This window comes from Nocardiopsis protaetiae (genome assembly GCF_045446735.1).
Taxonomy (GTDB): domain Bacteria; phylum Actinomycetota; class Actinomycetes; order Streptosporangiales; family Streptosporangiaceae; genus Nocardiopsis; species Nocardiopsis protaetiae.
This window is the reverse complement of the sequence record NZ_JBJJBV010000018.1, coordinates 1-45,009: the sequence shown is the minus strand read 5'-3', so window position 1 is coordinate 45,009 and position 45,009 is coordinate 1. Positions and strand designations below refer to the sequence as shown.

Sequence of the window (45,009 nt, the reverse complement as noted above, 5' to 3'; positions counted from 1 at the left end):
CGCAAGGCCGAGCTTCGCGAACGCCTGGCCGGGGACGGCCCCTCTCCGCCGCCCGAACCCCGCCCCTGACCCGGGCGGCACCGCCCCGGGACACCCCTTGGCCTGGGTACCCCGTTGCCCTGACCCCGACCGCACGGCCCTGTCCCGGGCGGCCCGTTCCCCGGCCCCGACCCTGGCGCCCCGCCCCCGCGACCCCGTCCCCTGGAGGAGACCATGCCGGTATCCACGCCGGTGCCCCTGTCCGCCACCCTCGCCGCCGACGAGGCCCTGGCCCGCCGGGAGGCGGCCGGAGAAACGGTCCTCTCCCTGGCCGGCGGTGAGATCGGGCTGCCCGTCCTGCCCCGGCTCCGGGAGGTGCTCGCCGCCGCCGCGGACCGCAACGCCTACGGGCCGGTGGCGGGCAGCCCCGAACTGCGCGCCGCGGCCGCCGGGTACTGGCGGCGGCGGGGGCTGGACACCGCCCCCGACCTCGTCGTGTCCGGCCCGGGGAGCAAACCGCTGCTGTTCGGGCTGATCCTCGCCGTCGGCGGCGACGTGGTGATCCCCCGGCCCGGCTGGGTCAGCTACGCGGCCCAGGCGGCGCTCGGGGGCGCACGCGCCATCCCCGTCCCGACCCCGCCCGGGCAGGGCGGGGTCCCCGCACCGGACCTGCTGCGCGAGGCGGTGGCCACGGCCCGCGCGGCCGGCCGCGACCCGCGGTCCGTGGTGGTCACGCTGCCGGACAACCCCACCGGGAACGTCGCCGCGCCCGAGACCGTCCGGGAGCTGGCCGAGGCCGCCCGCGACCTCGACCTGTTCATCATCTCCGACGAGATCTACCGCGACCTGGTCTTCTCCCCCGACACACCCGTCGTCTCCCCCGCGGTGTTCGCACCGGAGCGGACCGCGGTCACCACCGGCCCGGCCAAGAACCTCGCCCTGGGCGGGTGGCGTCTGGGGGTGGCCCGGCTCCCCGGGGGGCCGCTCGGGCAGCGGGTGCGCGCGCAGCTGCTGGGCATCGCCGGGCAGGTCTGGTCGACCGCCGCGGCCCCCGTCCAGGCCGCGGCCGCCTACGCCTTCGCCGAGCCCCGGGACGTGGTGGAGCGCGTCGCCGCGAGCCGGCGCCTGCACGGGACGGTGGCCCGCGCGGTGGCCGAACGCTTCGCCGGGGTCGGCGCCGTGACGGCACCGGTGCGGGCGACCTGCTACCTCTACCCCGATTTCGAGCCGCTGCGGGAGGAGCTGGCCCGCGCCCACGGCGTGCACGGGGCGGCGGAGCTGGCCGCCCACCTCGCCCAGAGGTACGGGGTGGGACTGCTCCCCGGGAGCGCCTTCGGCGAACCCGCGCGCGCCCTGCGGGTGCGGGTGTCCACCGGCCGCCTGTACGGCGCGGGCGAGTCCGAGCGCCTCGCCGCCCTGAACGCCCCCGACCCCCTGCGACTCCCCTGGATCGGGGAGTCCCTGGACCGCGTCGCCGAGGTCCTGGCCGATCTCGTGCGGCCGTGACCGCCGCGCGGGGACCCGCCGGGCACCCCGCCGAACACCCTGTCGAGCCCACCGTCCGACACCCCGCCGGACACACCGTCCGGCATCCCGCCGAACACGCCTGTCCACCCCCGTCGCCGAGGAGGCACGCCGCCATCATGTCCGTCTTCTTCGAATCCATTTACAAGGGCTGCCGGTACGCGGGTGTGGAGCCGCCGTCCGGCGGCACGCTCACCCTGTACGCGGCGGACGACGACCGCGTCCGCACCGCCTTCCTCTCCGCCACCGGAACGGAGGCGTTGGCGGAGGCGGTGACCGCCGCCGTCACCGAGGGCACCGAGACGCTCTCGGTGGCCGCCGACGACCCCGAGCTGCGCTTCCTGCCGCCCCTGCTCCCGGCGGACGCCAACAACTCCCTGATCAACGGGTTCATGGGGACGCACCGGTCCAAGTTCGACCGGGCCCCGGAACCGGACGAGGAGTTCACCCCGCCGAACTACTACATCAAGGGCCTGGGGTCCTGGCTGCGCCTGCCCGAGGAGCCCCTGGTCACCCCGGCAAACCCGGTCTGGCTGCTGGAGGAGCCGGAGATCGTGCTGGTCTACGTCAACGACGACGAGGGCCGACCGCACTACGCGGGGTACGGGTTCGGCAACGACCTCAACGACATCGGCCTGCACCTGGAGAAGCCGTGGGCCTGGACCCCCTACGCCAAGCTGTGCGAGACGTCGATCGCCCCCTGGCTGTTCCTGGGCGAGCCGCCGGAGACGGTGACCGGGCGGGTGGTCATCGAGCGGGACGGGGAGGCCGCCTGGGAGGGCGGTTTCTCGTGCGGCGCCGACTCCCTCTTCCAGCGCGTTCCCGACATGGCGGAGTACCTGTTCTCCTACCCGCTGCTGCGCCGCCCGGGGCTGGTGAACTACCTGTTCCTGGGGGCGGACAAGGCCAGCTACCACGACGGGTTCCGGATCAGGGACGGTGACCGGCTGGTCCTGCGCGTGGACAGCCACGGCGTCGAACTGGCCAACCCGGTCCGGTACGCCGACCCGGCGGGCTGACCGGGGGCCGACAGCCCGCGGCCGACAGACGACCGCAGGCGGCGGCCCGAGAGGTCGGTCCCGGGGCGGACGGCCCGGCGGCACGGTGCTGCGGTGGTCCGGCGGCGCGGTGGCACGGTGGTGCGGCCGGCCGGCCGGGCCCCGGGCACCCGGACACTCGGGCACCCGACCGGCCGCGCCACCGGTCTCAGCGGCCGACCGCGACCTGTTCCCCGACAGGGCCGGCTTCCCCGGCCGCGGCGGGGTCCGTGACCACCGCGGGGCCCGTCCCCCCGGCGGCGTCCGTGTCCGCAGCAGGGTCCGTGTCCGCGGCGGGGTCCGCCCCCTCCGCGGGCGCGTCCCCGCCGCGGCGCACCCGGGCGAGGTAGTCGGTGATGGCCGCCCTGTTGCGGACCATGCACCGGATGCGCTCGTCCATGCGTTCGCGCTCGCGTTCGAGCACAGCGATCGTCTCGGGTGTGGCGTCGGAGACGTAGATGGCGTCCGGCTGGTCCAGGCACGGGAGCAGCTGCTTGATGATCCGGGTCGACAGGCCGGAGTCGAGCAGTCCCCGGACCTGGTGGACGCGGTCCACGTAGCGCTCGTCGTAGTCCCGGTAGCCGTTGGGGGAGCGTTTGGCGCCGATCAGCCCCTGCTCCTCGTAGTAGCGCAGCAGCCGCGGGGACACCCCTGTGCGCTTCGACAGTTCGCCTATGCGCATGTGTTGCACCTCACAAACACGGCGATTGACCTTCACATTTATGGAAGGGTTTGAGGATACAGACTATGTCCACTCCTCCGGTAGAAAATGTGGCCTCTTCCCCCGCCAAGGGCGAAGAGAGCAAGTTCCCCTGGGTGGCCCTGCTGGCCCTGGCCACGGCGGCCTTCGTCGGCATCCTGACCGAGGCCCTCCCGGCAGGGATGCTGCCCGAGATGAGCGCGAGCCTGGCGGTCAGCGAGTCCGCGATGGGCCAGGCCCTCACCGTGTACGCGATCGCCTCCGCGGTCACGGCCATCCCCCTGTTCGCGCTGACGGCGACCTGGCGGCGCAAACCCCTGCTCCTGGGGGCGATCGCCGTGATCGCGCTGTCGAACCTGGTCACGGCGGTCTCCCCCGACTATCTGCTGACCATGGTGTTCCGGTTCCTGGGCGGTGTGGCCGCCGGCCTGATCTGGGCGCTCCTGGTGGAGTACGCCCGCCGCCTGGCGCCCGCCCACCTCCAGGGCCGGGCGATCGCGGTCACCATGGGCGGTGTCCCCCTCGCCCTGTCCCTGGGCATCCCGGTGGGCACCTTCCTCAGCGGGATCTTCGGCTGGCGGACGACGTTCCTCCTGGTCACCCTGCTGGGCGTGGTCCTCCTGGCCTGGGTCCTGGCATCGGTCCCCGACCATCGGGGCCGCCGGGGGACCGCGCAGGCGTCCGTGCTGCACGCCTTCACCAGCCCCGGGGTCATCGCGGTGCTGTTCGTGGTCGCGGCCTACGTCCTGGCCCACAACATCCTCTACACCTACATCGCGACGTTCCTCATCGAATACGACATGGGCGGGTCCATCAGCCTCGTCCTGCTGATCTTCGGCATCGCCTCCATGGTGAGCATCCTCGTGGTGGGCGCCCAGGTGGACCGGCGGCTGCGGGTGCTGACCATCGCCAGCACCGTCCTGTTCGCGGTGGGGACGACCCTGCTGGCGCTGTTCGCCGAGAGCGTGCCGCTCGTCTTCCTCGCGGCGGCGCTGTGGGGGCTCGGCTGGGGCGGTATCACCACGCTCATGCAGACCGCCGTGACGGACGCGGGGGGCGACGCCGCGCAGGCCCTGCTGGTCACCACCTGGAACGGGTTCATGGCCGCGGGCGGGGCCATCGGCGGCATCCTCCTGGAGGTGTTCGGTCCGAGGTCCTTCCCGTGGAGTGTCCTGCTGCTCCTGATCCCGGTGCTGATCGTCGTGGTCGCCGGCCGTCGGCACGCTTTCCCGGCCCAGCGGCCGGGCCTGTCGTCCTGACCCCTCCGACGGGCCCCCGGACCCGGTACGCCGCCGGGACCGGGGGCCCTCCGGTTGACCCGCCTCCACAGAAAAGAGACGCCGAACCCGGAGAAACCATGTTCCATAAACGCGTCGGACGCGGAGCAGAATTTTTGTCAACAGATCGAAAAGAAATACCGGGAGGGCCACAAAGGGACACCTTGACCTGCGAGTAAAAGACACACGAGAAACCGATCTCCGGTAACATACCGACCACCCCACTACCGCACCCGCCCTCGCCCAGAAAAGTTCGTGGCCGGTTTTGGCCATTCTCGGTAACATGAGAGATGCCAGAGTACTCTACAGATATGCATGGCAGATCTCGTACCGATGTTCATGAATGGATCACCTACCTCGAACACTGTCCCGACCAGGCCTTTCCACACCACCGCCGATCCGATCCCGGAAAGGCGGTCCTCCGGGTGCGTGACATCACCGGACGACCCACGGAACCGAACACACGGCACAGACCAGATCTAGGGCGAGGATCATGGGATTGTGGTTGCACAAGGCACCGTCGGACACGACACCAGCGGTCGATTGCGCGCCGTCGTCGGAATCCTGGCGGATACTCGTGGTGGAGAGCAACGAATCCGACGCGCGGAAACTCACCGAATGCCTGATACGCCACGGTCACCGGACCCGGACCGTGAGCGGCGGACGCGCCGCACTGAACACCTACAAGGGCTCTGACCTGGTACTCCTCGACCTGGACCTCCCGGATCTGGACGGCCTGGAGGTCTGCCGGCTGCTGCGTGCGACCAGCTGTATCCCCGTCATCGTCGTCAGCTCGCGGTGCACCGAACTGGACCGGGTGCTGGGCCTGCGGGCGGGGGCGGACGACTACATGTCCAAGCCGTGCTCGGTCCACGAGCTCATCGCGCGGGTGGAGGCGGTGATGCGCCGGGCGAAGAAACCGCGCGGACCCGGGGTCGGCGTCGTTTCCCACGGGCCCTTGCGGATAGACCCGGGAACCCGCATGGTCCACCTGTCCGGAAGACCGGTCAAGCTCACCAGGAAAGAATTCGACCTGTTGCATATCCTCGCCTCACAGCCGGACCAGGTGGTGTCCAGGAAGCACATCATGGACCGGGTCTGGGGAGGCGAATGGTCACAGCGGACCATTGACACGCATGTGAGCAGCATCCGCAGAAAACTCGGCGGAAAGGATTGGGTCGTCACCGTTCGGGGAATCGGTTTCCAGTTGGGGGCGGCGACGGTTCGCGAAACGGACCAGGAAAGCGGCACCTTCTCCTACGGGTGAGCCGCTGGGGGAAGTCGTCGGGCGGCCTCGGCGGCGGCCCCGCGCGGGCGGCGCTTTTACGGGCGCCGTCCGCGCGGGGATGCAGTGGAATTGTTAACGGGGCGTGCGGGTGTTCATGGGCGCTCGCCTTTTCCCGGGTTCAGGGCCAGGTAGGCGCGGATGCGGTCGGTGAGTTCGGCGAACTCCTCCTCGGCGGGGACGGGGTCTGCGGCCGGGGGCGGGGGTGCGGCGGGGGACGTGGCCGGGTAGTCCTCGGGCTCGGCCGGGCGGGGGCGCGGAACGGCCGCGAGGTCGAGGTAGGGGCGGACCAGGGCTCCGGCGATCCGGTCGGGGTCGTCGTCCACCGGGTCGGCGGGGGCGGCGTAGGCCCGTTCCCATCGGGCCGAGGCGGTGAAGGCTCCGGCCGCCCACGTGTCCGGGGCGGGGAATGCGGGGAGGCCGGGCGGGTCGCCCCGCCTGGCGGTGGTGGTGGCGGGCGGCGCGGACAGTGCGCGCGGAACCCGGCAGGGCGGTCGGGCCGGTCGGGGGCTGAAAAGCGCGGCCAGGGCGGTGGCCAGCAGCGCGGCGGCCAGGGCCCACATGCGTCCGGCCATGCTGTGGCAGGGCCTGCGGTGGCGGCTGGTAGTAGGGTGTTCCATGGTCATCTCCTGACTGGTGCAGGTGGTGATCACGCCCCGGTCCGGTGTTCGCGCACCGGTCGGGGCACCTGTGTTTTCAAGTTGTTCCAGGGGCGGGTGTCATTGGCCCGGTGGGGCTGCGCTTCCCACCCGGGCCGGTTCAGGCCGCGGTGGTCCAGGGGTTGTCGGTCAGGTCGTAGGCCAGGAAGAACCACACCTGCCGGTGATCCGCGATCCCGTTGTCACCCCAGGAGGTGGCCAGGGCGTCGACCAGCGCCAGCCCGCGCCCGGATTCGGCGTTCGGGTCCAGGCCGGACGGGTCGGCGGTCAGGTGCTGCCCTATTCCGCAGGCGCCCACCTCGCCCTCGCAGGCCCCTTCACCATCCTGGACTTTCCAACTCCCATCGATCCTCCCCTGGTGTACGTGGGGACCGCAGTCGATGGTCTCTACCTGGACCGGCCAGAAGACGTGGAGCGATATAACGTGGCCTTCAGCAACGTTCAGAGAGTCGCCCTGTCGTTCGAGCTCATCAAAGACGTCCTGAAGTTCCTGGAGAGTACGTGACAGCCAACGAGCTGAAGTTCCGCAAGAGCAGCTACAGCGCGCAGGATCAGGAATGCGTCGAGGTCGCACACTTCCGCAAGAGCAGCCACAGCGGCGTCAACGGCGATTGCGTCGAGGTCGCCGACCTGCCCTGCGGGGCCGCCGTCCGCGACTCCAAACACCCCACCGCCGGGCACCTCCCCTTCTCCTCCCCCGAGTGGACCGCCTTCCTCCACACCACCCGCGGCTGACACCCGCCCCATCCCAACCCCGAACCACATCACCGGTGCCCGGCACGGACTCCCGTCCCCGGCCGGGCGCCGTGATCGGCCCGGGAAACCGGTGGTCATCCGCCTGGCTTCCCTGACACGATCCGCACATGACCACGCTGTTCCTGATGGTCGGACTCCCCGGAGCCGGAAAGACCACCAAGGCCCGCCGGCTCGCCGCAGAGCACGGCGCGCTGCGCCTGACCCCCGACGAATGGATGCTCCCCCTGTTCGGCGAGACGGACCCGGGCGGCAAGCGCGACGTGCTGGAGGGCCGCATGCTCTGGCTCGCCTTGGAGGCGGCCAAACTGGGCACCGACGTCGTGGTGGACTACGGCTGCTGGTCCCGGGACGAACGGTCCGCGATCCGCTGGCTGGCCGAGACCGAGGGAGCGCGCTTCAGCATGGTCTACCTGCCGGTGGACGCCGAGACGCAACGCGCCCGGATCGCCCACCGCCAGGCGACCACCACCGGGCAGATCCTCCCGATGACCGAGGCCGACCTCCTGCACTGGCGGACCCACTTCGAGGAGCCCGACGCCGCCGAACTGGACGGCCACGCGATCCGTACCCCACCCTCCGACTGGGCCGACTGGCGAGCGTGGGCTGCCGACCGATGGCCCTCCTTCGCCTGACCGCCGAACCCCTCGGAAGTTCCCGGTGTTCCCGGCGGGAACAGGTCAACCCGGCTTCAGGAGGCCGTCGAACCCCGAGGCCACAAGAAACTCATAGGCCTCACGCGCCTGCCAGGGAACCCCCTGCTCGATGCCCGCCGCGAGGCCATCCCCGCGTGCGCGGGGAGCACCTGCGGGTCGCGGGTGACGGGAAACCGCGGCTGAGGCCATCCCCGCGTGCGCGGGGAGCACATCTGGATACGGTCGAAGAAGTCGAAAACGTCGAGGCCATCCCCGCGTGCGCGGGGAGCACGGCCATGCTCCGAGATTAGAGGTGGACGTCCGGAGGCCATCCCCGCGTGCGCGGGGAGCACGGCAAATGACCTGCACGGATTCCACGGGAAACCGGCCGATTTTATGACTTCTCAAGAAACGGACAAAACACCCGAACCTTGAGCGTTGTCTTCAAGGATTTCTACCGGACCCGGCAAGCCAGAGCAACGGCGCCCCCTGCAACCATCGCGCCCCTGATCACAGCCGCCCCTTGCTCTGCGACAACCCAAACAGTTCGCCCACATCATGAGCCTGGTGGAGCGGGAGCGGACCACCTTCTGAACACCCCACAGGTACGAGATGACCGACTCCCCAGCAGAAGTCTCCCGACACTGCCGGTGGCGTGACACCACCTGGAGATACACCGTCCCCCACGCCGAGTACGACCCTGAGACCGTGAAGCACTTCACCGTCCAACCGACCGAATCCTTCGGAAATGTCCGACAGCGACGGTCAAGCCGGGATCAGACATCCGTCGAACCCCGAGGCGACAAGGAACTCGTACGCCTCCCGCACCGGCCCGGGCACATCCTGCTCAATGGCCTACCCGAACTTCGGGTACTCCATCACCCGCTGGAGGTCGCCGACCACCATGTCGATGACGAACCCGGCGTCATCAAACCCCTCCACATACTCACCGAGGCTCAACGGCGCGGAGGAGCACACCACCTCCACCTCCGACCACAGCTTCCGGGCCGTGGCGAAAGCGCGCCGTTCCATGTAGGGCATGCAGACCAACAACACGGCGGCAGGGTCGATACCGTTCGCCGCCAGGACCCGGCGGGAGAAAGCAATGTTCTGCCCGGTGTTCACCGCCTCCGGCTCCACCAGCACCGCGGAACCCGGAACACCGAGCCCCAACGCACGCTCCCGGAAATGCACCGCCTCCCCACGCGGGAACAACTCCGCGGTCGCGGCACTGCTCCCACCGGTGAACACCGCCGTCGGGAACAACCCGGCCCGGTACAGCCCGGCGGCATGATCAGCGACGCCGATGTCATTACAACCCAGCACCACCGCGGCATCGCACCACCGCACCCCGTGGCGCATGCGGTGGAACTCCCAGATCAGCTCCGCCTGCCGCCACTGCTCCCGGGCGATGGTGCGCGCGCCGTCCACCACCTGTTCCTCCTCTGAGCATCGAGCCGAAGCTCTCACCCGGCCTTGGCTCCGCACGTCCTCTGGGCGAGATGCCCCGCGGCTACAGGCGCCGGTAGTCGGCCTCGATCCGCTCCAGGTGACCGACCGCCTCGTCACCGAAGCTCGCCAGCGCCTCCAACCGCTCGAACAACCGCACATAAGACGCGATGTCCGAGGCCCCGGTGATCGTCGCGGTGGCGGTCTCGGTCCCCACCATCACCGCGTCCTGGTCATAGATCGTGAAGGCGTTGCGGGGGAACACATCGACCGGCGTGCTCCAGGGGATGACCCCGACACTCGTGTTGCCGCCCCTGGCCGCGGCCTTCGCGATCTCCCTGAGCTGCTCGGCCATGACCGACGCCGCCCCGGCCTGCCAGCGCAGCGCCCCCTCGGTCATGATCAGCCGATACTCACCCGACGCATCGGGCAACGCCCTCCCGCGCTCCTGCCGCGAGCGGACCGACGCCTCGATCTCATCCTCGGGAAGGTCGTACAACGGTGTGCGGAACAGACACTCCGCGTACTCCTGCGTCTGCAGGACACCGAGCACGATCAACGGCTGGAACGCGCGGACCAGCGAGGTGTCGGCCTCCAGACGCGCGATGCGCTGCTGCGTCCGCGAGACGCTCCTGGCCATGATGACCCGCGTCGAGGCCTCCGCGTGCAGGGCCTCGGTGAGCGTCAGCACGTCACTCCGCTCACCCTCCCCCACCTCGTACACCCGGCACAGTGCGGCGACATCGTCAACCGACGGCAGCAGCAGGCCGCGTTCGATCTTGGAGATCTTGGACTGGGAGATACCGGCGGCCCTGCCCGCTCGCACCCCGCTGATCCCGGCACGGGACCGTGCCCGGCGCAGGGCACGGGCCAACCGGTCACGGCCCGCGGGGCCGTGACCGGTCGGGGTGTTCTCGGAACCCGTCATCTGCTCCGGTTCTCTCTCCACTCCTCGGGATGGCGGGCCCACCACCGCTCGAACGGTTCGGCCGCCGCGAGCAGGGCGTCCCTGGCCTTGCGATAGTCGTCCAGGGCCTCGGGCACCACCTCGATGCCGATGAACTCCCCGCGTTCGCTGTAGTGCATGCGCAGCGGGTGGAGGTCGTCCAGAAGCCAGAAGTCGTGGTCGACCACCTCCGGCGGCAGGGGGTGCTCGGCCAGGTCCAGGACGTGGATCTCCTCCCCCGCCCTGGAGTTGAGCACGTAACCCCACTCGCATTCGAAGCGAATGTAGTCGTTCAGCGGGGTGGTCAGCACCCGGACCCGGTAGCGGCGGATCCCCGCGGACTTCTCCTCGCGCAGGACCTTCAGCCACGGGTCCTTCCGCTCCCAGGTGGGTTCGGGTTCACCGGCCCGGTGCCGGGCGAAGTCCTCCCCGTCCGAGGCGACCTCGTAGTGGTCCAGGGCCTCCAGCCGGAACGCGGAGCGGGTCAGGTGCTCGTCGAAGAAGGCGCCGGCCTCAGAGGGCGTGAGCACGGGCGGCCTCCTTCAGCAGGTCGAGGGGGATCTCCACGGCGGACTCGTCGTCGGCGAGAGTGATGTCCAGGCCCGTCCTGGCCAGGGTGTAGCCCTGGACCACGATGGTGCCCCGGTCGCTCACGTAGACCGCGGGGCATTCGATGTTGTCGCCGCAGTCACCGGCGATGCGGGTCGGCTTCATCCAGTCCTCCCAGGGGGTCAGAGTGATTCCACCATAAATGGAATACAGCGGTCTGTCACCACCCGATCGGGGAAAGTAGCCAACCCTCTTGCCGTCCGCAGATTATTCCTCTACAACTGGAATCATCCACCGGCGGCCGCCCGAAGCGGCCATCCGAGAAGGGACACGCCAGCCATGCCCGAAGCCCCCGTCCCCGAGCGCACCCCCGTTCCCGCACCCCGCGAAGAGATCGACCTGGGCGACCTCGCCGCACTGACCGAAGGCGTCGGCAGCGCCCGCGCCGAGTCCAAGCGCCAGCCCTACAACTGACGTCCCACAACGAGCAGGTCCGACCCGTCACCCCTGGTCCAGGGATCGAACGAGAAGCGGGGAGCGCACATGTGGTTCGGCGGCGGCACCGGCACCGGCCTTCCTCTCCTGCGCCCCCGCGACTCTCTTCTCGTCCATCACGGGAAGGGGACGCAGATCTGGACCGACCGTGACCACCCTCCCGGACAGCTCCGTGTCGCCCGGCACGGCCCTCGGAGGATCGCTGTGTTCGGCCCCTGCGGAGCCACCGAGGAACAGCTCTCCCGCCTGGTCTCCCGCCTGGCCTCCCACCCGGTCCCCGACGACGTGGCCTGGTGCTGGCCGGGAAGCTACACCGTCGTACTCCTGGAGCCCGGGCGCACCACCGTGTGGACGAACCTCGGATGGGCCTGGCCCCTGTACACGACCGTTCGCGACGACATGACCCTGTGGTCCTCCAGTGCCCTACTCCTCGCCTCACTCCAGGGCATGCGGCCGAACACCGAACAGATGCGGGACAGGCTGCTCGGTCCCCACGCCTCCGAAGCCGATGACACGCGCTCGTACTTCTACGGTGTCCGAAGGGTCCCGCCGGGCCACCGGATCACCGTTCACGCGAACGGCGGAGTCGAGGAACACCCGGTCTGGCACCCGGAACCCCCGGACCACGAACTGTCCCGCATCCTGCGCGCCGAACTTGAAGGCTCGGTTGCGACCCGTGTGGCGACGGATGCCCCCATGAGCGCCGACCTGTCGGGAGGGTTCGACTCCACGGCGCTGGCGCTCATCGCCGGGCGCCGGCTGCGGGACCTCGGTCGTGACGTCCTCGCCGCCACCACCCACCCCGCCGGGGTCGAGACCGGCGGTGACCTGGACTTCGCCCGCGAGGCCGGACGAGCGCCCGGTGTACACCACGTCTGGCTCCCCATGGGTCCCGGTGATGCCCCCTACCAGCGGATGGATTCCCTGCCCGCCACGGATGAGCCGCCCCCGTCCGCGGTCTCCCACGCCTATTTGACCGGGCAGCTCGACCGGATGCGGGACATGGGCCGCCGACTCCACATCACCGGTGACGGAGGTGACGGGTTGCTGCTCACCCGCCCTGCGCACCTCTTGGACCTCTTGCGGTACGGCGGGCTTCGGCGGGCCCTTCCCGAGCTCGCGCTGTGGGCGCACGTCCGCCGCACCTCGTGGTGGGGAGTCCTGCAAAGCGCCCGTCCAACGTTCAAGGGCACCACACCCGCCACCCGATTCCCGGGGCTCACCCGAAACCAGCGGGAGACCATGGACGCCCTGCTCATCGCCGGGCGCACCGCCCGCGCCGACTGCCGGCTCGCCCGTGTCCACGGGGTCGATCTGCACAACCCCTACTTCGACTCCCGGCTCGTCCACCTCATGTCATCGGTGCCGCCCGATCGGCTACCGGGTCCGGCCCGGTACAAACCGCTGATGGCGGAGGCGATGGCCGATGTCTTCCCTCCCGTGTTGGCCGCGCGCACCACCAAGGGGGACGCCTGTCCCGACCACTACGGCGGCCTGCGCCGGGCCCTGACCGAGCTGGAGCGTCTGCTGGACGGACACCTCGCGGGCCTGGGCCTGCTCGACCCCGACCGGTTCCGTGGCACCCTGCACGCCACGGCGGCAGGTCTGCGACCCGGTCTGTACCCGGTCGAAGCCGCCGTCTCCCTCGAAGCCTGGCTGCGCGCGCTCACCCGCCACCGGCCGGTCCCCTGGGTACGGGAAGTGGAAAGGGGACGGGTGTGAAACGGACACGGCCGCCGCGCACCGCCCGTGGACCGGTCCTGGTCTGCCGGTTGGACGCGGCCGCGGTCACCGTCGACTACCGGACCGGCAGGGTCGCCGCCTCCCTGGACGTACCGCCCGGCGAAGGCGCGATGGTCCCCGGGCCGCCATGGCGCCCCAGTTGGGGAAGCCGCGAGCTGGAATACGGCTACCGGGAACCTCCATGGCCGACGGACCCTCCGATCGTGAGCTCCGTCGTCGGGCTCCTCATCGCGCTGGCGGTTCTCCGCATCGGCAGGCGCGGGCGCGGGCTCGGCCGCCTCCTCCGCTTCCTGGAGCACGTACGGCTGCTCCCCGGCAGCGACGCCGCCCCCTACATCGCCCGAACACAATGTCTGGTGGTCCGCCGTCTGGGCATCCTCGTCCCGCTGCGCGTCGCGTGTCTGGAGGAGTCGGCGGCGACCATGGTCGCGCTCGCGTTGCGCGGACACCGTGTCGTCTGGTGCCACGGCATCGCGGCCGATCCGGTCGAGTTCCATGCCTGGCTCACCACACCCGCGGGGGACACCATCGCCGAACCCGCGAGCACGGAGCGATTCCGCGCACTTGTGACCGTCCCCCGCACGAACACCGACCTCGAACCCGGAGAAGACAGGACATGAGCGAACCCGTGCTGTGGCTGCGCACCGACACCGCCGGAATCGGCCCCATCCGCGACGACCTGATCGACCAGTACTGGAAGTGGGACAACGAGATCCCCACCATCGTCGGATACAACCGGCAGACACCCCAACAGCCGGCCACCACCCGGGAGATCCACACCACCGCCTACGAGAACTCCTCGGACCGGCAGATCAAGTTCACCGTCTACATGACCGGCGGCGAACCCGTGCCGGTGGGAACGGCCATGCTCCTCATCGACCCCGGCCTGGCCATCGCCGAGTACACCATCGCCCTGGGCGAACCGGCGGCGCGCGGCAAGGGGGTGGGCACCGAGGCCACCCGCCTGGTCCTGGACTACGCCTTCCACGTGACCGGGCTGGAATGCGTGTACCTGACCGTCCTGGAACCGAACACCGCGGCGATCCGCGCCTACGAGAAAGCCGGGTTCCGCCGCCAAGGGGTGCGCCGCAACGCCAACAAGTGGCTGGGGCAACGGGTGAACGAGATCCACATGGACGCCGTCCCCGAGGACTTCACCGGCCCCTCCCTGGTCAAGGCACTCTTCAGCAACAAGAGGAAGTGAACGGCCACCGACCGCGTCAAAGCCGCGTTGGCGTCCGGGACGGCCAGGGGGTCCCCATCAGCCGCCCCGGCTGCAACGGAACCGGAGAAGTGGGGTAAGTGGGACTCGACGGCATGCACCGGCGGCTCGTCGCCGGGCTGGAGACCTCCGACGCGATCCGCGCGGCCTTCGCGGACCACCCCCGGCACCGGTTCATCCCCGACATGATCTGGCCGAGCGCGACCGGGTTGCCGCTGTACCGCACCGCCGACCCGGAGCGGTGGGCCCGGATCGTCTACACGCAGGACGCGGTGACCATCCAGGCCAACGACGGAGGGGCGGGACCGCGCAACGAGCCCAGCTCGTCGTCCTCCGCACCGCAGCTCATGGCGGACATGATCGCCGCCGCCCGCGTCGAACCGGGGATGCGCGTTCTGGAGATCGGCACGGGAAGCGGCTGGAACGCGGCGGTCCTGGCCTCGCTGGTCGGACCCACGGGGCAGGTCACCACGGTGGAGATCGACCCCGGCGTGGCTGCTCGTGCACGGGCCCGGTTGGAGGGCTCCGGGGTCCGGGTCGCCACCGGCGCACTGCCGCCGCCCGGATCCGGCACCTTCGACGCCGTCATCGCCACCTGCGCCGTCAGCCGCGTTCCCCCGGAATGGCTCGCCCGCGTCGGGCCGGGCGCGGTGGTCGTCACCCCGTGGGCGGCCTCGTCGGACTGGCAGCGCACCCCCGTGGCGGCCCTGGTCAAAGGCGAGGAGGGACGCGCCTCGGGGCCGTTCGTGTGCGACGCGATGTTCATGCACGACCGCACCCAGCGCGTTCCCGACGGGGACTTCCCCGGGCTGGGTCACCGACCGGAGGCGACCTCGGTCCTGCCGTTCACCTCCGCTCACGTGGTCGAACACAACGTGCTCACCCCGCTCATGCTCATGCTCCCGGGCGTGCGCGTCGGCCTGGGACTGCGCCCGTTCAACGGCGGCCACGGCCGGATCGTGTACCTGGGCGCGTCGGACGGGTCGTGGGCGTACCTGTGGCCGGACGGATCCGTCACCGGCGGCGGAACCCTGCCGCTGGCGGAGCGGCTGGGCGACGCCCACCGGAGACTGTCCGAGGCGGGCCTGCCCGGCCTGGCGGAATTCTCACTGGAGGTCGGCCCGCCGGGTGAGGCATACCGGGTGCGGGCCGGTTCGCTCGGAACCTGGGAGCACCCTCCCCGCCCACGCTGAACAGCGGACGCAGACACGGCCGCCGTACACCGCCCCGGCTAGGTTGAGCGCATGACGAAGATCGTCAAGCAGAGCGCTCGCGCTCTCCTGTTCGACGAACACCGGCGGCTGGTGTTCATCAAGCGCACCAGACCGGGGTGGGAGCCTTACTGGGTGTCCGTGGGCGGCGGGCTGGAGCCGGAGGACGCCGACACCGAGGCCGCCCTGCACCGCGAGGTCTTCGAGGAGGTGGGCGGGAGGATCGACCGGGTTCGCCAAATCCTGCTCGTCACCGACGACCTTCCCGGAGGCGTGGGCCTTCAGCACATCTTCGTCGCCCGGCTGGTCTCCATGGACCCGGGGCGGCGCACCGGGGCCGAGTTCACCGAGCCCGGCCGCGGCACCTACGAGGTGGTCGCCGTTCCCGCCACCCATGACGCTCTCGCGGGCATCCGCCTCCTGCCGCCCCGGCTCGCCGAGTTCGCTCAGGAGAACCTCCACGGGCTCATCGCCCTGGTGTACCGGGACGACGAGGCACCCCGGCAGGACGGAACACCGTGACCGCGTTCGTCGGCCTCAACGGCCCCGACAACAGCGGCAGGTCGACGCGGGTCCGCATGCCCGCCGGCCCGGAACCGCCCGCGCCGTGCCTTCGGCGGTCGGCCTGCGACACCGAGCGCTTCCTGCGCGCCGGTGTCGCCCGCCGTCCGAACGTCACCGGCGCCCTGCTGGATCGGCTGCTCTTCGACCCGGTGCCCCAGGTCGTCGGCGCGGCCGCGGCCCGCCCCGGGCCGACCCCGGCACGGATGTATCGGATCCTCGCCGCAACCGGCCCGTGACCCCATGAGGGGATCGGGGCCGGGCCCGTTCGGCGGTGGGCGGCGGCCGGTGTTCACCGAGGCCTCCGGACCCGGGGCGGGCCGTCGGCACGATTTTTTTCTTTCCCGGGCTGTCGGCCTTCGGAGCCGGGATCCCCGACCGGGGCGGGGAAACCGGACCGCGGCCGTCCGTTCCGGACGGGCCGCCCGGCGTTCGACCCACTCGACAGGTGTTCGAAAACGTGTTCGAATCGGACGCATGCGCTGGGAGAACCTGAGAGAGGGAACCACCACCGTCGAACAGACCGCGCTGTTCGACCACGCCCCGCCCCCGACCCCGGTACGGGGCACCGGGCGGGCGGGGCTGCACGCGGCCGGGCCCGGGCCGGTGCGGGCGGGCCAGGACGGTGAGCCCGTCGCCATCGAGGTCCGGGCCCGGTCCATCATCAACCGGGTCCCCGGCGACTCACCCCTGTTCCGCTGGAGCGTCAACCCCTACCGCGGCTGCTCGCACGCCTGCGTGTACTGCTTCGCCCGGCGCACCCACGAGTACCTGGACCTGGACAGCGGCCACGACTTCGACACCCGCATCGTCGTCAAGGTCAACGCCGGCGAACGCCTGCGCGCCGAACTCGCCCGCCCCTCCTGGCGCGGGGAGCACATCGCGATGGGCACCAACACCGACCCCTACCAGCGCGCCGAGGGCCGCTACCGGCTCATGCCGCAGATCATCGCCGCCCTGCGCGACGCCGCCAACCCCTTCTCGATCCTGACCAAGGGCACCCTGGTGCTGCGCGACCTCGACCTGCTCGAACAGGCGGCCCGGGTCACCGAGGTCGGCATGGCCGTCTCGGTCGGCTCGGTGGACGAGACGGTGTGGCGCACGGTCGAACCGGGGACCCCGGGCCCGCGGGCCCGCCTGGACGTGGTGCGCCGCCTGGCCGAACGCGGACTGGAGTGCTCGGTGCTGATGGCCCCGATCCTGCCCGGACTGACCGACTCCGCCGAACAGATCGAGGAGACCGTCGCGGCCATCGCCGCGGCCGGGGCCACCCGGATCACCCCGATCGTGCTGCACCTGCGGCCGGGCGCCCGCGAGTGGTACCGGGCCTGGCTCGCCCGCGAACACCCGCGGCTGCTGCCGCTGTACGGCAGGCTGTACGGCCGGGGCTCCTATGCGCCCGACTCCTACCAGCGGATCGTCACCGCGGCCGTGCGCGAGATCGCCGAACGCCACGGCCTCAACCGCCCGGGTTCCGCCCGCCGCATGCGGACCCCGACCAGGCCCGTGGACCGTCCCGAACAGCTCACCCTCGGTTTCCCCGGATAGGTCCCTCGTCCGGGTCACCGAGCACCGGGCCCGGCGGCGCTCACACCTGTCCCCCACCGGCGAAGCCCGTCCACCGCAGCTCGGCGGGCAGGTGCGACAGGTCGTTGAACATCACGACGTTGGGGGGTTCGCCGTCGTTGAACTCGATCACCGTGAGGGCCGCGTTCGCGACGCCGGACAGGGCCATCCATTGTTCGGGGGGCGCGTTCAGCACTTCACGAACGATCCAGGCGATCGGGTACGCGTGGGTCACCGCCACCTCGTGGGTGGCGCGTCGCCCCTGGCCGTTGGGCTTGCAGAACCGCGCCGCCAGGGCGTCCGCGGTCCTTCTCCCGGCCTCCGCCTCGCCGCGGTCATAGCCGTCGAAGAACCCCTTCCACGAGGGCGAGATGCCCGCGGGCTCGGGGACGAACGGAACGTTGTCGACGAGCTCGGCCGCCTCGTCGACCAGCACGCGCGGCATCTCCGCCGCGATGATCCGGGCGCTGTCCACCGCACGCGGCAGCGGCGAATGCCAGACGACGTCGATGGGCGCCCGGGCGAGCCGCCGCCCGATCAGCCGGGCCTGCTCCCGGCCGTCATCGGTCAGCTGCCCCAGGGCGTCGGCCGCCCCGTGGCGCACGAGGTAGAGGGTGCGTTGGGCCATGGTTCACTCTCCCCCCGCCCGCTCCGGGAGGTCGCTGCCCTGGGCGCGGGTCGACACCCGCTGGAAGCGCTGCTGCGCGGCCTGCGGGGACCTGACCCCCAGCTGCTCGGCGATATCGGGCCAGGTCAGACCTTCCGCCCTGGCGATAAGCAGCAGGCCCGCTTCGAGCGCGTCCAGATCGCCCCGGGCCGATTCGAGAAGCCGCAGAGCGGCACGGAGATCGTCATGATCCGCCTCCCCGGCGGCCGAGTTCGCCCGCCACACGGCGAACCTGAGCAGAGTGACGTCATCGGGCATGCCCGCGGCCGGAGACCACGGCGGCCGGGGCAACCGATCGGCCCCGGCCTCGGCCAGCCGTCGGCGCGCGGCGTCCAGCTCGTTCAACTCATCGGACTCGTTGGGGATACCAGGAACCATGCGACAACCCTGCCAACCTCAACAGCAAGTTGTCAACAAAAAGTTGATGCCTGATGGTCGCCCGCTGTGGCAGCCTGTCGGCATGCCATGGGAACTGCGAGAGCACGCGGGCCGCCACTACGCCGTGGTGTTCCACTACGCCCTGCCCGACGACGCCTGGGCCGTGGAGCTGAGTGAGGCGGTGCCCGCGCAGGCCGCGGAGGCCGAGCACGCCGACACCGCGGCGGACCATGTTCCCGGCACCGCTCTTCTGGTGGCGTTCGTCCCGGACGAGGACCCGGATCTGGAACCGACCGTCCGCGTCTTCAGCCCCGACGAGTACGTCGTTCCCTACGAGATCATGCGCTGGTTCATGGACCAGGTGGCCGACCAGGTCGAACGCTGCCGCCTCGCGTTCGAGCACGAAGGATCCGGCGCCGGGGCATGATCACGCCATGACCGGCCGCCCCGGTACCCGAGCCTTCCCGAGCAGGCATCGCGTGGCGGCACGACGGACATGCGGGCTCACCGCAGCATGGATGAGGCCGGTCCACCCGACCGGCCTCATCTGCATTTCCTGCCTTCGCCGCGCCCCTGCTCCTGGACCAGGGCGCCGGACTCGTCGCGACCGCGACATTCCTCGGCCACGCACGCACCGGGGCCACCGCCGCCTACGCCCAGCCACGTTCGATTCCGCTTCCAGCGCCAGAGCCATCGATGACCCGATGATCGCCGGACATCGACATGGCCACGGGAATTCCGAGGGCCTCTGACACGGGTGGGGTACCGGGGCGGTAGGCCCGCCCCAGCCGTGGTCTTGGTGCGGCGGCAGGCGGCTATAAGAGGGGTGCGGCCAGGTGGTGGGCGAGGGCGCCGGCCAGGGCTGCGAGGGTGTAGGCGGTCAGGCGCCAGGCGGTGCGGCGGTGGTGGCGGGGTTTGCGGTGGCTGTGCGGGCGGCCCGGGCGTCGGCGCGGCAGCGGCGGGGGTTCTGGGCGCGGGCGCGGCCGAACGGGGCCGTCGTCGGGGGCGGGTCGGGGGCGCGGAACCCGGGGCGACGGGGTGCGGTCCGGGACAGGTGCGGGTTCGCGGCGGCGGGCCGGGCGCGGGGTGTCGCCGTGGGTGAGGCGGGCGGCGTGGGTGTCCATCCAGGGCGGGGTCTGGCCGTGGGATTGGCGGTAGGCGATGCGGGGGTTGTCGGGCATCTGGGCGAGGAGGCGCTGTTCCCGGGTGCGGGGTGCGGGCGGGGTCGGGGCGCCCGGGCGGGAGAAGCGGTGGCCCCGAGGTGCGCCCAGCACGGCGCGCACCTCGGAGGAGAGCGGTTCGGTGTTCACCGGGAAAGGTCCCCAGTCTGGGTGGGCAGGGCCTGGGTGGGGAGGGTGAACTCGGCCCAGACCGCGGTGCCCAGCCCCGCGCAGAACGGGAAATCGACGACAGCCCGGGTCCCCCAACAGGTGGCCAGGGCGTCGATGAGCAGCAGGCCCCGGCCTCGCTCGGCCTCCTCCCAGTCCTCGACGGTGCGCTGGTGCGGGATCGCCGGGAACGTGGGGGCGGCTTCCCTGACCCCGTCGTCGACGACCATCACGTGCAGGCTGCGGGCGGTGGGCATGGACAGGGTGCGGATGATCCGCCCGCCGCTCTGGCCGGAGCGGGAGTGGTCGCAGGCGTTGGCGACCATCTCGCTGGCACAGAGAACGATCGTGTCGGCCAGGTCCGGGCACAGGCCTTGAAGGCGGTGCAGGTCCGCGCGCAGGTCCTGGCGGGCCCCGGAGAGCTCGGCCAGATCGCCCGGGTAGATGCGGCTGGCCCAGCGGCGCCCCGCGAAGCCGGGCGTGGGGGTGTGGAAGGGCGCGCTGGGACGCGGCACAATGGTCATGACGCACAACTCCTTGTAGGTAGGGAGTCCGGTGTTGTCCCAGGGCTCTGGAGGCGCTGCAATCGCCCCCAGAGCCCGTTTTCGTGCAGCCGCCCACCCAGTGAGCGGCCATCCCGTGGTGGGCGATGCCCACCAGGGATCGACCAGATTCCAGTCGTCGCCTCGCACAGCACACTGCGTTCGTCGAGGTCGGCCCGCTTCCGGAGAAGCCCACCGGAATCTCGCCTCACCCTTTAAGGTAGGGACAGGTCTTGGAAGTTACAAGGCCTGCATTTAAAGTAGTCTGCATTATGAACACATGTCCTTTTTGGTGCGGTGAGATGATGGGACTCCCCCGCCATCCGACGCGACGACCCAACGAAGGAGGCCTCCGTGGCCCAGGGCTCCCCCGTGCGCAGGCACTACCTGGTGAGTCAGCTCAAGCGGCTCAGGACCCAGGCCAAGCTGTCCCAGGAGCAGGTCGCGAACGAGTTGGGGTGGGACACCAGCAAGCTCTACAGAATCGAGAACGGGCGGTTCGTACGGCTGACGACGGAGGCCGTGGCCGCGCTCTGCCGCCTGTACGGCGCGAGCGACGCGCTCCGGGAAGAGCTGGTGGAGATCGCCAAGGCGGCACGCAAGCAGAAGCCGTGGTGGTTCCAGCACGAGGACGTGGCCGGCAACGCCTTCTACAGCCTGGAGAACGAGGCCACCAAGATCCAGCAGTACGCGATGGGGGTCGTCCCCGGCCTCCTCCAGCACCCGGACTACATCGAGGCCTTGATGTCCCGGGGAATCGTCACCGACCCCGAAGAGCGGCAGAAGCGCATCGCCGCTCGGATCGAGCGCTGCGAGACCCTCCTCAACCGCGAGTACGCGCCCCGGATCTGGGCGGTCATCGACGAGTCCGCGCTGCGCTGCCTCGTCGGCGGGCCGCAGGTGATGGGCACCCAGCTCCAGCACCTGCTAGAGCTCAATAAGCGCCCGAACATCGACATTCAGGTGCTGCTACTGTCCAAAGGCATGGCGCAGCCCTGCGGCTACACCCTGCTGCACCTCGGTGATGCCGACCGTGTGGGCTACATCGACGTCCTCCCCAGTGGGCACTTCTTCGAGGGCAGCAACGAACTCGCCGACCACGAGCACAGGTTCGAGCATTTGCAGGCGGCCGCCCTGCCCTTGGACGACACGCAAGACTTCATCCGCCTCTTGGCGGGCGAACTGGAGAAGGCCTGATGACTGAGCACGAAGCCATCAAGACGGCGTCGATGCCCGTTTCCCCCTGGCACACCGCGAGCTACAGCGCTGAGCGCGGAGAGTGCGTGGAGGTCTCGGAGGGGCCGGTCACCGGGGTCCGGGACACCAAGCACCGGGGGCTGGGCGCGCTCTTCTTCGGCGCCGACGAGTGGCAGGCCTTCCTCGACACCGCCAAGGGCACCTGACCCACCAGTGCCAACACCGCCGAACCTCGCCTGCGAACTCCCGGCAGGCGGGGTTCTGTACTGCACAGAACAAGCCGGGATCGGTCAGGGCTGTTTCAAAGCAAGACCGTGAAGTGAGGGCAGGTCGAGAGTTGTCAAGGCCGGTGCTGAATCTCCCCGGCTTGTTCAGAGACTCGTGTTCTGTGCTGTGACCTACGCCTTCAAGATGAAAGCGGCTGAGTGTCCGGTGTCGAGACGTGATCACACCAGGAGATGAGCCGCCGTCCCCCGCGTCGTGGAGACGCGGGGGACGATCACAGGATGTGCGGGTGGCACGGGACATCCGGTGAGAACTCAGATCTGGATATTGGGGAACTCGCCCATGTACACCCGGTCCATGTCCCGTTCGCTCAGAACACCTTGGTAGACGTGAACATCGTCGATATCGCCGGTCCAGTGGTAGCCGTTCCCACCCTGGAGCCGGGCCCCGCCGATGCGCAGCCCGCCTTCGGCTTGCCAGGCGTGGTCCACACTCGCACGGGCTTCTTCAATGCCGTTGATGTACAGGACCATCTCCTTGCGGGTGTGGTCGTAGACACCCACCAGATGAGTCCACTCACCCGACCGAGCCAGAGCAGTCGAATGGACACCACTCCATTCTTCGTCCCCGGTGGTGGGTTCGTCACCGGGTGAGAACCGGAAGGTCCACTTGCCGTTGGAGCCCCCATAACCCAACTGGAAGGCACTCTGGTGCTCCCCGGACTGGCTCACGGTGACGGCGTCCCTGCCCAGGGCGGATTCGTCCAGGCGCACCCAGGCGGCGACGCTGAAACTGCGGTCGGTGCGCAGCGCAGGCTCAGAGGTTTCGATGTGCTCACCATCACCGCCGAGCCGCACGCCGGGCGAGGCGGTGACATCGTTCTCCGCAAAGTTCCACGCGGACGAGGGGTCACCGTGCAAGGTGGCGTCCAGCCCGTGGTCGGTGGAGTCGACCACCTGCGTCCCGTCGTATTCGTCCAGGGTCCAGCGGCCCTCGGGAGCGACAGGGCGGTTCGCCAGGCGCCAGATCTCGTTCTCAAGCTCGCGGTCTGACAGGGGCTGGTGGTGAACCATACGGTCCCACACCCGAATGTCGTCGATCGCCCCGGGCCAGTAATGGTCTCCGACGCCCTGGGAAGGATCGCGGCCCACGGTCAACGGCCCTGCTGCGTTCCATTCCCCCGTGTGGGCGGCCTCGCCCTGCTCGACGCCGTCGACGTACAGGGTGAGCCCGCCGGTACGGGAGTCGAAAGTGCCGAGCAGGTGAGTCCACACGCCCACCTCCGCGGGCCGGGAGGACTCGGCCTCAGCCCAGGACCGAGACCCGCCCCAGTGTTCGTCCTCCGGCGACATCTTGAACACCCACCGACCGGTGTCACTCTGGTAGCCGAGGTGGAAAGCACTCTGCCGGGTACCCTCCTGGGCCACCGCGACATGGTGTGCGTCGGCGCGGTCCAACTTGACCCATACCGACACCGAGAATGTGCCGGAGGTGTCCACGGGAAGGTGGCCGGTGTCGATCTCGTCATAGGGGCCCGGGTCGCCATCGGTGTGACCACTGGTGTGCACGGCCGTGCCGGTCATACGCGGCTGCGGATTCGTATGGGGGTTCACGGTGGTACCGATGCGGCCCCGTACCCAATCGACGCCGTCAGAGAGGGTGGCACCGCGGTCGGGGTCAATGATGTCGGCGGCACGATTCCCCTGCCCCTCGTCGAAGCCGAGGTGAAGAATCGGGTTGCTGATCGGGGCGACCAGGAAGGAGTAGGACAGCACACAGTCGGAGGAGTTGCCGAAGGCGTCCACCGTGCGGGCGTAGATCCAGTTGGGCCCCTCCCGCCCGGGTGTGAGGGTCACCGTGACCGATCCGCCCGGGGTGGACGGGGTGGCCTTGATGGTGCAGGAGTCGTCGTTGAACCCGTAGTAGTACTCCTTGGCCGTCTCCACCCCGTTGTTGGTGAAGGTGAACTCGCCCGGCCTGCCGGGGGAGCCATGGGCTATGGCGTCGGCCGGGTAGTCGGCGGAGTCGACCGCCGGGCCCTGCTCCGGGCGGGACGTGTTGACCCTGAGATAGCACTCCGGGGACCGGTCCGACCACGAGATTCCGTCGTGGGCTCTGGCCGAGTAGGCGATCAGTTCGCCCTCGGGCAGGTCGGAGGCCTCGGCTGACTGGAAGGAACCCGAGGGCCAGGCCGCGACGTCGGTGGCCGGGCTCTCCACGCTGCCCGCTTGGGAGCCGCTGACGGACCAGGCGAACTCGGTCTTCACCTTCTGGGCCGCGCCCGGGGCGGAGTCGCGGTCGCGGACGTAGGCCGTGAAGGTGGGCGCGGTCTCGTTGATCAGCCGCGGGTCGTCGGGGTCGGTGGAGCAGGGGCCGCCGTGGGAGTCGGAGAGTTCGACGGGGACCTCGGGCGGGTTGCCTTCGCCGGTCGGTCCGACGGTGGGAACGTTCGGAGCTGCGAAGGCCGGCGGTTCCTGTTCCGCGTGGGCGGGGGTGAACAGGGCGGGGAGCAGGAGCACGGGGGTCAGCATCACGGCACCCCACGCCCGAGCACGGCGGGGCATGGCAGGGCTTCTTCCTCACCCAGGGCAGGGGGAACACCGAGCGGGGGCGCCGCACCATACGGGCGCGACTGGTGGTGGTCGTCCTGGGACAGAGCGAGACATTAGCGACCAGAAGTGAACAAGTGAATAGTGATGCATGTCACAGACATCGGATTCCGTGGCGTACCGGGCCCCTTTGTGCACGCGGGCGTTTCGAACCGCCTCCTGTCCTGATTCGGACAGGTACCGGGAGTTTGAAGCCCCATGGAATTCGGGAAGAGAGGTGGGCTTTTCCGCGCACTCCTGAAGTCCGGCCGCGCGACGGCCTCCGGGTGTTCGGTGAACGTTCACCCGCGCCCGGCGTTGCCTCACTCCTCCCCGGAGGGTGCCCCGTCGGACCCGCGGGACGCCCTCCGGGGCGTCGGCCGCTTCGGTTCCGGTGCCGTGGGCGCCGACGGGCGCCCGCGCAGGACCAGGGTTCCCGCGGGGGTGAGGGCGCCCGCCACGCCGGTGGTGAACCACCCGTCCCGGAAGACGGCGCCGCTCTCCCGGGGTGCCCGCCAGTAGGAGGAGGCGACGGCCGGGCCCCCGGCCTCCATGACTCCGCCCGGAGTGAAACGGACCTTCATCCCCGGCACCAGGCGCCCCATGGTGCCGGGCGCGCACGTTCCGGTGATCTCCAGGCCGAGGGGACCGGAGCACGCGGTGAAACCGAAGTACTGCACCACCGGCATGCCGGCTCCGGTGAAGAAGTAGGACAGGTCGTCCGGGACCCGTCCCGGGCAGAGGATCAGCCGGACCCGTCCCCCCAGTCGTTCGCGCATCCGTGCGTACAGCCATGCGTGCATGGAGTGGGAGATGGTCCGCCACAGCCCGCGGCGTCCACCGCGGCCGAAGAGCACGGCGTGTTCCACGGCGGCGTTGAAGGCGTTGAGGTTGTCCCAGCCGGGCTTCTCCGCCTTGCCCGTCTCGTAGGCGTGTTCGGCCTCGAAGACGTGCTTCAGGTGTGTGCCGTTGGCGATGAGCAGACCGGGGGAGTAGATCTCGACGGCGTCCATCAGGGGGGTGCCGCGGGCGGGGAATCCCAGGGGCACTCCCCAGCAGACCAGTGCCGCCAGGAGGGAGAGGGAGGTCCACCCGTTGAGGGGCAGGGGGAAGAGCGCGCCGTCGTGCACCGGGTTCTCGGCGGCCAGGGGCCTCAGACGGCGCAGCTGCCCCTGAGCGGAGGCCAGGAGGTTGCCGTGGGTCAGGGCCACCGCGGGGTTCTTCCCGTTCTCGGAGGGGTAGATCACCGCGGCGGGGTCGTGGGGTGAGGCGTCCGCGCGTCGGAGGGCCACCGCCGTCGCCGCCATGTACATCCCGGGAGCGGCGACGTCCTGGAGCCTGTCCCGTTTTCCGTCCCGTCCCTGTTCCGCCGGGCCGAGGTTCCAGGCGCGGAGCAGTGAGCGCAGCCCGGGGCGGACGGCGGTGACCGTTTCCGCGTGCGCCCTGGTCTCGACCACGACCGCCGCGGGGTGGCTGTCGGCCAGAATCCGTGTGAACTGCTCCACCGGCGCCGAGGGCGGGACGGGGACCACGACGGCCCGCACGGTCCACGAGGCGAAGACGAGGACGACGGAGTCGTAGTCGGTTCCGCAGGCCAGCACCACGCGGTCGCCCGCGTCGACCCCTACGGCGATCAGGCCCTTGGCCGCCCTGGTGACATCACGGAGGAAGTTCACGGGGCTCACCTCTTCGAAGTGGCTCCCCCAGTGGCGGGCGAATCCCCCTTGAAGTCTTTCAGGACCAAAGTCCAGATGAGGTATGGCGCCGAGAGTGTCGATCTTCTCCCATGGAGCCGATATCCGGCTTTCGCCCCTCCGCATGCTTGGCCTTTCGTACCGGAAGAGTTCGTCATGGCGAGCTGGTCGCGAAGTTTCCTCGGCGTTGAGAAATTCCCCGCCTCCGGGGGTCGAGCCTATCGGCCTCCCATCGCCGTGTCTACGGGATCCCCGCCGGACCTGGTCCGTCCGGTCGACCTCGCGGGAACCGAGAACCATATGACCCTCAATTCAATGATCATATGAATTGCCGACCTCCGGCGACACCCCAATGGAAGGCCAACGGCGTCGACCGCGACTCGAAGTGAAAGCGGCATCGACACGGGGCCGAAGTCTTTGTCGGCCTTGTAGTTTCTTTTGTCGGGGTGATATAAGAAGTTGTCGTCGAGTCAAAGTCGCATAATTTGCGGACTTTGTCCTTTTTGTGGCAGTGATCCCACTTGTGTTACCCCTCTTCTGCGATTGCGAGGTTTTACGTGTCCTTCCGCGGAGACGTCTCCCCCGACCCGCTCCCCGGGAGTGCCGATGGGAACACCTTCGACGCCCGTCCGCGGCAGCAGGCCGCAGAGGAGGAGAGGATCGTCAAGACGGCGCTGGCGGAGCTGCCGCCGGGTGGGACGGTCCTCCTGGAAGGCGACGACCTCGCCCTGGGGATCGCCTCCCACCTGCCCGCGGACCAGGGCCACACGGTCGTGACCACCGCGCCCCGCACCGCTCTCGCGCTCAGCCGGCGAACCGACATCGACCTGTACTGCGTCGGAGGCCGCTATGACAACCGGGTCGGCGGGGATCTGATCCAGCCGATCGGCGCCTGGGAGCGCATCTTCGCCGAAATACGTGTGGACGTGGCCTTCATCGGCGCCGAAGGGGTGTCCGCGCAGCGCGGCCTCACCGTCGGAACCCACGCCGGGAGCTCCGTCAAGAAGGCGGCGACGGGCATCGCCGCCAAGACCGTCGTCCTGGCCGACCACACCCGTTTAGGACACAGCAGCACCTTCCGGTTCGCCCGCCTGAGCGAAGTGGACTGCCTGATCACCGACTCCGGTGCCGCCCCGGAACAGCTGCGAGAGCTGCGCACCCGGGTCGAACGGCTGGTCGTGGCCTGAACACGGGCCGCGCCGGCGCAAGAGCCCTCTCCCCGAGCATCCGTTCCCCCGCCCCCCGATCCCCCGACAGAGAGTTCGCCATGGTGGAAGACAACGACGCCCCCGAAACCCCGACCGGCTCCCCAGTCAAGGCCGATCGGCTGCGCTCCACCGCCCAGCGCTTCGGCGGGTTCCTGGCGGCGATGGTCATGCCCAACATCGGGGCGTTCATCGCCTGGGGGCTGATCACCGCCCTGTTCATCGAAACGGGATGGATGCCCGATGAACGCCTCGCCGTACTGGTCGACCCCATCCTCCTGACCCTGCTCCCTGTCCTCATCGGCTACACCGGAGGCCAGCTGGTGCACGGCCAACGGGGCGCCGTCGTCGGCGCCCTGGCCACCGTGGGTGTGGTCGCGGGGGCCGACATCCCCATGTTCCTGGGGGCCATGGTCGTCGGCCCCCTGGCCGCCTACGTCGTCCGTGTCTTCGATCGCCTCGCGGAGCCGCACATCCACGCCGGGTTCGAGATGCTGGTCAACAACTTCAGCGCCGGGATCCTCGGCGGTGCGATGGCGATCGTCGCGATGCTGGGGATCGGCCCCGTGGCCAGGACCGTGACCGAGGCCCTCGGCGACGGGGTGCAGTTCCTCATGGACCACGGCCTGCTGCCCCTGGTGTCCCTCCTCGTCGAGCCCGCCAAGATCCTGTTCCTCAACAACGCCATCAACCACGGGGTCCTGGGGCCCCTGGGGGTGGTCCGGTCGGCCGAGACGGGGAAGGCCATCGAGTTCCTCATCGAGACCAACCCCGGGCCCGGTCTCGGGATCCTGCTGGCCTGCCTGTTCTTCGGGCCGAAGATCAGCCGGGCCACCGCCCCCGGGGCCATCATCATCCAGTTCCTCGGAGGCATCCACGAGATCTACTTCCCCTATGTCCTGGCCCAGCCCCGGCTCCTCCTGGCGGCCATCGGCGGCGGCGTCAGCGGAGTGATCACCTTCATGACCCTGGACACCGGCCTCATCGCCACCCCCTCGCCGGGCAGCATCATCGCCCTCATGACGGTCGCGCCCCCCGGGGAGCACGTGGCGGTGCTGACCGGGGTCGGCGTCTCCACCCTGGTCTCCTTCGGGGCGGCCTCCGCGCTGCTCGGTTTCGGGCGCGGGGAGTCGTCCAAGCGGAAGCGCCAGGACTTCGCCGGCCCGCGCCACCGCATTTCCTGATGACACCGCGTTTCCCGATGACGCCGATATCACCGTCGGCGGGGGGCGGCGCGGGTCCAGCGGCGGTCGAGTTCGGGGGCGAGGGTGCGCATGAAGGTGGCGCCGATGTGGCTGGCGTCCCAGTACACGAGTAGGTTGCCGATGACCGGTCGGCACACGTCGGCGTCGCAGAACACGTCGGTGAGGTCCAGGACCGTCACGTTCGCGGGCAGGGCGGCGCCCTTGAGCGGGGAACGCGGGGCCAGCGAGTCGCCCGGCGCGGTGGTGCAGGCGTCCGGGTCGGCCTGGCCGACCGGATCGGACGGGGCCGCCCGGGCCAGGCATTCGGGCACGTCGAACCCGAACCTGGGGGTGTCGCGGACCGCGACCACGTCGATGCCGAGCTCCCCCAGCTCGCGCCAGCGCTCCACGTACCCCTCCACCACCTGTTCCTCCCCGAAGCCCGCGGAGGAGTCCAGGCTGGTGGTGGTCCCGGTGGTGAACACGGTGTCGGGCCGCAGCCGCCGCAGTTCGGCCATCACGCCCCGGTTCCACCGCGCGCAGGAGGTGTACGGCTCGCCCTTGTAGGTCTGCGGGGCGTCGGTGAACAGGCAGGCGCCCTTGACGATGTTGAGCAGCCGCCAGTCGTGTTCCAGGGCGAGGGCCTCCAGGGCCGGGAACCAGTGCGCGGCGTGCGAACCGCCCACCAGCGCGACCGTGCGCACGGGACGGTCGGACCCGTACTCGCAGACGATGACCTCGGCGTCCGCGGTGGTCTGGTTGCAGCCGTCGGCGTAGGTGGCGGGCGCGTCCTCGGCGGCCAGTGCCGGGGGCGGGTAGACCGGCAGGCCGGGCGGGGCGGGCACGCCGCGGGTGACGGCGGCGCCCGGGTAGCTGTGGCCGTCGGCGAGCAGGGCGTCCCAGCGGGCGCGTTCGGCGGCCTGGGCGCCGGTCCAGGCGCCGGCCGCGCCCAGGGCCGGGAGGAGGAAGGCCATCGCCACGGCCGTGCCGCGCAGGGCCGCCCGGCGGCCCGGGCCCCGGCCTGGGCCCGACCCGCGGCCGAGGGCGGCGACGCGGTCGGCGAGCGGGGTGGTGGCGGCCGCGGCCAGCACCGACGCCGCCAGGACGGCGGCCCCGCCCACGGGGGTGGCCAGGTCGCGTTCGGTGGCGGCCAGGTAGAAGACCAGGATCGGCCAGTGCCACAGGTACAGGGCGTAGGAGATGGAGCCGAGGTAGCGCAGCGGCCGGGAGGACAGCAGCCGGTCGGCGCCCGTGGGCGGGCTGTTCGGGGCGCCCGGGGTGCCCGCTCCGCTCGGGGAGCCCGCGACGATGACGGCCGCGGCGGCCAGGGTGGGCCACAGCGCCGCATACCCCGGGAAGGCCGTGGACACCTGGAGCAGCACCCCGCACAGCACCAGTGCCGCCAGCCCCGCCCAGCCCAGGAGCGCGCGCACCGCCCGGCCCGGGCGCAGCCCCGGCAGCAGCAGGGCCAGCAGCCCGCCGAGCGCGAGCTCCCACAGCCGGGCCCCGGTGTCGAAGTACGCCCAGGGCTGGTTCTCGCGGGTGAGGGCCACCGAGTAGGCGAGGGAGAGCGCGAAGACCGCCGTCAGCGCCCAGAACAGCGGCCTGCGCGGGTCGCGTCCGGCCCGGCGGGCGAGCAGCACCGTTCCGGCGACGAGCGCGGGCCACAGCAGGTAGAACTGCCACTGCACCGACAGCGACCAGAAGTGCTGGAACGGGTCGGGGACGCCGTCCCGGGCCAGGTAGTCGACCGCGTTCAGGGCCAGGCGCCAGTTGGTGTGGCCGAGCAGGGCCGCGACCGCGCCGTCGGGGGCCTCGCGCCACCGGGTCTGCGGCAGGAACAGCCGGGTTCCGACCAGGGTGAACACGGCGACCACGGCGGCGGTGGGCAGCAGGCGGGCGGCCAGGCGGGCGAGGAACGCGCCGTAGCGGACGCCGCCGCCGGTGGCGGCGCGCAGCAGGGAGGCGGTGACGAGCAGGCCCGTGAGCATGAGGAACACGTCGACGCCGCCGGAGACCCGGCCGAGCCAGATGTGGTAGGCGGCGACCAGGAGCACGGCCACGGCGCGCAGGCCGTCGATGCCGGGCCGGTGCCCGCCGGTGCCGACCTCGACGGGTCGGGTGCGGGCGGTTCCCGGGGGGCAGGTGGGAGGGGGCACGGGTACCGTTCGCTTTCACGGGGTGCGGGGGAGAGCGAACATCCTGCCCCACCGGGGTGACCTGCGGGGATACTCGGGTTGAACGCGCTGTCACCGCCGTGTCACGGTGGCCGTGGCCATGGCCGTGGCCTTGGCCATGGCCGCGCCTGCCGCCGTTGCCGGGTCACCGCCGCCGTGGCCGCGATCGTGGCCGTGGCCGTGCTCGCACGTGTGGCCGTTCCGGTGGTCGTAGTCGTGACCGTGGTCGTGCTCGCACGTGTGGCCGGACCGGTGTGGTCGTGGCCGGGACCGTTCCGGTACTCGTAGCCGTGGCCGTTCCGGTGCTCGTGGATGTGGCCGTGCCCGTGCCCGGGCGGGCCGGTGGTCAGGGTTTGCGGGCCAGCCCGCAGTACTGGTCCACGTGGGCGGGGTCGCCGACCTCGGCCCCGTTCGGACGCCACAGGGACGCCGAGACCACGCCCGGTTCGACCAGGTCCAGCCCGTCGAAGAACCCGGCGATCTGCTCCGGCGTGCGCAGGTGGTAGGGCAGGGCGGCGGTCTCGTTCCACCGGCGGGCCGCCTCCACCATGGGTTCGCTGGTGTCGGTGCCGTCGCACAGGGCGAAGAAGCTCCCCGGGGGCAGGGCGTCGACGTAGGCGCGGGTGAGGGCGTAGGCCGCGGCGGTGTCCTCGGTGTGCCCCATGGTGCCCAGGATCGTCAGGCCGATGGGGCGGGTGAAGTCGAGGTGGTCGCGGGCGGCGGCCAGCACCTTGTCCGGTTCGCGCAGGTCGGCGTCGATGTAGTGGACGCCGCCCGCGTCGTCGCCGGTGAGCAGCGCCCGGGCGTGGGCCAGGACCATGGGGTCGTTGTCGACGTAGACGACGGTGGTGTCGGGGTCCACCCGCCGGGCGACCTCGTGGGTGTTGTTGTGGGTGGGCAGGCCGGTGCCGACGTCGAGGAACTGGCGGATCCCCTCCTCGCGGGCCAGGTGGGTGACGGCGCGGACGAGGAAGCCCCGGTCGGCGCGGGCGGCCTCGACCATCTCCGGGTAGGCGGCGAGCACGTAGTCGCCGACCTCGCGGTCCACGGGGTAGTTGTCCTTGCCGCCGAGCCAGTAGTTCCAGACGCGGGCGGAGTGGGCCGTGGTGGTGTCGATGGGGGGCCGGTGCTCGTCGGGCGAGGGGGCGGTCATGGTGTGCGTTTCCTCCGTTACGGTGTGTACCGCGCGACACGGGCATTCTCGTCTCTTGGCGGGGTCCGCGCAATGGGAAAGCCTTGCGGAGCAAGGGTTTCCGGTCGTCCGGTCGCCTGGTCCTCCGGGCCCCGCGTGTGCCGTGTGGGCCGAGGAGGGGTTCGGCCGGGTCCGCGTACGCGGGGTGGGGCGATCGCCGGGGTCGCCGGTGCCCGGCCGCGCCCCCGGGCCCGCGTGCGCGGGGTGGGGTGAGGAAGGGTCCGGCCGAACCCCTCGTGCGTAGGGTGGGTACGGACGGAGGGAGCCGGAGGGAGCCGGTCATGGGACACCTCGTACCGCCCGGGGCGCGGGAGGAGTACGTCGACGTCGGGGCCGGGCGCCTGCGGGTGCTGCGGGCGGGCGCCCCGCGGCCCGGTTCCGTTCCCCTGGTGCTGCTGCACGGCAGCGGCACGGACGGCGCCGCGATCTCCTGGTATCGGCTGCTGGAGCCGCTGTCCGCCGACCGCGAGGTGTGGGCGCCGGACCTGCCCGGGTGGGGCGGCAGCCTGGCGGCCGGGCCGGTGGGCGGACCGCGGGAGCTGGCGGCGGTCGTGGACGAGGCGATGGGCGCGCTGGGGGTGGGGCGGGCGATCGTGGCCGGGGTGTCCATGGGCGGCGACATCGCGCTGAACCTGGCCCTGGAGCACCCCGACCGGGTCGCGGGGCTGGCGCTGATCGCCTCCGCCGGGCTGATGCCGCGGCTGCGCGACCGGTTCACGCAGGCGGGGGCCTGGGCGGCGGTGCACGCCCCCGACCCCGTGGTGCTGACCGCGTTGTGGCTGGTCAACCGGTTCTTCAGCGGTACGGCCGTGCGGGCCGTCGTCAGGAACCCGGCGGCGATCCCGGGGCCGGTGGTGGAGGAGTTCACCCGTGAGGCGCGGCGGCCGGGTGCGTCCCTGGGGTACCTGCACTACAACCGGGCCATCGTGGGGCGGCGCGGCATGGCCAACGACCTGAGCGAGCGGGTGCGGGGGGTGGGGGTGCCCACGCTGTTCTTCCACGGGGAGGACGATCCGTTGGTGGACCCGCGCGGGTCCCGGCGGGCGGCCGGGCTGATGCCGCGGGCGCGGCTGGTGCTGGTGCCGGACTGCGGGCACTGGGCGCAGGTGGAGCGGCACGACCGGTTCCTGGTGGAGATGCGGGAGTTCTTCGGGTTGGGCGGGTGAACGGGGGCGTGGGGTCGGCCGGGCTGGGGGCGGCGGGACGCGGGGGCGGCAGGGCGCGCGGTGACCGGGGGCGCGGGTGAGCGGGGTCGCCGGGGCGGCGGGGCGGAAGGTGACCGGGGGTGGACGGAACGGGTCGCCGGGTGACCGGAGGCGGAGGGCGGGGTGACCGGAGACCCCTGCCTTGCGGGACACTCCCACGGCTCCGGCGTCCAGGCGCGCGCCTGTGGTGACGGATGGGCGAACAGTGTGCGAAAGCGGACGGAAAGCCCGTTCCGGGGACGGGGAACCGCCCTAGGATCGTCGCGATCGCCGGGTGGGCCGGGTGGTGCGGCCCCGGCGTCCGACGGCGGAGTGACACGGGGCGGGAGCGCGCATGGGGATGGAGATCCCCGACGAACTGGCCAACCTCTTCTACGGACTGACCGGCACCAAGTGGCCCAAGGTCGACGAGGACCGGCTGCGGGACTTCTCCGACCTGTACGCGACCGTCGAGTACATCCTGGCCACCGAGCTGCCCGAGCTGGTGGTGGTGCTGCGGCGCAAGGTGCAGGCCACGTTCGACGGCCGGACCACGAAGTACTTCGAGAACTCCCTGGCCCAGTTCACCGCCGGGGAGCGGGACTACATCGGCGAGTCCGCGCGGCTGGCCGGGGAGATCCGCACCTACGCCAAGGACGCGGCCAACCAGGTCGAATACGCCAAGTGGATGATCATCGGCCAGCTCATCCAGCTGGTGCTGGAGATCGCGTGGGCGATCGCGACGGCCAAGTTCACCTTCGGGGCGACGCTGAAGTTCATCCCCATCTTCAGGTTCATCCGCAACCAGGTGATCCAGCGGATCCTGCGGTGGCTGGTGTGGAACCTGCTGAGCCACCTGTTCGTGGCGCAGCTCTTCGGCACGACGATGGACCTGCTCATCCAGCGCATCCAGATGGACCAGGGGAACCGGGAGGAATGGGACAAGGAGCTCACGCGGATGGCGGCCGCGGGGGCGTTCGTGGAGGGGCTGCTGAGCGCGGGGCTGTCGTTCGGCGCGGACGTGTTCCTCAGCGGGCAGCTGGCGAAGCTGTTCGGGAAGAACCTGCCCGATCCGCCGGGGCCGCCGCCGCCCGTGCGCGACATCGTTCCGGAGCCGCCGCCGGGGCCGCCGACCGGACCGCCGGTGCGCGACGCGGGGCCGACGCCGACGCCGCGTGACATCCCGGACCCCGACCCGGCGCCCCCGCCGCGCGACACTCCCGGCCCCGGGCCGGTGTCCGGGCCGCGGGACACCCCCGGCCCCGGGCCGGTGCCCCCGCCGCGCGACACCCCCGGCCCCGGGCCGGTGTCCGGGCCGCGGGACACCCCCGGGCCGGGCCCGGCGCCCGCTCCCCCGCCGCGGGAGGTGCCCGACGGGGGGCCGGGGAATGGCGGGGGGTCGGGGCGCGGCGGCCCGGCGGCGCCGACGCCGCTGCCGCCGCCGGGGAGCATCACCCCGGAGTTCAACCGCGACCTGGTGACGGTGTTCGCGCGCAACTCCAACGAGTTCCTGAGCGCGGTACAGCGTCCCAACACGGCGAGCCGCGGCATGGGGCACCCGGAGCGGTTCATCGACGGGTCCGGGGACCTGTTCGCCCGCCACTTCGGGGGCGCGCTCGGTGCCGACGCCGCCCGGAACCTGGGGCGGGAGTACGCCGAGACGCTGCTGCGCACGTGGAACACGCCGCGGATGAACTCCGCGCTGGACGATGTGCTGGGGGGCGCGCCGCTGCCCCAGAGCACCCGGGACCACCTGGCGCGGGACGTGCCGGACGCGTTCGGGCGGACGGTGGCCGACTTCGGGAACCGGTGGAGGGACCGGGCGACGGCCCTGGGGATCGGCGCGGGGTCGGGGGCGTTCGAGGGGTACTTCGGCGAAGGGCTGACGAACCTGGCGTTCTCGCCCGAGCACGAGTGGAAGGCGTCGGGGATGTCGGCGGTGGCCGGCGCCGCGAGCTCGGTGGTGCACGACCTGGCGGTGACCGGGGGGCTCCGGGCCATCGACGCCCTGGGGAACCTGCGCGACCTCAACGACCTCCCGCTGCCGGAACCGGGCGGCGGCGGGTCCTCCGGCGCGCCGCCGCGGGGGGACGGCGACGGGTCCGCCGGGACTCCGGGAGGGTCGGGAGGGTCGGGAGGGTCGGCGTCCGGGGCGGGCGGGGCGAACGGGTCGCGGGGTGGGGGCCTGGCGTTCGAGTCGGGGGACGACGCGCCGGTGCTGCGGCTGCGGGGCGGTGGCGGGGACGACGCGTCCTCCTTCGGGGACTACGGGGACTTCGACAGCGATGACGACCGTTCGTCGACCGCGCCTTCGGAGAGCGGGAACCGGGGTCGGGACGACGAGGACGACGGAAACGATGCGGACGACGAGTGGTCCTCGCTCGCACCGTCGGAGAACGAGGGGACGTCCCGGGACGGCGCCTCCGGTACAGGACGACCCGGTTCGGGCGAGGAGCGCCCTGCGGAGGATACGGGTGGCGGAGGCCGGTCGGCGGCGGATGGGGAGTCCGCGGCCGATACGGAGGGCGGTGGCCGCAGGGGCCGGTCGGGGCCGGTCGACGGTCAGGACGGGGAAACGTCGGCCGACATGGGTGGGGGCGACCGCGGGGATCGGTCGGGGCCGTCCAACGGCCAGAGCGGGGCGAACACGGGCGGGGAAGGCGGCCGCGGGGATCGGTCGGCGGCGAACGACGGCCCCGGCGAAGAAACCCGGGCGGATACGGGCGAGGGCGACCACGGAGGCCGGGCGGCGGAGGCCGACGGTTCGGGTGAGGGAACCTCGGCGGATACCGGGGGCGGAGGCCGTGGGGATCGGTCGGAGTCGGGTGGGGAGCGCCCTGCGGATACGGGGAGCCGCGGAGGCCGGTCGACGCCGATCGCAGAGGCCCCTGCCGACACCGTGGACGGCGGCCGGTCGGCGCCGCCGTCCGGCGGCCAGGGGGGACAAAGCGGACATGACACGACGAACGTCGGCGAGGTAGGTGACCGCGGAGAGCGTACGGATTCCACCACCATGCAGCAGCCTCCCCTGGTGACGGGTACCGGAGGTGGCCAGGGCGCACAGGCATCCCCCGAGAACCAGGGCGGAACGGGGGACGGCGCCGAGGCCGCGCGGACCCCGGCCTCCGGTGGCAGGGCGTTCAGCCGGGAAGGGCACGACACGGAGGGGGGCTTTCAGCGGATATCACCGGACGATGTCTCCGAGGACATCGACATCGGCGAGTTCTTCCGGTCCCTGACCGGGACCTCCGAGGTGTCCGGGGCCGAAGACACGTACACTCCGCCGCCGGTGGTGGCCGCGGCCACGCCGCCGCCCTCTCCTCCGTCCTCACCGCCCCTGCGCGCGGAGACCGCGGGCGGTGGCCCGGTACGGGAGGGTGCCCGCGATGGCGCGACCTCAGCGACGGACCCGACAGCGGCCGAGATCCCGTCCGACACCGAAGGGGACGGCTCCTCGCAGGTGGTGGAGCAGGTCTCCGACGAGGTCCGCCCACTGCGGACGGAGAGCACGGACGCGGAGACCACCGCCGACACCATCACAGAGGAAGAGGGCGACACCCCGCAGACCGTGGAGCGGGAGGTTCCGGAGACGGAATCCGACAGCGACGTGGAGGAGGCGCCCGCCGACGAGGCGGAGCGGCGGGACGGCCATGAAACCGACCCCCCGGGCGAGGAGGGCCGCCGCACCCCCGTGGAGACCACCGGGGACCACGACACGACCCACACCACCGAGGTCACCGAGACCCCCGCGCCCCGCGAGGAGGCCCCTCCCCCGCCCGGCGAGGAGGAGGCCGCCGACACGCGGCGGCTCAACTACATCATCGAGTCGCGCTGGGTCGAGTCCTACGGTGTCCGGGTCGACCCCGACACCGTCCTGGGCACCCTCGCGACCCTGCCCCCCGACGTGCGCGCCGCCCTGCGCAAGGACCTCGCCAAGGACCCCCGCGATTTCTTCTCCCCCCACGGCGTCCGCCGCACCGCCGCCGACGGCCGGACCTTCACCCTGCGGCTGAGCACCGACGACGCGTGGCGCCCCGGCGGGCGGGACCGCCCCGGCGCCGCCGCGTCCGCCAAGTACAAGGGCCTGCACGACGAGCAGACCCAGACCTCGCGGGGCGAGTCCGGGCTCGTCGGCTCGGCGCGCCGACCGGTCGTGAGCGTCCAGGCCAACCTCCTGGGCGTCGACGGCATCCCCGCCCCCGCGGTGGGCCTCCGCGGTTCGGCGTTCGCCGGTTCGGCGGTGCAGCAGCAGTCCGGCGACGCCGGGCACACCCAGCTCCTGACCACGGAGATGACCGGCGCGGGAACGACCTTCGGCAGCGACCTCACGGTCACCTGGCGGGTCGACGGGGATCCGCCCCCGGCGGCGGTCCCGCCTGTGGGAGACGGCGCCATCGCGTTGGCCGACCCGCGCGATCCGCCGCCGGCCCGGATTCCGCACGGGGTGGAGCTCGTCCTGATGGGCGGTTTGCAGACCCGCGACGACCTGCCCGCGGCGATCACGTTCGCGGACCCGCTGGCCCCGCCGCCCGCGCCCCCCGCCGACGGCGACGGCGACGGGGGTCCCACGCCCGGGCACGGCGGTTTCCTGGCCAACTCCCACCCCGTCTCGGTCGACTCCATCACCCGCCGCCACGACGGCTCCGCGGAGCCCGGTTCCTCCGGCGAAGGCGGTACCGGGCCGACCGCCCTCAACTCCTGGATCGCCGACCGCCTCGGCTTCGAACCCCCCGGGACCGGGTCGAACGTCCGCCGCCTGCTGCACCGCCCCCGCCCCGGCAGCGGGGAGCCGACCGTGGTGGCCCACCGCAAGACCGGTTCCAGGGCCGAGCACCGGGAACTGGACCGGCGCGGGGTCATGGAGGTGTTCGCCGACGACATCGTCATGACCCAGCTGCCCACCATGACCGGCGAGCCCCGGACCCTGCGCGTGCCCGACGCCGACGGCGGAACGCGGCTGGTCACCCTCTGGTCGTACCCGACGTCCATGGAGCTCGTCCCCGACACCCCCAAGAACTTCAACATCAAGCTGACCGACCGCTTCGCCCGCGGGGCGAGCGTGCTCGCCAACCGTCTCAAGGGCTTCTTCGTGGCGGTGTCGGGCGGCGCGGTGATGCGGGTGCCCGGCGACGCGGTGCGGGTGGACGTCCCCTACTTCGAGGCGCGTTTCCAGAAGGTGTGGGCGCACGGCCGCGGGCGTTCGGACAACGCGTGGGACGCCCGCCTGTTCCACAGCACGGACACCGCCGTGTACCGGACCCGGCGCACCATCGCCGTGTGGGTCGACGGCGACGACGCCCCGACCCTCTTCGACATGTCGGGGACCGAGGCCCTCACCGCGGACGACGCGCGGCGCCTGTACGGCGGGCGGCCCGAGGCGGACCCGGTGGAGACGACGGGCGACCCGTTCCTGGACCGCGAGGGCGGGCCGACGCACTTCGGCGACGCGCTGGTCCGCGACGTGACCTTCGACGACGGGGCCGAGGTCCGCACACCCGACGGCGGTCCGCCGCGGACGTTCTTCCGGGACTTCGCGCACAAGCTCCTGGTGGACATCGACCGGCAGTACCCGGGCCTGGTGCTGCCGCACCTGGCCCTCCCCGGAACCCCGGCGCCCCGGCGGTCGCACGCCGGGTGGAACCACCGGCGCAGCCTGAAGGTGGCCAAGGCCAACACCGAGACCGTGCTCGCGCAGGTCAACGCGGCCGCCTTCCGGGCCGACCGGGACCGCTGGCTGTCCGGGCAGATGGAAGTCAAACTTGTCGAGTCCAAGCTCCTGCCGGGCGGCAACGAGGTGAGGGAGCGCCGGTGGACGGTCCCCGACCACATCTCCGTGTGGCCCAAGGCCACGGTCACCGGCTACTCGGAGGCGACGCCCCTGGCGAAGTCGCACACCGGCACCACCACCGGTTCCTCGTCGGGCCTGGGCCGCCGGGACGGAACGGTGACCTCGGTGACCGCCGAGGGGCGGACCGGCGCGATCGTGCGCGGCGTCTCCGGGGGCGTGGACTCCTTCGGCAACCCCTCCCAGGCGGGGGGCGGGGGTTTCCGCGCGGCCAACGAGTTCCGGAGCAGGCGGCAGAGCGAATACGGCGTGTCCATGACCGGGGAGACGAACGTCAAGGACAAGAGCGGGAGCCGCCGGCTCTTCGCGGACGTGGAGTTCTCCGCCTGGATCGGGCCCGACGACGGGCTGGTCCCGCGCTCCTCCCGGTTCGAGGCGCCCGCGCGCACGGGGATGGCGCGCGATGTCTTCGGCGAGGGCACCGCGGCCGGGCCCGCCCCCCGGGCCGCGGTGGAGCTGCACGCGCCCCGGGTGGGCCGCCGCGTTCCCCTGGACGCCCCGCCGGAGGGGGGACCCGCGGCGCCGCGGCGGCTGCCGGCGTCCACGGCGGCCCGGCTCTTCGGGCAGGGGCCGTTCGGGTTCGTCAACGACGGCGCGCCCGTGGTGCGGTTCCGGTCGGCGGCCGCTCCGCCGCTGTTGTCGAGCATCACTGAGGTGACCGAGACCCCGGAGACCGGGACCGCGGAGGCAGAGACCGCGGAGACCGGGCCCCCGGGCACGGACGGCACGGCGCCGGTCCGGACGGAGCCCGGGACGACCTCGGGGACCACGGACGGCTCCGTTCGGCCGCGGACGACTCCGGGAACGACCGCACGGACCACGGACGACCCCGCGGACACCCGGACCGGAACGGAGGGGACCCGGGACAGGGCGGAGGAGACCCGGGACGGGGACACCCGCGGACGCGACGCCCGGGACACGGACACCCGTGAGCGGACCGGGTCCGGCACCACGGGGCGCGACGTCCGGCGGACCGACGCTCCCCCGCCCCTGGAGATCGAGCGCACCGACCGGGCGCGGCGCCTGTCCGGGCTGTTCTCCAGCGTCCAGGCCTTCAACCCCGCGGTCCGGAACCGCGGCCCCCGCGTGATCACCGTCGCCTCGCTCACCTACGCGGGCCTGGACCGCGACCACTGGTCGTTCTCGCGGACGGTGTCGGCGCGCGACGGCGGCGCGGCCGTCGTCTCCGCACACACCTCCCCCCAGTCCCTGGCCGCCTCCCCCGGCCTCCAGCGCAGGCTCGGCGACCGCTTCCGGATCCAGCTCGACGACGGTCCCGCCCCGTGGCGGGCCCGGCCGACGACGGCGACCTGGTACGTGCCCACCCACGTCGTGTCGGCCGCCCTGCGCGAGTTCGCCGTCATGGAGCCCAACCAGGTGCAGGAGATCTCGTTCGGCACCGGGCGGGCGCGGGAGAGCGTGTTCACGATGGCCGTGGCCGCCCGGGGGATCTTCAACCCGCAGCCGACGGCCGAGAGCCCGGGCCAGGCCCCGCGCGGTTCCGCCGGCCCCATCGTCCAGCCCGGCCTGGACCTGCGGTACACACCGCACGGGCACGGGCGCAGCGACACGTCCTCGGTGTCGTACCGGGCCCGGCGGGAGCTCAAGTTCACCGGCGCCACCTTCGAGTTCATCACGCACGGTGTGCTGGTGCAGGCGACCGAGCACAAGAGGGACTTCGACCTGTTCTTCTCCGTGCCGCGGTCGCCGGGGGACGACAGTTACTCGGCCTGGACGGCTCCGGTCCGCGACGCCCAGAAGACCATGGTGCCCGCGCTGTGGGTGTTCGCCGAGGGGCTGGTGCACGACCGCCTCACCTGGCACGCGGACGGCCGGATCGAATTCGGCGCCCAGCCCCCGCCGCAGTCGCCTCCCCCCTCGCTCGAACTCCGGCGGGACCTGCCCGGCAAGGGGTACGACACCCGCCCGGTCGACGTCCCCTCGCTGGTCGACGACCTGGAGCAGCGGCTGCGGAGGGCCGGCTGGGAGCTGACCACCCACTCGCGCGAGGACGTCATCCACACGGTGAACTCGCACATCAGCCGGGGGCTGACGCACCTGCCCCGGCTGGACGTGCGGGTGCGCGACTCCACGGGCAGGTCGCGCGTCGCCCAACTCGACCTCTCGGTCTTCCGAGCCCCGGCCCGGGTCGAACACCTCGGCGGGCTGATGGAGTTCGTCGACCGCAACATCAAGGCGACCGGTGACACGCAGACGCAGACGCGGATCCGGGGGCACGGCGGCGGCGGGGCCGTCGATCTGCTCGGGCCGATCGGGAACCGGGAGGACCCCGGAACCGGGAGGCAGACGGGGGCCGTCAGCGCCGGCGGCACCCCCGCGTTCCGGCACCAGTCCCTCACCGAGGACTCCTCCTCCAGCGGGACCGCGCGCGAGGAGACGCAGGAACGGGTCGTGTTCACGCCCTACGCCGTCGTCACCTCCCCCACCCGGGTGGACGCGCGCCTCACCATCGGCGAGCAGGTGTACACGGCGTCGGCCTGGGACCGCGAGGCGGAGAGCGTGTACCCCCTGCCCTACCTGGAGGTGATGGCGCCCGGCGGGGAGGGTCCCCGGTCCGGGCCGCGGTACGAGCCGGCGACCATCGGGCTGGAGGACGCCGGCTCCTACCCCGACACCTGGGCCGCGAGTCGGACCGGGCCGGGCGGCGGCGGCTACCAGAACGGGGAGGGGGGCCTGAGCGAGATCCCCGTCGCGATCGAGAACGACGCGCGGGAGCTGCTCGACGCCGCCGTGGTCAACGCCGCGCTGGTCGACGGGTGGACGAGCCCCAACGGGCGGCTCGACCTCAACACCGCCGAGGTGGAGTCGGCCACCCGCCACCTGGAGGGGAGGATCTCGGCCATCGAGCGGACGGCGGGGGCCACCGCGCGGACGCACGAGATGCTGCTGCGTTCGCTGACCCCCGACGCGTCGCAGCGGCCCACCGTGCTGGCGGAGTACGGGGCGACGGCGGTCAAGGTGCGGGCGCTGTTCGACGTCCGGTCGGCGACAATCGAGTCGGTCGGCAACGAGAGCCGCGCCCGCGATTCGGAGCAGGAGGGCGGGCGCCGGTCGCAGACCATGAGCGTGCAGCAGGCGAACAACCTGGGGGTGGGCGGGCAGGCCACGGAGACGGGCCGGCCCGCGGACCGGATCCGGGAGAACCTGGACGCCGACTCCGCGGGGCTGCGCGGGGCCCGGGACGGGACCTCCGACGGGCAGCGGCACGGGGCGGTGGCGAGCGGGCCGGGCACCAAGAGGATGTTCCTCGTCCGGGTCCCGGCCCGGTGGCTGGTGTGGGCGGAGAGCGCCGACTCCGGGACTCAGCCGCGCGGGGGGCAGGTGGACGCCTCGGTGCTGCGCTGGGTCGACGAGGACACGGCGCGGTCGTGGGGGCTGGCCACCGACACGCCGCGGATCAGGCGGTACGCGGCGGCGGAGGCGGCGTTCACCGAGGCCGACGCGGCGTATTTCAAGGTGCGGGGGGAGCTCTTCGAGTACGTGGGGCAGGTCGACGACCCGGGGTCGGGGGGACGGACGTACCGGGGGCGGTACGAGGAGATGGAGACGGCCTACCGGGCGTTGGAGGCGGCTCGGAACTCGGCGATGCGGGAGCTGGTCGACGCGATGCGGGAACTTCGGGGGCCGCGGGCGGTGCCGGAGGACGGGCCGCGTGAGGAGGGGGAGGAGCTCGGGACGACTGGGACGACCGGGACGGTCAGGGCGACCGGGGAGGAGTTCGCCCTCACGAACGAGGACATCTACGACGCGACGCCGCCGGGATCGCCCCGGGCGGCCCCCGCGTCGGGCACCGGCACGGGAGCCGTTGACCGGGACGGCGCGTCCGACGACCTCGGCGGCGCGACCCCGCCGCGCACGCCACGGGTGAGACCGGCCGTGGACACCGATGAGCGATCCACACACCGTGAGGGCACCACCGACGACCTGGACGACATCTACGACGCCACGCCGCCGGGATCACCCCGGGCGGCCCCCGCATCGGGCACCGGCACGGGACCCATTGACCGGGACGGCGCGTCCGAAGGCCTCGATGACATCTACGACGCCACGCCGCTGGGAACCCCCCGGGAGGGTGCCGATGAGAGCGATTTCTTCGTCACCGACAGGGAACCCCGCGGCACGACCGCGTCCTCCGCATACCTGATGACCCCGGCGCTGCCCGCCGAATCCCCGACCGTGCGTGCGGACGACGCATCCGACGACCTCGGCACCGCAACCCCGCCGCGCACGCCACGGGTGAGACCGGCCGTGAACACCGATGAGCGATCCACCCACCGTGAGAACCCCTCCGAGGAACCGGGCGACATCTACGACGCGACACCGCCGGGATCACCCCGGGCGGCCCCCGCGTCGGGCACCGGCACGGGGGCCGTTGACCGGGGCGGCGCGTCCGACGACCTCGGCGGCGGCCCCGGTGCGGCCGCGCACAGCGGGCCTCGGCCCACCACGCTCGACGACTTCTACGACACCTACACCGGCGGGGACGACACCGCGCCGTCCACCCGCGGCAGGGAGCGGCCCACCACGCTCGATGACTTCTACGACCTCTACGCCGCTGAGGACACCGGCGGTTCCGGGGAGGGGGCACCCGCACGCTCCGTGCCCGTGAAGCCGACCGCCGACGAGAGCGGGAACGGCTCCACGGCGATCGGCGGGGACTCCGCTCCCGCGGGCAGCAGCGCGACCGGGGGCGGGCAGGAGCAAGGACCAGAGGACGCCGAGATCCCGGCGCGGGCTCCCACCGGGGCCGGCCATGACCGCCAGGCCGTGCTGAACGCCGCGTTCGCCCAGGTCCTTGCCCCGCAGCCTGCGGGTTCCGGCGACACGGGGCACGCGTCTCCCACCGTCGTTCCGGTGGCCGGAGGCGACCGGGGAGGGAACGCTGCGTCGGGGGCGCCTGGTACCCCGGCTTCGGAGGCGGGGTCCTTCCGGTGGGAGGGCGGCGACACGGACGCGGAAGGGGGATTTCCGCTGTTGTCGCCGGATGGCGGCTTCGGGAACACGGTCTCTCTGGCCGCGGCCGCGCCCCTGCCGCCCAGACCGGTGGGCACGGGCGGGGGCTCGGTCCGGGGCCAGGGCCGCACATCCGAACCGGACGGCGAGGCAGGGGACACGACACCGGGAGAGGCCGTCTCCACCGCTCCCGCAGAAATTAGCGAACGATCGTTCGCTAAAGAAAAGGAAGGCACACCACCCGTGGGGGCGGACACGGCTGAGAGTTCGTCCACTGACGAAGAGAACAGCCCGCCACCAGTGGCGACGGAGACGAGCGGGAACCCGTCCACCGCCGAGGAGGGCGGCATGCCACCGGTGGAGTCCGCCCCGGAGGAGGCGGGAGCCCCGAAGCCGGAGAGCACATCCGCCCCCGGGGACGGCGGCGTCCGGGAGAACAGCAGAGCGGACGTCCAGCCGTCGGCGGAGGAGGCCCACCGGTAGCGGCAGCCCGAACCGCCGAGGTCCGGAAACCCGCCGCGTCGGGTACACCCGCGCGTCGACGGGGGCTCGCGTGCCCGTCACCGGGCGGCATTAGACAACGGGGTGGGGCAGGGGCCGCCGGGCGTCCCGGACGGAGGGGCGGTGCTCCCGCACAGGAAGGGACGACGATGGCCGACAGCGATCTGACGGTGTTCCCCGACGAGATGGAGCGGGCCGGGCGGCAGCTGCGCGAACCGGGGCAGCTCGTCCGCGAGGCGTTCTCACGCCTGGTGGCGGAGCGTCAGGCGATGGGGGTCATCTGGGAGCCCGGGGAGGACATCGGGGACTCGCTCAACGAGAACCTCCCGCCCATGGTGAAGCTGCTGGACCAGTTCGGTGAAGCGCTGGCCGTGGCCTTCGACCGCACCGCCGACGGGGTGATGCTGTCGGCGCGCAACTACCAGAACGCCGAGGACCACGCGGTCGAGGTGAGTGACGGGTTGTTCGATGACGGCCCGGGTGGCCTCCCGGGGGCCGGGGGCGGTCGGCGCTGACCCGGCCGAATGGCGCGGGCCC

At 71.9% G+C, this 45,009-nt stretch carries 36 protein-coding genes and 2 pseudogenes; 23 read left to right on the top strand and 15 right to left on the bottom strand.

The window, feature by feature from the left end; genetic code table 11:
- Window positions 1–213: 213 nt before the first annotated feature.
- Window positions 214–1,485: a pyridoxal phosphate-dependent aminotransferase gene (locus ACJOT3_RS05005; protein WP_406969257.1), complete on the top strand. Its 1,272-nt coding sequence runs from the start codon at window positions 214–216 to the stop codon at window positions 1,483–1,485.
- A 137-nt stretch (window positions 1,486–1,622) separates the two neighbouring features.
- Window positions 1,623–2,522, top strand: a complete 900-nt coding sequence (locus ACJOT3_RS05000) for an FAH family protein (RefSeq protein WP_406969255.1) — start codon at window positions 1,623–1,625, stop codon at window positions 2,520–2,522.
- Window positions 2,523–2,709: 187 nt separating this feature from the next.
- Here ACJOT3_RS05000 and ACJOT3_RS04995 read toward each other — a convergent pair whose 3' ends face one another.
- Window positions 2,710–3,222 carry a MerR family transcriptional regulator gene (locus ACJOT3_RS04995; protein WP_406969253.1) on the bottom strand — a complete coding sequence of 171 codons (513 nt, stop codon included), beginning with the start codon at window positions 3,220–3,222 and terminating at the stop codon, window positions 2,710–2,712.
- Between the two features lie 89 nt (window positions 3,223–3,311).
- Between ACJOT3_RS04995 and ACJOT3_RS04990 the strand changes: the two genes are divergently transcribed.
- On the top strand, window positions 3,312–4,499 hold the full coding sequence (locus tag ACJOT3_RS04990; RefSeq protein ID WP_406969251.1) for an MFS transporter: 1,188 nt from the start codon (window positions 3,312–3,314) through the stop codon (window positions 4,497–4,499).
- A gap of 511 nt (window positions 4,500–5,010) precedes the next feature.
- The gene (locus ACJOT3_RS04985; RefSeq protein ID WP_406969249.1) at window positions 5,011–5,784 is read left to right on the top strand and encodes a response regulator transcription factor; all 774 of its coding nucleotides are present in this window, start codon (window positions 5,011–5,013) and stop codon (window positions 5,782–5,784) included.
- A 113-nt stretch (window positions 5,785–5,897) separates the two neighbouring features.
- On the opposite strand, the gene ACJOT3_RS04980 is transcribed toward ACJOT3_RS04985, so the two are convergent.
- Both ACJOT3_RS04980 and ACJOT3_RS04975 read right to left on the bottom strand, forming a co-directional pair.
- Entirely contained in the window at window positions 5,898–6,422 is a 525-nt protein-coding gene (locus tag ACJOT3_RS04980) for a hypothetical protein (protein WP_406969247.1), read from the bottom strand.
- A gap of 139 nt (window positions 6,423–6,561) precedes the next feature.
- Window positions 6,562–6,735, bottom strand: a pseudogene (locus ACJOT3_RS04975) (ATP-binding protein); the annotation flags it as partial.
- Between ACJOT3_RS04975 and ACJOT3_RS04970 the strand changes: the two are divergent.
- The 3 genes and pseudogenes from ACJOT3_RS04970 to ACJOT3_RS04960 all read left to right on the top strand — a co-directional run.
- Window positions 6,733–6,867, top strand: a pseudogene (locus tag ACJOT3_RS04970) (Scr1 family TA system antitoxin-like transcriptional regulator); the annotation flags it as partial. The pseudogenes ACJOT3_RS04975 and ACJOT3_RS04970 sit on opposite strands and share 3 nt — an antisense overlap.
- A gap of 95 nt (window positions 6,868–6,962) precedes the next feature.
- Window positions 6,963–7,196, top strand: coding sequence for a DUF397 domain-containing protein (locus tag ACJOT3_RS04965; RefSeq protein WP_406969245.1), 234 nt, complete (start codon window positions 6,963–6,965; stop codon window positions 7,194–7,196).
- Between the two features lie 128 nt (window positions 7,197–7,324).
- Window positions 7,325–7,849, top strand: coding sequence for a P-loop nucleotide/nucleoside kinase family protein (locus ACJOT3_RS04960; RefSeq protein WP_406969243.1), 525 nt, complete (start codon window positions 7,325–7,327; stop codon window positions 7,847–7,849).
- A gap of 855 nt (window positions 7,850–8,704) precedes the next feature.
- On the opposite strand, the gene ACJOT3_RS04955 is transcribed toward ACJOT3_RS04960, so the two are convergent.
- The 4 genes from ACJOT3_RS04955 to ACJOT3_RS04940 all read right to left on the bottom strand — a co-directional run bounded on the left by ACJOT3_RS04955 (window position 8,705) and on the right by ACJOT3_RS04940 (window position 10,958).
- Window positions 8,705–9,283 carry a YdcF family protein gene (locus ACJOT3_RS04955; protein WP_406969241.1) on the bottom strand — a complete coding sequence of 193 codons (579 nt, stop codon included), beginning with the start codon at window positions 9,281–9,283 and terminating at the stop codon, window positions 8,705–8,707.
- 79 nt (window positions 9,284–9,362) lie between these two features.
- Window positions 9,363–10,226, bottom strand: a complete 864-nt coding sequence (locus ACJOT3_RS04950; RefSeq protein ID WP_406969239.1) for a helix-turn-helix domain-containing protein — start codon at window positions 10,224–10,226, stop codon at window positions 9,363–9,365.
- On the bottom strand, window positions 10,223–10,774 hold the full coding sequence (locus tag ACJOT3_RS04945; protein WP_406969237.1) for a DUF6879 family protein: 552 nt from the start codon (window positions 10,772–10,774) through the stop codon (window positions 10,223–10,225). The genes ACJOT3_RS04950 and ACJOT3_RS04945 overlap by 4 nt, the downstream gene beginning before the upstream one ends.
- A complete protein-coding gene (locus tag ACJOT3_RS04940) occupies window positions 10,758–10,958 on the bottom strand; it encodes a hypothetical protein (RefSeq protein ID WP_406969235.1) in 201 nt (66 codons plus the stop codon). Before ACJOT3_RS04940 ends, ACJOT3_RS04945 begins: the two co-directional genes overlap by 17 nt.
- A 174-nt stretch (window positions 10,959–11,132) precedes the next feature.
- On the opposite strand from ACJOT3_RS04940, the gene ACJOT3_RS04935 reads away from it, so the two are divergent.
- From ACJOT3_RS04935 to ACJOT3_RS04900, 8 genes are all read left to right on the top strand, one after another.
- Complete coding sequence (locus ACJOT3_RS04935; RefSeq protein WP_406969233.1) at window positions 11,133–11,267, top strand: albusnodin family lasso peptide; 135 nt, start codon at window positions 11,133–11,135, stop codon at window positions 11,265–11,267.
- Between the two features lie 69 nt (window positions 11,268–11,336).
- Entirely contained in the window at window positions 11,337–13,010 is a 1,674-nt protein-coding gene (locus ACJOT3_RS04930) for an albusnodin/ikarugamycin family macrolactam cyclase (RefSeq protein ID WP_406969231.1), read from the top strand.
- 224 nt (window positions 13,011–13,234) lie between these two features.
- Window positions 13,235–13,651, top strand: a complete 417-nt coding sequence (locus ACJOT3_RS04925) for a lasso peptide biosynthesis B2 protein (RefSeq protein WP_406969228.1) — start codon at window positions 13,235–13,237, stop codon at window positions 13,649–13,651.
- A complete protein-coding gene (locus ACJOT3_RS04920) occupies window positions 13,648–14,235 on the top strand; it encodes a GNAT family N-acetyltransferase (protein ID WP_406969226.1) in 588 nt (195 codons plus the stop codon). Before ACJOT3_RS04925 ends, ACJOT3_RS04920 begins: the two co-directional genes overlap by 4 nt.
- Window positions 14,236–14,348: 113 nt before the next feature.
- Complete coding sequence (locus ACJOT3_RS04915) at window positions 14,349–15,446, top strand: protein-L-isoaspartate O-methyltransferase family protein (protein WP_406969259.1); 1,098 nt, start codon at window positions 14,349–14,351, stop codon at window positions 15,444–15,446.
- Window positions 15,447–15,497: 51 nt separating this feature from the next.
- A complete protein-coding gene (locus tag ACJOT3_RS04910) occupies window positions 15,498–15,986 on the top strand; it encodes an NUDIX hydrolase (protein ID WP_406969224.1) in 489 nt (162 codons plus the stop codon).
- Window positions 15,983–16,264: a hypothetical protein gene (locus ACJOT3_RS04905; protein ID WP_406969222.1), complete on the top strand. Its 282-nt coding sequence runs from the start codon at window positions 15,983–15,985 to the stop codon at window positions 16,262–16,264. The genes ACJOT3_RS04910 and ACJOT3_RS04905 overlap by 4 nt, the downstream gene beginning before the upstream one ends.
- 238 nt (window positions 16,265–16,502) lie before the next feature.
- Complete coding sequence (locus ACJOT3_RS04900) at window positions 16,503–17,573, top strand: Rv2578c family radical SAM protein (protein ID WP_406969220.1); 1,071 nt, start codon at window positions 16,503–16,505, stop codon at window positions 17,571–17,573.
- A gap of 40 nt (window positions 17,574–17,613) precedes the next feature.
- Here the strand turns inward: ACJOT3_RS04900 and ACJOT3_RS04895 are convergent, their stop codons facing one another.
- Together ACJOT3_RS04895 and ACJOT3_RS04890 are read right to left on the bottom strand one after the other, a co-directional pair.
- On the bottom strand, window positions 17,614–18,219 hold the full coding sequence (locus tag ACJOT3_RS04895; RefSeq protein ID WP_406969218.1) for a histidine phosphatase family protein: 606 nt from the start codon (window positions 18,217–18,219) through the stop codon (window positions 17,614–17,616).
- A gap of 3 nt (window positions 18,220–18,222) precedes the next feature.
- On the bottom strand, window positions 18,223–18,636 hold the full coding sequence (locus ACJOT3_RS04890; RefSeq protein WP_406969216.1) for a DNA-binding protein: 414 nt from the start codon (window positions 18,634–18,636) through the stop codon (window positions 18,223–18,225).
- A gap of 82 nt (window positions 18,637–18,718) precedes the next feature.
- Between ACJOT3_RS04890 and ACJOT3_RS04885 the strand changes: the two genes are divergently transcribed.
- Window positions 18,719–19,063, top strand: a complete 345-nt coding sequence (locus tag ACJOT3_RS04885) for a hypothetical protein (protein WP_406969214.1) — start codon at window positions 18,719–18,721, stop codon at window positions 19,061–19,063.
- Window positions 19,064–19,451: 388 nt separating this feature from the next.
- Here the strand turns inward: ACJOT3_RS04885 and ACJOT3_RS04880 are convergent, their stop codons facing one another.
- The gene (locus ACJOT3_RS04880; protein WP_406969212.1) at window positions 19,452–19,946 is read right to left on the bottom strand and encodes a hypothetical protein; all 495 of its coding nucleotides are present in this window, start codon (window positions 19,944–19,946) and stop codon (window positions 19,452–19,454) included.
- Window positions 19,943–20,488: an ATP-binding protein gene (locus ACJOT3_RS04875; protein ID WP_406969210.1), complete on the bottom strand. Its 546-nt coding sequence runs from the start codon at window positions 20,486–20,488 to the stop codon at window positions 19,943–19,945. The genes ACJOT3_RS04880 and ACJOT3_RS04875 overlap by 4 nt, the downstream gene beginning before the upstream one ends.
- A 408-nt stretch (window positions 20,489–20,896) precedes the next feature.
- Between ACJOT3_RS04875 and ACJOT3_RS04870 the strand changes: the two genes are divergently transcribed.
- Together ACJOT3_RS04870 and ACJOT3_RS04865 are read left to right on the top strand one after the other, a co-directional pair.
- Complete coding sequence (locus ACJOT3_RS04870; protein ID WP_406969208.1) at window positions 20,897–21,703, top strand: helix-turn-helix domain-containing protein; 807 nt, start codon at window positions 20,897–20,899, stop codon at window positions 21,701–21,703.
- Window positions 21,703–21,909 carry a DUF397 domain-containing protein gene (locus ACJOT3_RS04865; RefSeq protein ID WP_406969206.1) on the top strand — a complete coding sequence of 69 codons (207 nt, stop codon included), beginning with the start codon at window positions 21,703–21,705 and terminating at the stop codon, window positions 21,907–21,909. The genes ACJOT3_RS04870 and ACJOT3_RS04865 overlap by 1 nt, the downstream gene beginning before the upstream one ends.
- A 333-nt stretch (window positions 21,910–22,242) precedes the next feature.
- Here ACJOT3_RS04865 and ACJOT3_RS04860 read toward each other — a convergent pair whose 3' ends face one another.
- Window positions 22,243–24,459, bottom strand: a complete 2,217-nt coding sequence (locus ACJOT3_RS04860) for a LamG domain-containing protein (protein WP_406969204.1) — start codon at window positions 24,457–24,459, stop codon at window positions 22,243–22,245.
- A 380-nt stretch (window positions 24,460–24,839) separates the two neighbouring features.
- Window positions 24,840–26,192 carry an AMP-binding protein gene (locus ACJOT3_RS04855; RefSeq protein WP_406969202.1) on the bottom strand — a complete coding sequence of 451 codons (1,353 nt, stop codon included), beginning with the start codon at window positions 26,190–26,192 and terminating at the stop codon, window positions 24,840–24,842.
- A 575-nt stretch (window positions 26,193–26,767) separates the two neighbouring features.
- On the opposite strand from ACJOT3_RS04855, the gene ACJOT3_RS04850 reads away from it, so the two are divergent.
- Together ACJOT3_RS04850 and ACJOT3_RS04845 are read left to right on the top strand one after the other, a co-directional pair.
- Window positions 26,768–27,397 (top strand): DeoR/GlpR family DNA-binding transcription regulator, encoded by a 630-nt coding sequence (locus ACJOT3_RS04850; RefSeq protein ID WP_406969200.1) that lies wholly within the window; start codon window positions 26,768–26,770, stop codon window positions 27,395–27,397.
- An 80-nt stretch (window positions 27,398–27,477) separates the two neighbouring features.
- Entirely contained in the window at window positions 27,478–28,599 is a 1,122-nt protein-coding gene (locus tag ACJOT3_RS04845) for a PTS transporter subunit EIIC (RefSeq protein WP_406969198.1), read from the top strand.
- A gap of 29 nt (window positions 28,600–28,628) precedes the next feature.
- On the opposite strand, the gene ACJOT3_RS04840 is transcribed toward ACJOT3_RS04845, so the two are convergent.
- Window positions 28,629–30,758 carry an acyltransferase family protein gene (locus ACJOT3_RS04840; RefSeq protein WP_406969196.1) on the bottom strand — a complete coding sequence of 710 codons (2,130 nt, stop codon included), beginning with the start codon at window positions 30,756–30,758 and terminating at the stop codon, window positions 28,629–28,631.
- 364 nt (window positions 30,759–31,122) lie between these two features.
- Entirely contained in the window at window positions 31,123–31,929 is an 807-nt protein-coding gene (locus tag ACJOT3_RS04835) for an SAM-dependent methyltransferase (protein ID WP_406969194.1), read from the bottom strand.
- 320 nt (window positions 31,930–32,249) lie between these two features.
- Between ACJOT3_RS04835 and ACJOT3_RS04830 the strand changes: the two genes are divergently transcribed.
- The 3 genes from ACJOT3_RS04830 to ACJOT3_RS04820 all read left to right on the top strand — a co-directional run bounded on the left by ACJOT3_RS04830 (window position 32,250) and on the right by ACJOT3_RS04820 (window position 44,987).
- Window positions 32,250–33,134: an alpha/beta fold hydrolase gene (locus ACJOT3_RS04830; RefSeq protein WP_406969192.1), complete on the top strand. Its 885-nt coding sequence runs from the start codon at window positions 32,250–32,252 to the stop codon at window positions 33,132–33,134.
- A 373-nt stretch (window positions 33,135–33,507) separates the two neighbouring features.
- A complete protein-coding gene (locus ACJOT3_RS04825) occupies window positions 33,508–44,454 on the top strand; it encodes a WXG100-like domain-containing protein (RefSeq protein ID WP_406969190.1) in 10,947 nt (3,648 codons plus the stop codon).
- Between the two features lie 167 nt (window positions 44,455–44,621).
- A complete protein-coding gene (locus ACJOT3_RS04820; protein ID WP_406969188.1) occupies window positions 44,622–44,987 on the top strand; it encodes a hypothetical protein in 366 nt (121 codons plus the stop codon).
- Window positions 44,988–45,009 lie beyond the last annotated feature (22 nt).

What these genes read in the sequence shown, in the direction of transcription:
- ACJOT3_RS05005 (WP_406969257.1), top strand. Translation starts at nt 214, where the DNA reads ATGCCGGTATCCACGCCGGTGCCCCTGTCCGCCACCCTCGCCGCCGAC.
- ACJOT3_RS05000 (WP_406969255.1), top strand. Translation starts at nt 1,623, where the DNA reads ATGTCCGTCTTCTTCGAATCCATTTACAAGGGCTGCCGGTACGCGGGT.
- ACJOT3_RS04995 (WP_406969253.1), bottom strand. Translation starts at nt 3,222, where the DNA reads ATGCGCATAGGCGAACTGTCGAAGCGCACAGGGGTGTCCCCGCGGCTG.
- ACJOT3_RS04985 (WP_406969249.1), top strand. Translation starts at nt 5,011, where the DNA reads ATGGGATTGTGGTTGCACAAGGCACCGTCGGACACGACACCAGCGGTC.
- ACJOT3_RS04980 (WP_406969247.1), bottom strand. Translation starts at nt 6,422, where the DNA reads ATGGAACACCCTACTACCAGCCGCCACCGCAGGCCCTGCCACAGCATG.
- ACJOT3_RS04960 (WP_406969243.1), top strand. Translation starts at nt 7,325, where the DNA reads ATGACCACGCTGTTCCTGATGGTCGGACTCCCCGGAGCCGGAAAGACC.
- ACJOT3_RS04950 (WP_406969239.1), bottom strand. Translation starts at nt 10,226, where the DNA reads ATGACGGGTTCCGAGAACACCCCGACCGGTCACGGCCCCGCGGGCCGT.
- ACJOT3_RS04940 (WP_406969235.1), bottom strand. Translation starts at nt 10,958, where the DNA reads ATGAAGCCGACCCGCATCGCCGGTGACTGCGGCGACAACATCGAATGC.
- ACJOT3_RS04935 (WP_406969233.1), top strand. Translation starts at nt 11,133, where the DNA reads ATGCCCGAAGCCCCCGTCCCCGAGCGCACCCCCGTTCCCGCACCCCGC.
- ACJOT3_RS04930 (WP_406969231.1), top strand. Translation starts at nt 11,337, where the DNA reads ATGTGGTTCGGCGGCGGCACCGGCACCGGCCTTCCTCTCCTGCGCCCC.
- ACJOT3_RS04920 (WP_406969226.1), top strand. Translation starts at nt 13,648, where the DNA reads ATGAGCGAACCCGTGCTGTGGCTGCGCACCGACACCGCCGGAATCGGC.
- ACJOT3_RS04915 (WP_406969259.1), top strand. Translation starts at nt 14,349, where the DNA reads ATGCACCGGCGGCTCGTCGCCGGGCTGGAGACCTCCGACGCGATCCGC.
- ACJOT3_RS04910 (WP_406969224.1), top strand. Translation starts at nt 15,498, where the DNA reads ATGACGAAGATCGTCAAGCAGAGCGCTCGCGCTCTCCTGTTCGACGAA.
- ACJOT3_RS04900 (WP_406969220.1), top strand. Translation starts at nt 16,503, where the DNA reads ATGCGCTGGGAGAACCTGAGAGAGGGAACCACCACCGTCGAACAGACC.
- ACJOT3_RS04895 (WP_406969218.1), bottom strand. Translation starts at nt 18,219, where the DNA reads ATGGCCCAACGCACCCTCTACCTCGTGCGCCACGGGGCGGCCGACGCC.
- ACJOT3_RS04890 (WP_406969216.1), bottom strand. Translation starts at nt 18,636, where the DNA reads ATGGTTCCTGGTATCCCCAACGAGTCCGATGAGTTGAACGAGCTGGAC.
- ACJOT3_RS04885 (WP_406969214.1), top strand. Translation starts at nt 18,719, where the DNA reads ATGCCATGGGAACTGCGAGAGCACGCGGGCCGCCACTACGCCGTGGTG.
- ACJOT3_RS04875 (WP_406969210.1), bottom strand. Translation starts at nt 20,488, where the DNA reads ATGACCATTGTGCCGCGTCCCAGCGCGCCCTTCCACACCCCCACGCCC.
- ACJOT3_RS04865 (WP_406969206.1), top strand. Translation starts at nt 21,703, where the DNA reads ATGACTGAGCACGAAGCCATCAAGACGGCGTCGATGCCCGTTTCCCCC.
- ACJOT3_RS04860 (WP_406969204.1), bottom strand. Translation starts at nt 24,459, where the DNA reads ATGCTGACCCCCGTGCTCCTGCTCCCCGCCCTGTTCACCCCCGCCCAC.
- ACJOT3_RS04845 (WP_406969198.1), top strand. Translation starts at nt 27,478, where the DNA reads ATGGTGGAAGACAACGACGCCCCCGAAACCCCGACCGGCTCCCCAGTC.
- ACJOT3_RS04835 (WP_406969194.1), bottom strand. Translation starts at nt 31,929, where the DNA reads ATGACCGCCCCCTCGCCCGACGAGCACCGGCCCCCCATCGACACCACC.
- ACJOT3_RS04830 (WP_406969192.1), top strand. Translation starts at nt 32,250, where the DNA reads ATGGGACACCTCGTACCGCCCGGGGCGCGGGAGGAGTACGTCGACGTC.
- ACJOT3_RS04825 (WP_406969190.1), top strand. Translation starts at nt 33,508, where the DNA reads ATGGGGATGGAGATCCCCGACGAACTGGCCAACCTCTTCTACGGACTG.
- ACJOT3_RS04820 (WP_406969188.1), top strand. Translation starts at nt 44,622, where the DNA reads ATGGCCGACAGCGATCTGACGGTGTTCCCCGACGAGATGGAGCGGGCC.